This is a genomic window from Streptomyces sp. WM6386, assembly GCF_000972385.1.
In the GTDB taxonomy this organism is placed as follows: domain Bacteria; phylum Actinomycetota; class Actinomycetes; order Streptomycetales; family Streptomycetaceae; genus Streptomyces.
On record NZ_JXTE01000004.1, the window covers coordinates 110429 to 165408 of the forward strand.

The window sequence follows — 54980 nt, forward strand, 5'->3', positions numbered from 1 at the left end:
CTGTCCAGGTCGCCGAGGTCCAGCTCGTCCACCTCGACGCCGTCGATGCCCGCCACGGCTTCCCGGGCGGCCGCGGGCCGGCGGGCCGGCACGACGACCCGGGCGCCCGCCTTGGTGAGCGCACGCGTGGTCTCCAGGCCGAGTCCCGAGTAGCCGCCGGTGACGACCGCGAGCTTGCCGGTGAGGTCGAGGCCGGCGAGAACGTCCTCGGCGGTGCTGCGGGCGTCGAAGCCCGATCCGATCTTGTGCTGTGCAGTGCTCATGCAGGGAACGCTACGAATTGGAGTGCTCTCGAAGTCAAGCGGAACCTGCCGAGGACGGTCCAGGACAAGAGAAAGCCCCGACCGGACGGGGGAATCACGGTCGGGGCGGTCCTGATGTGGGCGCGGATGGCGGTCGCCTCTCGGCGAAGGCTCCACAGGGCTTCAGCCGAACGATCGTCCCTGTGGGCAAAAGGTGAGGCCCGGGGACACTGTCCCATCCGCACCCACATGTGGTTCAACGGGCAACCACCCTGGGGTGTTCCCCGGCCTGTCGCGTTATGGCGTGACCTGTGTCACCGCTCGGACGGCAGCCGGGCGAAGGGACTGTCCGCGAGGGACCCGAGCAGCTGGGCGGGGTCGTCGTAGATCGCCTCCGCGCCCGCCTCCACCAGGTCCGCGCGCGGGATGCCACCGCACAGCACGCCCACGCAGCACACCCCGGCCCGGCTGCCCGCCTTCATGTCCCACACGGTGTCGCCGACGAACAGCGCACGTTCGGGCGGCACGCCCGCCAGTTCCAGGGCGTGTTCGACGGGCTCCGGCGCGGGCTTGCCCTCGGTGACGTCGTCGGCGCTCGCGGTGGCGGTGATGGCGTCGTCGGCGCCGATGGCGCGGCGCAGCGCGGACAGTTCCGCACCGCCCGCCGAGGTCGCGAGCACCACCGCCCAGCCCTCGTGGTCGAGGCGCCGCAGCAGCCGCCCCGCGTCGCGCAGCGCGGGCAGCCGGTCGAAGTACTGGCCGTAGAGGGCCTTGTGGGCGGAGCTCAGTGCGTCCGCCTCCTGCTCGGCCCGGTTCTCGCCGATCAGACGGGCGACGAGATCCTCGGAGCCGAGGCCCACCGCCCGGTGGATGGCGTGCATGGACACGTCGTGACCCGCCTGGCGGAACGCCTCCCACCAGGTCGCCACATGGAGATGGTTGGTGTCGACCAGGGTTCCGTCGACGTCGAACACCGCCGCGCGTTCCATAACCCGTCCTCCTTGTCCCGCACCGCACACCGCAGCGCACGAGTACCACGTCAGGGGCCGGTCACTCCGGCGGGCACCCGGCGTTCCCGGGTCCAGGCCAACAGCTCCTCCAGCGACCAGGCGGTGACCACACGCTCGTCGGGCACCCCGCACTCCTCGGCCCGGGCGCAGCCGAGGATCTGCCAGTCGAGCTGGCCGGGCGCGTGCGCGTCGGTGTCGACGGAGAACAGCACGCCCGCCGCCACGGCCTGCCGCAGCAGCCGCCGGGGCGGGTCGAGCCGCTCGGGCCGGCTGTTGATCTCCACGGCCGTGCCCGACTCGGCGCACGCGGCGAACACCTCCTCGGCGTCGAACTCCGACTCGGGCCGCCCTTTGCCGGTGACCAGCCGTCCGGTGCAGTGACCGAGGACGTCCGCGTGCGGATTGCGTACGGCGGCCACCATGCGGCGGGTCATCGAGCGGGCGTCCATGCGCAGCTTGGAGTGCACGGAGACGACCACGACGTCGAGCCGCTGGAGCAGCTCCTCGTCCTGGTCGAGCGAACCGTCGTCGAGGATGTCGCACTCGATGCCGGTGAGCAGCCGGAAGGGCGCCCAGCCGGCGTTCAGTTCCGCCACCACGTCCAGCTGCTCGCGCAGCCGCTCGGGGGACAGGCCGCGGGCCACGGTCAGTCGCGGGGAGTGGTCGGTCAGCACCGCCCACTCGTGCCCGAGCTCCGCCGCCGTCCGGCCCATCTCCTCGATGGGGCTGCCGCCGTCCGACCAGTCGGAGTGCAGATGGCAGTCGCCCCGCAGCAGCGCCCGCAGCCGCTGCCCGCCCCGTACGGCCGGCCCGGCGGGCGCCTCACCCTCCAGCTTGTCCAGATAGCCCGGCACCTCTCCGGCCAGCGCCTCACGCACCACGTTCGCCGTCTTGGGCCCGACCCCCTTGAGCGACTCCAGCGTCCCGGCCTCCGCCCGCTCGCGCATCTCCCCCTCGGGCAGTGCCGCCAGCACCCGGGCAGCCGTACGGAAGGCGCGTACGCGGTACGTCGGCGCCAAGGACCGCTCCAGCAGGAAGGCGATCCGGTCCAGTGCCTCGACGGGGTCCATCGCCACCTCCTCCTCCAGGGTTCCCCAGCTCTACGGGGCTCGCACGGCGGACGCAGGGCTGCCTTTGCCCTCTCATGTCCCTCTTGCGCAATGCGTTCTACGCTCTATGGCATGACCGAAATCGCGAGCCCGTACATCTCGAATCCGCGAATCCTGGTGCTCGGGGTGCAGCCCGGTACACCGCCGTTCCGGATCGTGGAGATCGACGGAGAGGTGGTCGGTGAGGCGAAAGCCGTCACCGACGTCCTGGAGGCCGCCGCCGCGTGGGGCATCACGGTCCACGACCTCGACGACCCGGACGTGGTGCGCTGGGTGGGCGGAGACAAGTTCACCTGGACCCGGCACTAGGACCCAGGGCCCGTCGGGGGTGTGCGGGACGATTCGGTGTTCGCCGAAGCGTTCCGTTTCTAAGCTCCCCTCATGGAAGATCTCGGAGAGCCGCTCGCCGTCCTCGCCGCGGGCCTCGGTGCCGGTGCCGTCAACGCGGCCGTCGGGTCCGGGACGCTGATCAGCTTTCCGGTGCTGCTCGCGGTCGACCTGCCGCCGGTCACGGCCGCGGTCTCCAACGCGCTCGGCCTGATCCCCGGTTCGATCAGCGCGGCCATCGGGTACCGACGGGAACTGGCGGGCCAGCACCGACGCATCCTCACGTGGAGCGCCGGTGCCCTGGTGGGCGGCCTGACGGGTGCCACGCTGCTGCTCGCCCTGCCGGCCTCGGCGTTCGAACGGATCGTGCCGGTCCTGGTGGGCCTCGCGCTGGTGCTGGTCGTCCTCCAGCCGCTGATCGGCCGGCGACTGCGCGACCGTCGTACCCGCGAGGGCCGCACGGCGCCCGCCGACGGCGGCCCGCCGCTGATCGTCGGACTGACGCTGGCCAGTGTCTACGGCGGCTACTTCTCCGCCGCCCAGGGGATCATCTACGTCTCCCTGATGGGACTGCGCCTCGACGACGGCCTGCAGCGCCTCAACGCCGTCAAGAACGTCCTCGTCGCCGTCGTCAACAGCGTCGCCGCGCTCTTCTTCCTCGTCGTCGCCGACTTCGACTGGACGGCCGTCGCCCTGCTCGCGGTCGGCTCCGCCGTGGGCGGGCAGGCCGGAGCGGCGGCGGGCCGCCGTCTGCACCCGGCGGTCCTGCGCGGACTGATCGTGGTGGTGGGTACGGCGGCCATCGTCCAGTTGTCCGTCCGCTGACGTCAGCGGTGCACCGCCCGGCTCAGCCGCCGCCCCAGCAGGACGTAGCCGATCAGCGCCCCGGTGGTGTTGAGGATGACGTCGTCGATGTCGAAGGCCCGCCCGGTGATCATCGCACCCTGGGCGAACTCCACCAGCAGCATCACGACAGCCGTCAGCAGGAGCACGCGCAGGACGCCACGGGTGCGCGGGGCGAGCACGGGGACCAGTACGCCGAAGGGGATGCCGAGCAACAGGTTGCCGCCGATCTGCTTGGCGGCGTCCCGCAGTTCCGGCTGATCGAGATAGGCCCGCAGGGAACGGCCCGGGTGCAGATTGGTGTGGGTGAGCGACTCCGACGCGGGCGAGGGCTCCAGTGTGAGCCGGGCCAGCACGACGGCGAACGCCACCATGAACGCGAACGCGGCCACCATCGCCACGAAGCGGCGGACGAGCGCGAGGAGGCTGCGCTTCTCCTTCGGGGCGGTCCTCTCCTTCGGTGCCTTCTTCTTCGGGTCGGTCCCGGACTTCGCGGTCTCCGTCTTGGCGGTCCCGGACTTGGCGGTCCCGGTCTTGCCGGTGCGCAGGCGGAAAGCGGAGCGCGGACGTAAGGCTGTACGGGCCATGCGGTCCTCCAGTCTTCAACTTCCCTGCGTCGTAAGGCGATTACCCGCGATCGAGCCGACAATGCGGCCGCGCCCCCGGCGGGTCGGGAGCACCCGCAGTTTCCCTTCGTGCGGGCGGGGCACTCCGGGACCGGACCCGCGCGCGCCGCCACCGCCCGCCCCCGCCACGGTGTTTGGATGGCGTGAAAGCCGCACCAGGGGTCATTTCGGTGGAGGCAGGGCCCGAGGAGGTGGCGCATGGACCGGCGTACGACACTGCTCACCGCGGCCGAGGTCCTGGCCTGGTGGATCGCGCTCACCGCGCTGTGGCTGGTCCTCGTCAGCGCGGTGGACACCCTGGAGTTCGTGGTCGGCACGGCCGCCGCGGCCGTGGGGGCGCTCGCGGCGACCGCCGCGCGGCGGGTGGTGACCGTCCGGTGAACGGCTGGACCCTCGTCGCGACCGTCGCCCTCGGCGCGGGCGTCGGGGCGACCGTGTGGGGCGTCGCCACCGGCCCGCTGCGCCGCCGGGTCGTGGCCCAGAACCTGTCCACCGCCCTGGCCTGCCCGGCCCTCCTGCTGCTCGCGCGAGGCTACGACCGTCCGTCCTACGTCGATCTCGCCCTGGTCCTCGCCCTGCTCGGCCCGGTCGGCACCCTCGTCTTCGCCCGGCTGCTCGCCGACGAACTGGACGAGGACCCGCCACATGCCTGGGGCCTCACCTGGGCGGTGGCCGGCTTCGGCGCCGCGGTCGTCCTGGCGCTGTGCGTGGCCGAAGGGCCGAGCCGGGCCATGGCGAAGCTCCTGGCCACCGGCGCGCTGCTGATCGGCGGCAACGTCGTGGCCTCCCGCGCGCTGTCCGGCGGATTCGGCGGGGTGCGCCGTGGCTGACGCCGTCATGGCCGTCGCACTGCTGCTCGTCGCCGCGACCGCCACCACGGCCGTGGCGGTCCGCGACCCCGTGCGCCAAGCCCTCGTCCTGTCCGTCCTCGGAGTGGTGCTGGCCGTGCTCTTCACCGTGCTCCAGGCACCCGATGTCGGACTCTCGCAACTCGCGGTGGGCTCCGCGCTGACCCCGCTGCTGCTTCTGCTCGCCGTGCACAAGGTCAGGCGGCGCCCGCGGCGGAAGGGACGCCAGGAGTGAACCGCCGCACCCGGCTCGGGCTCGTGGCCGTCGGCGGCACGGGGCTCGCCGCGCTGCTCGGTGCCGCCTGTTTCGAACTGCCCGCCTTCGGCGGCGACCGGCACCCCTACGGCGACCGGGCCGTACAGGCCTCTCTCGCCCGGCACACCGCCAACACGATCTCCTCCGTCAACTTCGACCAGCGGGCCTTCGACACCCTCGGCGAGATGAGCATCCTGTTCGCGGCCGTCCTCGGCTGTGTCGTCCTGCTGCGCCAGACCCGCGACGAACACCGCGCCCGCCCCGAACCCGAGCCCGTGGCCCTGCCCGTGCGCCGGTACGCCCTGGTCGTCCTGCCCGTCGCCCTGCTCACCGGCCTCTACGTCATCGCCCACGGCCAGCTCAGCCCCGGCGGTGGCTTCCAGGGCGGGGTCGTCGCCGCGACCTCCCTGCACCTGCTCTACCTGGGCGCCGACTACCGCGCCCTGGAACGCATCCGCCCCGTCGGTCTGTACGAGGTCGGCGACGCCCTCGCCGTCTCCGCCTACCTCGTCACCGGCATCGCGGGCCTGGTCGGCGCGAGCGCGTTCCTCGCCAACACCCTGCTGCCGTACGGCACGTTCAACACGCTCTCCTCCGCAGGCATCGTCCCGCTGCTCAACGCGGCCATCGGCATGGAGGTCGCCTGCGCGGTCGTGGTGCTTCTCGCCCGCTTCCTGGACCAGTCCGTCGAGATCGAGGAGGGGGAGGGGAAATGATGGACGTCCTTCCGTACCTGGTCGCGGTATGGATCTTCCTGGTGGGCTGCTACGGCCTCGCGACCAGTCGCAATCTGATCCACGCCGTCGGCTGTCTGTCCGTGTGCCAGTCCGCCACCTACGTCCTGCTGCTGGCCGTCGGCTACCGCGACGACGCCACCGCACCCGTCTTCTCCGATCTCAAGCCCGGCTCCCGGCCCGTCGTCGATCCCGTCGTCCAGGCGCTGGCCCTCACCGACGTCGTGGTCGGCGCCACCGTCACCGCCCTGCTCCTCGCGCTCGTCGTGCAGGTCTCCAAACGGCACGGCACGATCGACCCCGACGAACTCTCGGAGCTGCGCGGCTGATGAACGGCCTGCTGCCCCTCCTCGTCGCCGTTCCCCTGCTCGGGGCCGCCCTGCTGGTCGCCGGGGGCCGCCGGCTGCCCCGGGCGGCCGCGGAGTCCACGGCCTGCGCCGTCTGCGCCGTCTGCGCCGGCCTGGCGATCGTGCTGCTCCTCAACTCCTCGCCGCCCATGGTCGAGTGGGCCGGTGGCTGGATCCCCGTGAACGGCGAGAGCGTCGGAATCGTCCTGATCGGGGACGGCCCGGGACTCGGCATGGCCGCCCTCGCCTCGCTGCTGACACTCGCGGCCCTGATCTACTCCTGGCACTACTTCGACGAACCGCCGCGCCGCCACGCCGGCTCCTTCCCCGGGCTGATGCTGCTCTTCCAGGGCGGCATGTGCGGGTTCGCGATCGCGGGCGACCTGTTCAACGCGTTCGTGTGGTTCGAGTTGATGAGCGTCGTCGCGTACGCCCTGACCGGCACCCGCGTCGAGGAGGCCAAGGCCGTGCAGGGCGCCCTGACCTTCGCGGTCGTCACCTCGCTCGGCGCGTACGCCATGCTCATGGGCATCGCCCTGCTGTACGCGCGCACCGGCCGGCTGGCGATGACACAGATCGGCCGTGGGCTCGACACGCACGGACCACCCGACGCACTCGTCCTCGCCGCCTTCGTCCTGGTCCTGACCGGGCTCCTGGTGAAGGCCGCCGCCGTGCCGTTCCACTTCTGGCTGCCGGACGCACACGCCGTCGCCCCGACCCCCGTGTGCATGCTGCTGTCGGGCGTCATGGTCGAACTCGGCACGTACGGCGTCTGGCGGGTGTACAGCACCGTCTTCTCCGGACCCGGCGGCGTCCCGGCCGCCGACCTGACACGGCTGCTCGTCGTGCTCGGCGTGCTGACGGCGGCGACCGGCGCGGTCATGTGCTGGTACCAACGGCACATCAAACGGCTGCTCGCCTACTCGACCGTCGCCCACACCGGGCTGTTCCTCATCGGCATCGGCGTCCTCACACCGGAGGCCGACGACGGGGTCGCCCTGTATGTGCTGGGCCACGCCGGAGTGAAGGCGGCCCTGTTCGCCTGCGCCGGCATCCTCCTCGACCGCTGCGGCAGCGTCGACGAGCACGCGCTGCACGGAAAGGCACGCCGACTGCGGGGCGTCGCCGTGCTGTTCACCGTCGGTGCGCTCGGTCTCGCCGGGCTGCCGCCCTTCGGCACGGCCCTCGGAAAGGCCGTCACCGAGGAGGCCGCGGGAGGTCCGCTGACCGTGCTGTACGTCGTCACGAGCGCGGTGACGGCCGGTGCGGTGCTGCGGGTCGCCGCGCGCGTGTTCCTCGGGCTCGGCCCGAAGCCGGACAAGGACGGCGCATACGAGACGACCGGTGCCGGGGAGCGGCCCGAGACCGGGCGGCGACTGCGCCGGGTTCCGGACACCATGGCGGCGGTCCCGGCGGTGCTGCTCGCCGCGGCGCTCGCCGTCGGGGTGGCACCCGGCTTCGCCGACGTGGTGGCCCACGCCGTGAACGAAGCCGGGTCCGGAGGTGTCGTCGTCGCCTCCGTGCACTGGACCTCGGCCGGAGTGCTGCTCGGACTCGTCTCGACGGCGCTGGCCGTGGGCCTCGCCGCCGTGGCGGTCACCCGCCCGAAGCTGCTCGCCGCACCGGGCTGGGCGCTGTCGCTGCGGCGCCTGCAGTCCGGGCACATCGGGGACTACGTGGCCTGGTTGCTGGTGGGCGCCGCACTGCTCGGCGCCCTGGCCCTGCCGGGGATCATGACCTCCTGATCAGGTCGCGAAGGAGACGATCAGGTCCCGAACGACACGCGCACCTCCTTGAAGCCGAGGGAGCTCAGCAGGCCTTCGAGCATGTCGGTGGTGTTGGTCTCGGCGCGTTTGGTCAGCCCGCTGTCCTTCGCCGCGTCACCGATGTGCTTCGTCGCCAGCTTCTGCACGGCCTGTTCGCCGTTCGGGTTGTCCGAGAACAGGTCGCCCAGCCGGTCCAGGAGACCCCGCTGCTTGGACACCGCGTAGGAGCGGTCGGTGTCCAGGGCGGGCTTGCCCAGCTGCGCGTGCGGCAGGTGCAGCGTGGCCGTCGTGCGGTCCTCGTTGACCGTCACGTCGTCCTTGGCCACCTTGCCGAGGTCGACATACGCGTCGACGGTGCCCGCCCCGACGTACAGGGTGCGGGTGCCGCGGATCGCGTCGGGCAGGTACTTGGCGTCCTTCTCCAGGTCCACGACCACCTGGAAGTTGCCGGAGGCGGCGTCGTAGCGGCTGAGGTCCTGGATGGACTCCAGGAGTGCGGGACCCGAGCGGTCATGCGTCTCGGTGCCGAACAGGTCCTTGAGGCCCGGGAGCACGCTCAGCCGGATGCCGGCGAAGAACACGATGAGCACCAGTACGACGGCGCTCACCAACTTCGCCCAGCCGGGCATGCGCTTGGACATGCGCCTGATGGGAGTCGTCATGCGACGGCCCTCCTTCCTACTGTTCGAATTCCCTCCAAAACCCTTGTCAGACCGAAGCGTTGGCCGATTGCCACCGCTGACGGAGGCACGGACGGCGCACTAGCGTGGTAAGCCTTCCCAACCGGCGCTTCTGGAGATCCGAATGAGTCCAGACAGCACATCCCGGCCCCTCTGCCCCATGCACCGCAGCAGCCTCCCCGAGCACGGGCCGCCCCGCCTCGGCACGCTCGCGACCGGCACCCCGGTGTGGCTCGTGACCCGGTACGCCGAGGTGCGTCAGGTGCTCATGGACCCCCGCTTCGACCGGAGCTCCCTGCACGCCCCGAACGCCCCGCCCCTGCTCGTCGTCCCCAACCTGCTGGACGACCCCAACGGACTGATCAACCAGGACGGCCCCGCCCATCAGTTGCTCCGCGGCACCGTGCAGCGGGCGTTCACACCGCGGGCCATCGCCCGCTGGCGGCCCTGGGTGGGCTCCGTGGTCGCCTCGCTGCTCGACGAGTTCGCCGCACAGCCACAACCGGCCGACATCATCGAGGGATTCACCCGGCCGCTGCCCGTGTCGGTGATCTGCCGGCTGATGGGCCTGGACCACGTGGACCGCGAACGGATCCGGCACTGGGCCGACCACGCCCTGTCCGGCGGCGCGCACCAGGTGGATGAAGTGGTCGAGGCGATGACGGAGTTCGGCATGTTCGCCGCCGGGCTGATCGCCGAGCGGCGCAAGGAACCGGGCGACGACCTGGTGAGCGGTCTCGTGGCGGCCGGCGACGAGCTGGGGATCGAGGAACGGCGGTTGATCACCCTGGTCTGCGGGCTGGTCGTGGCCGGACACGAGACCACCATGACCTCGCTCGGCAACGCCGTCGTCTACCTCCTCACCGACGGACGGGACGGGTGGCCGCTGCTCGCCCGCGACGAGGAGTCCGCGGCGGTCGCGGCCGAACAGCTGCTGCGCACCGTCCCGCTCAGTGAGGGAAAGGTGCTGCCGGGGCTGATCCGCCGTGCGGTCGAGGACGTCGAGGTCGGCGGGGTGCTGATCCCCGCGGGCGGTGTGGTCGCCCTCCAGACCAACACCGCGAGCCGCGACCCCGACGTCTTCCCGCCCGGACCGCCCGATCTCTCCGCCCCCCTGACCTCGCCGAGCATCACCTTCGGCGCCGGCCCTCACCACTGCCTCGGCGCCTGGCTCGCCCGCCTGGAACTCGAACTCGCCCTGCACCACCTGGCCGCGCGCTTCCCGGGGCTACGGGCCGAGTTCACACCGGAGACGATCGAATGGCGGGTGGGGCAGATGACGCGCAGCCCGCTGCATCTGCCCGTGTCGTGGTGACAGGGAGGGTTGCGTGGTGACAACGTGCCTCACGGTGACCGCAGTTCGCGGTCACCGGAGGGGCGCGACCACCACACCCCCTCCCCGTGCGTCAGCCCCGGCAGCCGCAGCTCGGCCTCGCGTACCCGGCGGGTCGCGATTTCGCCGGTGATCGCCCATGCCGTGCTGCCGCCCGTCGTGCCGGTGAACTCGGCGCCGAGCGCGGCGAGATGGGCGGTGACCGGGGCGAGCGCGTCCAGCGGCACCTCCGTCTCGAACGCGTGGTACGGCTCGTACAGCCGGGTCCGCGCCCGCTCCAGAGCCTGGCGCAGTACGTACGGGGTGAGCCCGCGGAAGTCCGCGGCCGTGCTCAGCGGCGCGACGAAGCCGGACCGGATGAGGGTCACCCGGTAGTCCGTCACGGCTGCCCCCAAGAGCCCGGTCCGCATGCTCGTGTGGACCGTCTCCTCGATGGCCGAGTGGAACGCCCGGGGGAGTGCGCCGAGTTCCGTCTCGTACGTGAACACCCCGCCGCAGCCGCGCGGTCCCGGCTCCACCCGCAGCCCGATCGTCGCCCAGTAGCGGGTGCCGTCGTGCCACGGCCGCTCCTCGCCGGCCTCGCCGACCCCGCGCGGCCGCTCCAGGAACAGGACCCGCCCGGGTGCGAAGTCGGCCTCGACACCGAAGTCCTGGGCGAGGGTCGCGGCGAGGACCTCCATCTGGACCTCGCCGTACAGCAGGAGCGCGGTGGTGCCGGCGTCCGTCGGGCGGGCGTGGATCAGCGGGTCCTGGTCGGCGAGGGTGAGGAGCGCGGAACGCAGTCGGGCGGCCTGCTCGGGGCGGCGGGCGCTGACCTCGGTCTCCAGGGTCGGGGGTGCGAACTGCGGTGCGCGGTCGGTGAGTTCGCCGAGGCGGTCGCCGACGCGGATGCCCGTGAGACCCGTGAGCGCCGCGATGTTCCCGGCTGTGAGCGGGCCGCTGCCGCAGCCGATCACGTCGAGGTGCGTCACCCGGCCGGACACCTCACGGGTCCGGCCGTCGGCGTCGCGGCGCCGCAGCGTCAGACGTTGACGCTCCGTCACCTCACCGTCGTAGAGCCGGAGATACGCCGTGCGCTCGCCGCCCGGTCCCGGCCGGACGGCGAACACCGTGCCGCGAGGGGTGGTGACTCCGGCCGTCGGGGCGGGCGGGATCAGTCGGACCACGTTCTCGACCAGGTGGGACACACCCTGGCCGCCGAGGGCGGAGCCGAAGAGGACGGGGTGGAAGGAGCCGTCGGCCGTGTGGGCGGCGAGGGCCTTGCGCAGGTCGTCCGGTGCGGGCGCGGGGCCGTCCACGACGGCCGCGAGGAGGTCCGGATCGATGTCGGCGAGGGATTCGGCCAGTTCGTCGCCGTACCGCAGGGGCGTGACGCGGGCGTCCTTCGTCCCGAGCCCCCGGACCGCGCTGAGCGGCGCGACATGCGGGGTCAGCTTGCGGCGGATGTCGTCGAGCAGGCCCTGCGCGCGAGCCCCCGCCCGGTCGACCTTGTTGACGAAGACGAGCGTGGGCAGCCGCAGCCGGCGCAGGGTGCGCATCAGGACGCGGGTCTGCGCCTGGACGCCCTCCACGGCGGACAGCACCAGGACCGCCCCGTCCAGGACCTCCAGGGCGCGCTCGACCTCGGCGATGAAGTCCGAGTGCCCGGGGGTGTCGATGAGGTTGATCTGAGTGTCGCCGACGGTGAACGCGGCGACCGCGGAGCGGATGGTGATCCCGCGCCGCCGCTCGATGGCGCCGTCGTCCGTTCGGGTGTCGCCGGTGTCGACGCTGCCGAGCCGGTCGATCGTGCCGTGGTCGAACAGCAGCCGCTCGGTGAGGCTGGTCTTACCGGCGTCGACGTGGGCCAGAATTCCGATGTTCAGGGTGTGCATACGGGGTCGCGTCCTCAAGAACCGTGGGCCTGTGGAAGGGCTGGTGGATTCCGAGGAGTCGGCGCATGCGGATGGTCCTGACGTGAGGGAATGCGGACGTCGCCATCATGGCCTGGGCCGGGTGCCGGACCGCAACCGAATTTCCCTGTCAGTAGCATGGCTCCGGCAGCCTGGAATGATCATGCTAGGAGTGGATCGTGCGAGACATCGCCGTGTTCAGCGGTAGTGCCCACCCCGAGCTGGCGGCGGAGGTCTGCGCACATCTGGGGGTGCCCCTGAGTCCCACCCGGGTCAGCCGGTTCGCCAACGACTGTCTGGAGGTGCAGCTCCAGGCCAACTGCCGGGAGCGGGACGTCTTCCTGATCCAGCCGCTGGTCAAGCCGGTCCAGGAGAACCTCGTCGAGCTGCTGCTGATGTGCGACGCGGCCCGCGGGGCCTCGGCCCGCCGGATCAGCGTGGTGATGCCGCACTATTCCTACGCCCGCTCCGACAAGAAGGACGCACCCCGTATCTCCCTGGGCGGCCGTCTCGTCGCCGACCTGATGGTGGCGGCCGGCGCCGGCCGCGTCCTCGCGATGACGCTGCACTCGCCGCAGGTGCACGGCTTCTTCTCGGTACCGGTCGACCATCTGCACGCGCTGCGTGAACTGGCCGCACACTTCCAGCAGTACGACCTCTCCCGGACGACCGTGGTCTCCCCGGACCTCGGCAACGCCAAGGAGGCCGCCGCCTTCGCCCGGCTCATCGGGGCCCAGGTGGCCGCCGGTGCCAAGCAGCGCTACGCCGACGACCGGGTCAGTATCAGCGATGTCATCGGCGAGGTCACCGACCGGGACGTCATCGTGCTGGACGACGAGATCGCCAAGGGCAGTACCGTCCTCGAACTCCTCGACCGGCTCCGCGAGTTGAAGCCGCGGTCGATCCGAGTGGCCTGCACGCACGGTCTGTTCGCGGCGGGCGCGCTCAAGCGGATCGGCGAGCAGCCCGACGTCCTGGAGATCGTCTGCACCAACACCGTACCGGTGCCCGAGGAGGAGCGCACGGACAAGCTGCGGATCCTGTCCATCGCCCCCGCGCTCGCCGAGGCCGTGCGGCGCATTCACAACGGCGAGTCCGTCAGTGCCCTGTTCGACGCGCCGCGGAGCGAATAGACATGGAGGGGTAGCCGGGTGACGCCCGGCATCACTCAGGTGACCTGGAGGCCCCAGTGGCGAAGGCGAAGTTCGAGCGGACCAAGCCGCACGTGAACATCGGCACCATCGGCCACATCGACCACGGCAAGACCACGCTCACCGCGGCCATCACGAAGGTGCTCCACGACAGGTATCCCGACCTGAACCCGTTCACGCCCTTCGACCAGATCGACAAGGCGCCCGAGGAGCGGCAGCGCGGCATCACCATCTCGATCGCCCATGTCGAGTACCAGACCGAGCGCCGGCACTACGCGCACGTCGACTGTCCGGGCCACGCCGACTACATCAAGAACATGATCACCGGCGCGGCCCAGATGGACGGCGCGATCCTCGTCGTCGCGGCCACCGACGGGCCGATGCCGCAGACCAAGGAGCACGTCCTGCTCGCCCGGCAGGTCGGCGTTCCGTACATCGTGGTGGCCCTCAACAAGACGGACATGGTGGACGACGAGGAGATCCTCGAGCTCGTCGAGCTGGAGGTGCGCGAGCTGCTCACCGAGTACGAGTTCCCCGGCGACGACGTGCCCGTGATCCAGGTGTCCGCGCTCAAGGCGCTGGAGGGCGACGAGCGGTGGGCCCGGTCGGTGCTCGATCTGCTGGACGCGGTCGACACGGCGGTCCCCGAGCCGCAGCGCGACGTGGACAAGCCGTTCCTGATGCCGATCGAGGACGTCTTCACGATCACCGGGCGCGGCACGGTCGTCACCGGGCGGATCGAGCGCGGGGTTCTGCACGTCAACAAGGAGGTCGAGATCATCGGCATCCACGAGGCGAAGACGAGGACCACCGTCACCGGCATCGAGATGTTCCGCAAGCTTCTCGACGAGGGCCGGGCGGGGGAGAACGTGGGGCTGCTGCTGCGCGGCATCAAACGGGAGGACGTCGAGCGCGGACAGGTCGTGATCCAGCCGGGCACGGTCACCCCGCACAAGGAGTTCGAGGCGCGTGCGTACGTCCTGTCCAAGGACGAGGGTGGCCGGCACACACCGTTCTTCGACAACTACCGCCCGCAGTTCTACTTCCGCACGACGGACGTCACCGGCGTGGTGACCCTGCCCAAGGGCACCGAGATGGTCATGCCGGGCGACAACACGACGATGCTCGTGCAGCTGATTCAGCCCATCGCCATGGAGGAGGGGCTGAAGTTCGCCATCCGTGAGGGCGGACGGACCGTGGGCGCCGGTCAGGTCACCAAGATCCTCAAGTAGAGGCCTTCACAGCGAGCCGGACGTGGCCTCGGACTGTCCCAGGGCCGCGTCCAGGGTCGGGTGCGCGGGCAGCAGCCGGTGCAGGCCGGTGACCCGCATGATGCGCAGGGTGAGGGGGTGGGCGCAGACCAGGCGTAACTGGCCGTCGTGGTCGAGGACCCGGGTGCGGGCGCGGTACAGCAGGCGCAGCCCGGAGCAGTCGAAGAACTCGACCTGTCCGAGGTCGATCACGATCCGGGAGCCGTCGCGCCCGGTCACCCGGTCCAGGTACGGGACGATCTCCAGCGCCGCCGCGATGTCGATCTCGCCGCGGAACTCCAGCACCGTGTGTCCACGGTCCTGGTGGATACGCAGATGCCGGCTCAGCGGTGCAGGTTCCTGCTGCACGACGACATCGCCTCCAACCAGCTCCTCAAGCGGCGGGTTCGCAGGTCACCGGGGGCCGGGGTGACATCGTGCAGCGAGCGTACGAGCGCAGCCGTGTCCCCGGGTCCCCGAGTGAGCGCAAATCCTTGCCCCGCACTGCAAGTTACCCTCGATGGAGTGAATTTGAGCATGTTCGATTGACATATGTCTGTGAATTGAGACCGGGCCTTACGACAAGGCGTGCCAGGCCCTGGTGAGTGCCTGGCGGAACTGCTCGGTCTGGTGTGCGGTGAGATCGCGGACCATCCGCTCCTCAAGCTCCCGCACGGGCTCCTCGTGCCGGGCGAGCAGCTCGCGGGCGGTGTCGGTCAGCAGGATCAGCAACTCCCGGCGGTTGCGCGGATTCCGCTCCCGGCGCACCAGGCCGCGGTTCTCCAGTGACCGTACGAGATCGGCGATGGACTGGGCGGTGACGAACGAGTCGCGGGCCAGCTGTGCGGCCGACAGCCCGTCGTGCCGCTCCAGGACCGTCAGGGCGGTGTATTGCAGCGCCGTGATCCCGGACGGCTTGACCAGCTCGTCCAGGTGGGAACGGACGACGAGTTCCACTTGTTTGACCATGTAGAGCAGTGACGGGGCTGCCTTGGTCGCCTGGGTGTCGAGCATGAGTTCAGCCTAGAGCATTGACAGGAATCCTGTCTGTAAAGAGACTGCGGACCAACAGGAAACCTGTTTGTTGAAATCTTGGCGATGGAGCTGAGGAGCGGTGATGACCACCTTCGAGATCGAACCCGGGCGGCTGTTCATCGGGGGACAGTGGCGCGAGGCCGCCGACGGAGCGCGCACCGAGGTGGTCGACCCGTCCCGGGGCGCGGTCCTCACCACCGTCGCGGAGGCGGGCGCCGCCGACGTGGACGCGGCCGTACGCGCCGCACGGGAGGCCTTCGACGACGGCTCCTGGTCCGGGTTGAGCGGTCGGGAGCGCGGTCGCATCCTGCACCGTGTCGCGGAGCTGATCCGCGAGAACGCCGAGGACATCGCCCGCCTGGAGAGTCTCGACGTCGGCAAGCCGATCACGCTGGCGCACGCCGTCGACGTGACGAACGCGGCCAACGACTACGAGCACTTCGCCGCCCTCGCCCACACCCTGCACGGGGCCAACCGCGACACCCCCATGAACGCCCTCGCCTACACCCGGCGCGAGCCGCTCGGTGTGGTCGCCGCGATCACCCCCTTCAACTTCCCGCTGATCCTGGCCGGCTCGAAGATCGCCCCGGCGCTGGCGGCGGGCAACACGATCGTGCACAAGCCGGCCGACGAGACCCCGCTCAGCGCCCTCTACATGGCCAAGCTGTTCCAGCGGGCCGGTGTCCCCGACGGTGTGGTCAACGTCGTGACCGGCGCGGGCCCGGTCGCGGGCGAGGCCCTGCTGCGGCACAGCGGCGTCGACAAGATCGCCTTCACCGGCTCCACCGCGGTCGGCCGGCACGCCGCGAGCGTCGCCGGTGAGGCCCTCAAGCCGGTCACCATGGAGCTGGGCGGCAACGCGGCCCACATCGTCTTCGAGGACGCCGAGCTGGAGAAGGCCGTCGGCGCGATCATCAAGGGCTTCGTCTTCAACTCCGGCCAGTTCTGCATGGGCGGCCCGCGGCTGCTGGTGGCCCGCTCGGTCTACGCCACCCTGCTGGGCATCCTGGAACAGGCCGTGCCCGGCGTCCCGCTCGGCGACCCGCGGCAGCCGGAGACCGTCATCGGGCCGATGGCGGGGGAGAAGCACCTCAAGAAGGTCGAGGAGTACGTCGAACTGGCCCGCAAGGAGGGCGCCCGCATCGTCTGCGGCGGCGAACGCCTCGATCTGGACGGCGGGTTCTACTACAAGCCCACGGTCATCGCCGACCTGCCGAACGACTCGCGGGTGATCCAGGAGGAGATCTTCGGCCCGGTCCTCACCGTGCAGCCCTTCGACTCCGAGGAGGAGGCCATCCGGCTCGCCAACTCCACGCCGTACGGCCTGGCTTCGGGCGTCCAGACGTCCAACCTCGCCCGCGCCCACCGCATCGCCGACAAGCTCCAGGCGGGCATCGTCTGGGTGAACGACTGGGCGATGCTCGACCCCGCGGTCCCCTTCGGCGGCGTCAAGGACTCCGGATTCGGGCGGGAGTACGGCCCCGAGGCCCTCGCCTCCTACACCAGGACCAAGTCCGTCGTCGTCTCGCTCGACTGAACGCGCCTGAAACCAAAGGGAGTTACCGCGATGTCCATCACCACCCGCGCCGCCGTCGTCGAGTCCGGCGGAGCACCGTTCACCCTCGCCGACGTCCAACTGGACGAGCCCGGGCCGCATGAGGCCGTCGTCCGTATGGTCGCCACCGGTCTGTGTCACACGGACCTCGGTGTGGCGAGCGGCGGACTGCCCTTCCCGCTACCCGGCGTCCTCGGTCACGAAGGCGCCGGTGTCGTCGAGGCCGTCGGCCCGGCCGTCACCGGCGTCGAGCCCGGCGACCACGTCGTGCTGTCGTTCACGTCCTGCGGCGAGTGCGGCAACTGCAACGGTGGCCACCCGGCGTACTGCGCGACCTGGCTGCCGCTGAACCTCATCGGCGGCCGCCGGGCCGACGGCAGCAGCACCATCAGCCGGGACGGCGAGGCGCTGGGCGGCCACTTCTTCGGTCAGTCCTCCTTCGCCGAGAGGGCCCTGGTCGACGAGCGCAGCCTCGTCAAGGTCGACCCCGACGTGCCACTGGAGTCGATCGCCCCGCTGGGCTGCGGCGTACAGACCGGTGTCGGCGCCGTGTGGAACGTGCTGAAGCCGGTCACGGGCAGCACGATCGTGGTCCTCGGCGCCGGGGCGGTCGGCCTGTCCGCCGTCATGGCCGCCGCCCTCACGCCCGCCACCACGATCGTCGCCGTCGACCGCGTCGGCGAACGCCTCTCCCTGGCAAGGGAGTTGGGCGCCACCCACACCGTCAACGCGGGTGAGGCGGACCTCGTGGAGGCCCTCGCCGCGATCACCGGGGGACGGGGCGCGGACGGCGTGGTGGAGACCACCGGCAACGTCACCGTGCTGCGGCAGGGCGTCGACGCGCTCGGTGCCCGCGGCACCCTCGTCGTCGTCGGCGCCCCGCCGTTCGGCAGCGAGGTCGCCCTCGACGTCAACGGGCTGCTCGGCGGAAAGCGGATCGTCGGCCTCACCCTCGGCGACGCCGAGACGCAGTCCTTCATCCCGGCCCTGGTCGACCTGGTGAAGGCGGGGCGGCTCCCGCTGGACCGCCTGATCAGCACCTATCCGTTCGCGGACATCGACCAGGCGGTGCGGGACATGGGCGCGGGCAAGGCGATCAAGCCCGTGCTGACGTTCTGACCCCGGTCAGTCCACCGTCAGAACCAGCTTCCCCGTGGTCCGGCCGGTGTCGCCGAGCCTGTGTGCCTCGGCGGCCTCGGCCAGCGGGAAGGTGCCGGCGATCGCGGGCCGCAGCTTCCCCGCCTCCACCAGCTCCGCGATCGCCTCCATGCCGGACCGGTCGGCGTCGACGAGCATCCACACCGCCCGTACGCCGAGCCGCTCCGCCTCCTTCGCGTACTCGTCCTGCGCGACCGGCAGGATCGAGACGGCGAGTCCGCCCGGGCGCAGGACGCGCAGCGAGCGCACGGTGTTCTCGCCGCCGATCGTGTCCAGCACGACGTCGACGTCCTTCACGGCCTCGGTGAAGTCCGTCTCCCGGTAGTCGATCGTCTCGTCCACGCCGATCCCGCGCAGGAACTCGTGCTTGCCCGCACTCGCCGTGCCGATCACATGGGCCCCGCGCGCCTTCGCGATCTGGACGGCCACATGCCCCACACCGCCGGCCGCCGCGTGGATCAGCACACGCTGACCCGGCCGCAGATCGGCGTGCTCCACCAGCGCCTGCCAGGCGGTCAGCGACACCAGCGGAAGGGCTGCGGCCTGGACATGGTCGATCGCGGCGGGCTTGTGCGTCAGGGCGCGGGCCGGGGCGATGACGTACTCGGCGTGCGAGCCCACTCCGTACGGGTAGGGCAGCATCCCGAAGACCTCGTCGCCCGGCGCGAAGGCGGCGACGCCGAATCCGACCGCCTCGACCACGCCGGAGACGTCCCAGCCCAGGACGAACGGGGGCTCGCCCAGGAAGATGCCGGCGGCCCGGTGCTTCCAGTCGGTGGGATTGACTCCGGCGGCCCGCACCCGGATCAGCACCTCGTTGGCCCGTGGCTCGGGGCGTTCCACTTCCACTTCCTTCAGGACCTCGGGACCGCCGAGGACGTCCTGACTGACAGCTCGCATCGTCGTCTTCACAGTGCTCATGGTGATCAAGCCTGCCGAGATCCGGCCCGCAGGAAAATGGCATGATTGCCAACCTTCGATAGGATCGTGCCATGCGTGACATACAGCGGGTCGAGCGAGTCGTGGTGCTGGCCCTGGAGGGCGTCTACCCCTTCGAGCTGGGCATCCCCGCCCGGATCTTCGGCGCTGCCCAGGGTCGTTACGAGGTGCTGACCTGCACCGTCGACGGGCGACCCGTGCGCACCAACGCCGACTTCACGATCGGCGTCGAGCACGGCCCGGAGATCCTGAGGACGGCGGACACCGTGGTGATCCCGCCCATCGACCCCGTGCGTGTCACCGCCGAGCTGCCCGACGAGGTCAGCGCCGCGCTCGCGATGATCCCCGCCGGCGCACGCCTGGTCTCCATCTGCACCGGCGCGTTCGTGCTGGCGGCGGCCGGACATCTCGACGGCCGCACGGCGACCACCCACTGGCACCTGGCCGACCGGTTCCGCGCCATGTTCCCGCGGATCACCCTCGACCCCGGGGTGCTCTTCGTCGACGACGGCATGGTGCTCACCTCGTCCGGCGCGGCCTCGGGGGTGGATGTGTGTCTGCACATCGTGCGCCGGGACCACGGCAGCGAACTGGCCAACTTCGTCGCGCGGTGCTGTGTGGTCCCACCGTTCCGGGACGGCGGTCAGGCGCAGTACATCGAGCAGCCGGTGCCGGAACTCGGGGCGACGAGCACCGCCGCCACCCGGGAGTGGGCGCTGGCGCGCCTCGACGAACCGCTGACCCTGACCGACCTCGCCGCCCACGCCCGGATGAGCCTGCGCACCTTCGCCCGCCGCTTCCACGACGAGGTCGGTCTCAGCCCCGGCCGCTGGCTGATCCAGCAGCGGGTGGCCCGGGCCCGGCACCTGCTGGAGTCCAGCGACCTGCCGGTGGACCAGATCGCCGGCCAGGTCGGCTTCGCCACCGGCGCCTCGCTGCGCCAGCATCTGCACGCGGCGATCGGCGTGTCTCCGCAGGCCTACCGGCGGACCTTCCAGACTGCCGCCCACTGAAGCGAACGTTTCCCGCCCCCGCCACGTCTGAGGATCAGGACTGCGGCCGGTGAACAGGGGTGGGGGATGCGCAGAGGCTTGGTGGCACTGACGGCGCTGATGGCGGTGGCCGCCGTGGGATGCGGGTCCGAGAGCGGGACCGAGGAGGACATGGTCGTCGAGGGCGCGGCACCGCCCACGCCCTACAGCGGACCGCTGTACATCCACGGCAAGGCGTGGGACGAGGAGAAGGACGACCGCTCCGACCTCGTCGACACGGGCGCCGCGGCCCGGGCCCTGGAGTGCGACGGGGAGATCTACACGGCCGGCGGCAGTGAACCGTGGAGCAAGGGCGACGGAGGGGAGACGCCGCAGGAGGGGCTCGAGGCGTACTTCGAGATCGAGCAGCCCGACGTACCGCTCGAGGGCTACCGGGTGGAGCGCGAGGAGGGCGGCCGTGTCCTCTTCTCCTACGACGTCGGCGGCCGGACCAAGGTGGCGGTGATCGTCGCCAAGGACCGCGAGAACCGGCCGGGTTGGGGCCCGGAGACCAGCGCCTCCTGCGACCCGGCCGAGTTCCCGGCGAGCTGGACCGACTCCAAGGAGTACGAGGTCTGGACCGACCGGAACGGCAAGCGGGTGCCGATCACCGTCATCAGCAGCTCGGCCGGCGCCGCCCACTGCGACTGGCAGAAGGCGCACTTCCTGGGCACGGGGGAGGGCAGGGACAGTGTGCTGTACGCCCGCGATCCCGACGGAGTGCTCGGCGGCGAGATGCTGGAGACCCCCTACCAGGGGGACGTCACCATGCCCACGGACGCCAAGGACACCGGATACCGCCTGCGGGACTGGCGGTTGTGGCTGACGGACGACAAGGAGACGGCGTACGTCCGCACCTCTGACGGTGTGGAGGCCTGGCCGCGGGTCAAGAAGGGCATGGGCTGCGCGTGAGGCGTCACCGGCTGGCGTGCAGGGCGACCAGCAACTGCCAGACCTGGTCGGCGATGTCCTGCGGGTCGCCCTCCAGCAGTCCGTGCAGCCAGTCGCCCAGCACGCCCGCGAACGTCGCGGCGACCGCCGAGGCCACCAGCGGGGCGTCGGCGGCACCCGCGAGTTCGCGCTCGCGGAGACTGTAGGCCCGCAGGTCGCGGTGGAGGACCCGGCCCAGCGGGCCGCCGCCGCCCGGGCCGAGCAGGGCCCGGTACAGCGCGGCATGGGGGGCGAGCGAGGCGAAGAACGCCGGCAGCGCGGGCGGTGCGTGCACCGGGTCGGGCCGTCCGCGCCAGGCGTGCAACGCCTCCACGGCCTCGCGTACGACGTCCGCGCAGGCGTCGACGGCCAGCGCCTCCAGGCCGTCGTAGTGGACGTAGAACGTGGCCCGTCCGACCCCCGCCCTGCGTACCAGCGCGGCCACGCCGACCTCCGCGAGCGGGTGCTCGGCGCACTCCGCGAGCAGCGCCTCGCGCAGCTTCGCCCGGGTGCGCGCCGCGCGGGGGTCCTCCTGTGCGGTGCGGGTCACCGGGCCAGCAGGACCGCGCCCAGGGCGAGCGCACCGGGCAGGGCTTGCGCGACGAGGATGCGGATGTTGGCGGTGACCGCGCCGTACACGCCCGCGACGATGACGCAGGACAGGAAGAACACCTGGGCGCGGAAACCCGTCGGGTCGGCGGCGATCAGGCCCCACACCAGACCCGCCGCGAGAAAGCCGTTGTAGAGGCCCTGGTTGGCGGCCATCGCCGCGGTGGCCTTGGCCATCTCCCGGTCGAAGCCGTGGAAGGACATCCCCGGCTTCTTCTGCCACAGGAACATCTCCATCACCAGGATGTACGCGTGCAGCACGGCCACCAGGGCCACCAGCACGTTCGCTACCGCTGCCATGATCTCCCTCAGACTATTGGACAGGCGTCCACTATAGCTGGACAGGTGTCCAGGATGTCAGTGGCTCCCGTTAGCCTTCGGGCATGACTGATCAGGACGTGACGGTGCGGCGCGCCCGCGCGGAGGACATACCGGGACTGGTCGCCTCCAGCGCGCGGCTCTTCGCGGAGGACGGCGGCACCCGGGACGCGACCATCAACGTCGACTGGCCGCACGAGCACGCGGCGGCGTCGTTCGCGGCCGCGCTGGAGGACCCGGAGCGCCTCGTGCTCGTCGTGGACCATCAAGGACGGGTGGTGGGACACCTGATGGGTTCGGTCACCGAGGCCACGGCCAAGCGGCTGGTCAGGTCCGCGACCCTGGTCAGCATGTACGTCCGCCCCGAGCACCGGCGGGCCCGGGCCGGGGCCGCTCTGGTGACGGAGTTCCTCGCCTGGGCGCGGGGACAGGGCGCCGAGCAGGCCGAGGTGACGGCGTACGCGGCCAATACCGACGCGATCCGCTTCTATGAACGGGGCGGTTTCGCACCGCAGTTGGTCACCCTGCGGCAGGCGCTCGGAGGCGACAAAAAGAAAGGGCAAGGGGACTGAGCCCTCCTTGCCATGTTCAACATATAGCGCACCCGGGGGCTTGCGGCAAGGCCCCGGTGGTACCGCAGAATCTCCGCTCGAAGCCGGAAACGCGGAGAACGGGGAGTCACGAAGTGCGAGTTTTGTTGTCGACGTACGGGTCGCGCGGGGACGTCCAGCCGATGGCGGCGCTCGCTGTGGAGCTGCGGGCGCTCGGCGCGGAGGTACGGGTGTGCGCGCCGGCGGACGAGGAGTTCGCGAAGCTGCTGGACCGTGTCGGCGTGCAGCTGGTGCCGGTCGGCCCGTCGGCGCGTGCGCTGACCACCCAGGCGCCACCGCCGTCCGCTGCGAACCTGCCCCAGCGCGCGGCCGCCGTGCTCGCCAGCCAGCTGGAGGGGGTCACCGCGGCTGCCGACGGGTGCGACCTGGTGGTGGCGACCGGCATGATCTCGGCCGCGGCCGGCGCGCTGTCGGTGGCCGAGAAGTTCGGCATCCCTGCCGTGTCCGTCACCTTCCAGCAGCTCACCCTGCCCTCCCCGCTGCGCCGCCCGCTGGCGTATCCGGGCAGGCCGCTGCCGACGGACGTGACCGACAACCGGGTGCTGTGGAAGCTGGACGCCGAGAACATCAACGCGCTGTTCGGCGAGGCGCTCAACTCCACCCGGGCGTCGATCGGCCTGCCCCCGGTGGACGACGTCCGGGACTACGTGATCGGCGACCGGCCGTGGCTGGCCACGGACCCCGTCCTGGACCCGTGGCAGGAGACGGCGGACTTCGACGTCGTACAGACCGGCGCGTGGGCCATGCCGGACGAACGCCCGCTGCCGGACGACCTGGTGGCGTTCCTGGACGCCGGTGAACCGCCGGTGTTCGTGGGCTTCGGCAGCATGCCCATGCGTGAGTCGACGGACGTCGTCGAGGTGGCGGTCGAGGCGGTCCGTGCGCAGGGGCGCCGCATACTCGTCGGGCGTGGCTGGGCCGACCTGAGCCTGATCGACGGCCAGGACGACTGCTTCGCCGTCGGCGACACCAACCACCAGGCGCTGTTCCCCCGGGTGGCGGCCGTCGTGCACCACGGCGGCGCGGGCACCACCACGACAGCTGCCCGGGCCGGCGTGCCCCAGGTGCTGGTACCCCAGCTCGCGGACCAGCCGTACTGGGCCGGGCGGGTGGCCGAGCTGGGCATCGGCGCGGCACACGACGGTCCGACACCGACCTTCGCATCCCTGTCCGCCGCGCTCGGCACCGCCCTGGCCCCCGAGACCCGCGAGCGGGCGCGGGCCGTGGGTGACGCGGTCCGCACCGACGGGGCGGCGGTGGCCGCGAAGCTCGTCCTCGACACCATCGGCCAGGGAAAGCCCACCGCGTCCGCCTGAACCCCACGCGACGGAGCGTCGCCCGGGGCGGCCACCAGGTCCGCCGAGCCGGTCCGTACCTTTTGCCGTGCACCATGGTCACACGACCTCATACCGGAGCTGATCATTTGAACACCCTGCCCACCAGCGCGTTCGACCTCCCCGACCGTCTCGCGTCCAAGGCCGACCCGGCGCTGATCGCCGGCGACGAGCAGCACTTCGCGGCCCTCGCCGAGTGCCTCGAGCAGTCCATCGCCGAGGTGTCCGGGCAGCTCGACGCCGCGCGCAGGGCACCCGGCGGCATGGGCCGGCACGCGATGGACCGGGACACGGAGATCCACCGGTTGACCGCCCGCCTGCGCACCCTGCGCCGGTTCGGGCTCGACCTGTGCCTGGGACACATGGTCTCCGCCGACGACTCCGAGCCCCTCTACATCGGACGGCTCGGCCTGACCGACAGCTCCGGCCGCCGACTGCTGGTCGACTGGCGCTCACCGGCCGCCGAGCCGTTCTTCGGCGCCACCCACGGCAACCCGATGGGGCTGACCAGCCGCCGCAGGTACCGCTGGACCGGCGGCCGGATCAGCGACTACTGGGACGAGGTGTTCACCGCCGACGGGCTGGAGCACCATGCCGCGCTCGACGACCAGTCCGCCTTCATCGCCAGCCTGGGCAGCAACCGCTCGCCCCGGATGCGGGACGTCCTGGGCACCATCCAGGCCGACCAGGACGCCATCATCCGCGCGGGATCGCGCGGCGCACTCGTCGTCGACGGCGGTCCGGGCACCGGCAAGACCGTCGTCGCCCTGCACCGCTCCGCCTACCTCCTCCACTCCGACCCCCGCCTCGGTCACCGTCGCGGCGGCGTGCTCTTCGTCGGCCCGCACCGGCCGTATCTGTCGTACGTCTCGGACGTCCTGCCCAGCCTCGGCGAGGAGGGCGTGCAGACCTGCATCCTGCGGGACCTCGTCGCCGAAGGAGCCACGGCGGGGATCGAGGCCGACCCGGAGGCGGCCCGGCTGAAGTCGTCCGCGGAACTGGTGGGGGCGATCGAGAAGGCCGTCAGGTTCTACGAGGAGCCGCCCGCCAAGGGGATGACGGTCACCACCCACTGGTCCGACATCCCCCTGAGCGCCGACGAGTGGGCGGTGGCGTTCGACGCGGCGGAACCCGGCACCGCGCACAACGAGGCGCGCGACCAGGTGTGGGAGGAACTGCTCACCATCCTGATGGACAAGCACGAGGGCGACGTGTCGCCCGACCTGCTCCGCAAGTCGCTGCGGCAGAACAGGGAACTGCGCACCGCCTTCGACCGCGCCTGGCCGCTGCTCGAAGCGGCCGACCTCGTCGGAGACCTGTGGACGGTACCCGCCTACCTGCGGATGTGCGCCCCCTGGCTCACCCCCGACGAGGTGCGCAGGCTCCAGCGCGCCGAGGCCCAGGCCTGGACGGTGTCCGACCTGCCGCTCCTGGACGCGGCCCGGCAGCGGCTCGGCGACCCGGAGACGGCCCGGCGCCAGGTCCGGCACAAGGCCGCCCTCGCCGTCCAGCGGGAGCAGATGACGCGGGTCGTCGACAGTCTGATCGAGGCCGTCTCCAACTCGGGCGCCGACGGGGACGACGGCGAAGGCCTGGTGACGATGTTGCGCGGGGAGGACGCCAAGGTCAGCCTGGTCGACGAGTCCGAACTGGCCGCCGCCGACCCGGACCTGCTCGCGGGCCCGTTCGCGCACATCGTCGTGGACGAGGCCCAGGAGCTGACCGACGCGGAGTGGCAGATGCTGCTGCTTCGGTGCCCGTCCCGGAGCTTCACCATCGTCGGGGACCGCGCGCAGGCCAGGCACGGGTTCACGGAGTCGTGGCAGGAACGGCTGGAGCGGGTCGGGCTCGACCGGATCGAGATGGCCTCCCTGAGCATCAACTACCGGACGCCGGAGGAGATCATGGCGGAGGCCGAGCCGGTCATCCGGGCCGCGCTCCCGGACGCCAACGTGCCGACGTCCATCCGCAGCAGTGGTGTCCCGGTCGTCCACGGAGCGGTCACGGAGCTGGAGTCGGTCCTGGACACCTGGCTCGCCGCGCACGCCGACGGGATCGCCTGTGTCATCGGGGACCCCGCGTTCCGGGCGACGCCGAGGGTGCGGTCGCTGACCCCGGAGCTGTCGAAGGGGCTCGAGTTCGATCTGGTCGTCCTGGTCGACCCGGAGAAGTTCGGCCAGGGCGTCGAGGGAGCGGTCGACCACTACGTCGCGATGACCCGGGCCACCCAGCAGCTCGTCGTCCTCACCGGCTGACGCCCTCCCGCGCCCTCCTCCGGAGGGCGCGGCGCCGCCGCCGTCCGTTTTCACAACTGTGCTGGTCAGTATGGATATTTGTCGATGTGCGGTTGCTGGCTGAGCGTGACGGAACCCTCACTTCCGCCGAGCCGTGAGGTTGATCTTTTCCGGTTCAAACCCGATAAGCTCCCCTCTGGCACCGCGAGTTGACCCGATCACCATCGGTCGTCCCGCGACGCGTCCCACTCAGTGCGATTCCCCTTGCACACCCCCCGTTGTTCGATTGTGTTGCTTCGAAGGATGCAGATGGAACTCGCCACTCCGCCACCGGCGGCGCGGGCCCCTGTCGCCTGGTACGGCTGGTGGCTGATGCCACTGGCCTTGGGAGGCGGGACGGTTGCCGCCACGTTCATGAGCTCGGAGGGCATCACCGCGGCCGTCGCCGGGGCCGCCGCGACGGCGGCGAGCTCCGTGTGCGTCCGGCTCCTGGTCCGCACCCGCAAGGAGTTGCGGCGGGCCGAGGGATCCTTCCGCACCTCGCAGTCCGAGCACTCCCAGCAGTGGCAGCAGCATGTGGCTGTACTGGAGCGGAAGTTCGCCGCCGAGTACACCGCCCAGGACCACCGGCTGGCCGAGCAGTCCGCCGCCCATGAGTCCCAGCTCGCCGAGCAGGCGCGCGCCTACGAGCAGCGGCTGACCGACCAGGCCGCCTCGTATGAGTCGCAGCTCGCCGACCGGGCCGAGATCTGGGAGGAGCAGTTGGCGCACCAGCTGTCCGCGGTCGCCCGGCTCGCCGACGAGCAACTCCCCGAGGCGCTCGCGCAGTTGCGTGCCGGCGACGCCATCGACGACCTGCTGCCGGCCACCGACCAGTGCGCCAAGGTGAGCGCCGAGCTCCAGGCCGAGCTGCGCAAGGTCCTCAGGACCTCGCTGATCGGTGTCGAGCGCGAGTTCGACCGCTCGACCTCCGCAGAGCAGGCCGTGATCAGCATCGGCAACCGTATCCATGTGCTGACCAGCAAGCTCCGTGGCCGTCTGCACGAGATGCAGGGCGAGCACGGCCGACTGCCCTCCGTGGCACGCGGTCTGATGGAGCTCGACCAGGAGATCGGCCCCGCCGACTGTCTCGCCGCCAGCATCGGTGTGCTGGGTGGCTCGGACCGGCCCGGCCGGCAGTGGCAGGAGCCCCAGCGGCTGCTCAGCGTGGTCCGCGGTGGCATCGGCCGGATCAAGGAGTTCCAGCGGGTCGACGTACGCCATCTGCCCGAACTCGGTGTCGACGGCGGTCTGGTGGACCACCTCACGCTGATCTTCGCGCACCTCCTGGACAACGCGGCCCGTTACTCGCCGCCCACCGAACCGGTGATCGTCTCCGGCAAGGAGGTGCCCAACGGCGTCGGCATCGAGATCCAGGACTCCGGCAAGGGCCTGAGCGAGCAGAAGAAGCTCGAGGCCGAGCAGGCGCTGGCCGGTACCGAGGCCGGACCGGGTCTCGGCGGCATCACCGAGGACGCCACCATCGGCCTCAGGGTCGTCGGCATCCTGGCCCGCCGCTACGGCATCCGCGTCACCTTCGCGGACTCGCCCTGGCTCGGCACCTCGGTGGTCGTGGTGGTCCCGCACAAGTACTTCAGCCCGCTGCCCGCGGCAGCACCGGTGGCGCAGCCCGTCGCGCCCGCCCCCGCCAGGGGGTCGGTCCCGGAGGCGCCGGCCGAGGAAGCGGCGGACACCACACCGGGCGGACTGCCGCGGCGCCGCAGCAGGCGCGGCGAGGAGCAGCGGCAGCAGACGGCCGAGCGCACCGAGGTGGCCACGGGGACGAGCGTCTTCGCCGTCCCTCCGGACGCGTCGTTCGCCGGTCTTGCCGCGTTCGCCACCGCCGGACGCGAGTCCGAGGAGCCGGCCGGCCGGCCCGACGGCCGCGAGTCCACCGAGCACCGCACTGAAGAGAGCGACTAGTCCACATGACGCAACAGGGAACCGACGTGAGCTGGGCGCTCCGCGACCTCGTGGAGTCCATCCCGGAGATTCGCTTCGCCCTCGTGGCCTCCAGCGACGGCAAGGCCATCACCTCCTTCGGCGCCGAGGACCCCGACGACGTGGACCGCTTCGCGGCGGTGGTGGCCGGTCTGCAGGCGCTGGCCCAGCCGGTCGCCGAGCAGTTCGTCCGGCCCGGCGGGCAGCGGGGGCAGTTGCGGCTGGCGATGATCGAGGTCGACGGCGGTCACCTCTTCGTCGTACGCGCGGGGGTGGAGACGTATCTCGGTGTGCTCGCCCGTGAAGGCCTCGACCAGGGCCTGCTCGGGCACCAGATGAGGGACCTGGCCCGCAGGATGGGCGAGCTCCTCGGCACCTCTCCGCGCCTGGAGGAGCACTCTGGATGAGTGCTCCTTCCGGGCCCACGGACCCGTCCGGTCTAGAGCGCTACTACGTCCTCACCGGGGGCCGTAGCGGGCCGGTCGGTTCGGCGTCGAGCCTCGATGTGGCGACCCTCATCGTCTCGCGCACCGCCCCCGTCCCGGGGCTGCAGCACGAGCACGAGGAGATCCTCCGGCGCTGCCGCGAACCGCTGTCGGTGGCCGAACTCGGCGCCCACCTGGGACTGCCCTTCAACATTCTCGCGGTGCTGCTGACGGACCTGCTCGATGCGGACCGCGTGGAAGCCCGTGACCCCGTCCCGGCGCACGACGCCCGCCGCGGGCCCGACCTCGCGCTCCTTGAGGAGGTACTCAGTGGACTTGAACGGCTTTGACCGGCTCGGCCGGCCGGACGACGGGGAGACCCGCTCGGTCAAGGTGATGATCGCCGGTGGATTCGGCACCGGGAAGACCACGTTGGTCGGCTCGGTGAGCGACATCAGGCCGCTCACCACCGAGGAGACCCTCACCGAGGCCAGCGCCGCCGACGACCGCCTCATCGGGGTCGCCGACAAGACGGAGACCACCGTCAGCCTGGACTTCGGCAAGATCCGCCTCAACGACAGCCTGATGCTGTACCTGTTCGGCACCCCGGGCCAGGAGCGGTTCTGGTTCCTGTGGAACGGCCTGTTCAAGGGAGCGCTCGGCGCCGTCGTCCTGGTCGACACCCGGCGCCTGGCCTCCAGCTTCCGGGCGATCGAGGAGATGGAGCGGCAGAACGTCCCCTTCGTCGTCGCCCTGAACATCTTCCCGGACTCCCGGCACTATCCGGTAGAGGAGATCCGGGACGCCCTGGACATCCCCCCGCACATCCCGGTCGTGGCCTGCGACGCCCGTGACCGGACCTCCAGCCGTGACGTGCTGGTCGCCCTGATACGTCATGTGAAGGACCGCTTCGCCGTCGCTCTGGAGCCCCGATGAACGACCAGACGTCACACGGTCCCGACGCGCCCCGCAGGTGCCCCGTCGCGCACGCCGGGGCAGAACTCACCCGGCTGTACGGTCCGGACGCGGCCACCGACCCGCAGGCCGTCTACGAGCGGCTGCGCAAGGAGCACGGCTCCGTCGCACCGGTGCTGCTGGAGGGCGACGTTCCCGCCTGGCTGGTGCTCGGCTACCGCGACAACCGGCGGGTGCTGGACAACCCTCGTCAGTTCAGCCGGGACGCCCGCATCTGGCGGGACTGGCGGGAGGGCCGGGTGGCGGAGACCTCGCCGCTGGTGCCGATGCTGGGCTGGCGGCCCGACTGCGTCTCCCAGGACGGAGAGCCGCACCGCAGGCTGCGCGGTGCGGTCACCGACGGCCTGCTGGCCGCCTCGAGCCGCGGCATCCGGCGGCACGCCACGTACTTCGCGAACCAGCAGATCGACGTGTTCGCCGACGCCGGGCGCGCCGACCTGGTGGCCGACTACGCCGAGCACCTGCCGATGCTCGTGCTCACGCGGATCCTGGGCCTTCCCAAGGCGGACGGGCTACGCCTGATCGAGTCGTGCGCCCAGGTCTTCAAGGGCGGCGAAGGCGCCCTCGTGCACAACGAGCACATCATGCAGATCCTGGGCGAACTCGCCCGGCGCAAGCGGTCCGAACCGGGCTCGGACTTCACCACCGCCCTGCTGGAGCACCCTGCGGCGCTGGACGAGGACGAGGTCGTCAGCCATCTGCGGCTGGTGCTGATCGCCGCCCACACCACGACCAGCAACCTGTTGGCCCGGGTGCTGCAGCTGGTCCTGACGGACACGGCGCGGCTGTCCGGGCTGATCAGCGGTCAGCTGAGCGTGTCCGCCGTGGTGGAGGAGGTCATGTGGAACACCCCGCCGCTGGCTGTCCTGCCGGGGCGGTTCGCCACCAGCGAGCTGGAGCTCGGCGGGCATGGCATCAAGGAGGGAGACCTGCTCCTTCTCGGCCTCGCCCCGGGCAACGTCGACCCGGAGATCCGGCCCGACGAGGGTGTGGCGGTCCAGGGCAACCAGTCGCACCTGGCCTTCAGCGCCGGTCCGCACGAGTGCCCCGGGCAGAGCATCGGCCAGTCCATCATCGAGGTCGGCGTGAACGTCCTGCTGCACCGGCTGACGGGCCTGTGCCTGGCCGTAGCGCCGGAGGAACTCCGCTCGACCGCCTCCACATGGGAGTTCCGGCTGGACAGTCTGCCGGTCGAGTTCACCGTCTAGGCCACGCCAAGGGACCGCTGCCCGGCCGGTTCTGGCCGGGCAGCGCCGCGTCCGGAAGAGGATCGAGGCGTCAGCCGTCGAGCCAGTCGCCCTCGACGCCCGTGGGGCGGTATCCCGTGGCGTTCCACAGGAAGTGCGGGTGGGCGCCGGCGAACATGTAGGCGAGCAGTGCGGTGTCCTCCCTCCCGGTCCGGGGGTCGTGCAGGGTGTGGAACTGCTCCGATCCGACCACGCCGGAGTCCTGCTGGACTTCACGGGCGCGGGCCGGGGACGGTGCGGCTCTGGATGCCTCCACGGCGGCGATGTAGGTGCGGCGCAGGATCTCCCAGGTGCTGTCGATGTTGCCGTACCAGGGGCCGTGCAGTGCTTCGAAGGCATGGAGCTCGGCGTCGAAGAGGGGCCAGGTCCCGGGGTGTTGGGCTCGGCAGCGTGCGGAGAGCTCGGCGGTCCGGGTGCTCAGTGTCGGCGCGGCGGGCCGCGGGGCCATGGTCAGGGTGGTGCCGTCGGTGAGGATGCCGGTGCACGCGTTGGGCTGCAGGTCGCACAGCGGGCACGCCTCGGCCGGCGGGAGACCCTGGGTGATGCCGTCGAACCACAGGGCGTGGCGGCCTGTGAGCCCCATCCAGACGATGGTGGTGGTCATCAGCCAGGTGTTCCACATCGGGTCGTGCGCCTCGGGCATGCAGCCGTACTTGACGAGGGCTATGGCGCAGGCGGCGTAGAGGGCCTTGGTGTGGGTGGGCATGTCGGCGAGCCAGAAGTTGCTGATCTCACCGGTGAGGGCGTCGGCTCGTACGTCGGTCATGTCGTCGATGACGCGGCACAGCAGCAGCGAGGCGAGGTTCTCTTCCTGCCAGAGCTCGGTGTCGGGTGCGACGTGCCAGAACAGGCAGTCCAGCATCTGCAGGAGTGAGTAGGTGCTCTGGCTGAGCGGGTTGGTCTGGGGGAGCGTGACGCGGCCCGAGGCGTGCTGCTGGAGCCAGTACTCGTCGACGGATCGCTTATGGGCCGCGAAGGCCCCGCTGACCAGGGCTCGTGCGCTGTTGGTGCTGAAGTTCTCGGCCAAGCGGCCTTCGACGTGTTGGGTGAGGCGCGTTGTGTCGATGGTGTCGATCACGCGTTTGTATTCGTGGAAGACGAGGATGTCGTCCTCGAAGCGGTGGCGGTGGCCGAGGTCTCGTTCGAGGTCGTTCAACTGCCGGGTCCAGGACCATCCACCGGTCAGGACGCTGTCGAGTTCCCGGCGGTGTGGCCAGGTCTTGACGGTGAGGGGGCGACCGGCGCTCTGCCGCCAACGGTAGTCGTCCAGGGTGCGTGCGGGGGGCGTGGGTATCCGACGGCACAGCGGGCAGGTGCAGACGGTCGTCTGTTCCTCCTCGCGCGGCGGGGTGAGCGCCCGGCTTCGCCAGGCCCCTTCCAGCATCGCGCAGGTCAGCCGGCAGACCTCGATATCGGTGCTGACCTGAGGGAAGGCTGCTTCGATCACGCGTAGGCCGCTGTCGAGGTGCCTCAGCCTGGCATGGCCCTCCTCGTCGGGCGGGAGGAACGCGGGCTGCGCCAGCCGGAGGGCTCCCTCCACATGGAGCGTGGTGCCGGCGTGGCGGGATCCGAGTGCGTCCAGCCGCTGCCGAGCGGCGTTCCGGGACCTTCGGTACTGTTCCGTGCTCCCCTTGATCCGTTTCACCAAGAGGTCGGCCAGGGTGTTCCCCTCCGTCGGCCGGACCTGGACGGGGGTGTCGAAGGGGAGGCCGAAGGTGACGTCCTGAGCCATGTGGTTCCTTTCGGGAGACGGCGCGCAGAGCCCCCACCCCTGCGGACGTGGGCGGCAGAGGAACCGCCCGCGTGCTCGAACTGGGCCTCCCGGTACGGAAGTTGAACCGAGAAGCGGAACGAGACTCCCCAGAGCGTAAATGATCTACGCCGTGCCCCGGCGGTGATCTCCGTTACTGCTCAGGCCTCTTGAGCTGCGTACACTCCCACCCCTCCCACATAGGTGAGCGCCACCCTCGTCCCCGCGACCTCCGCAAGCGGACGATCGAACGGGTCCCGGTCCAGGACCACCAGATCCGCCAGCGCCCCCACGCGCACCCGACCGGATTCGTCGAGGTGGTTCACATACGCCGAGCCCGCGGTGTAGGCGGTCAACGCCTCGGCGAGGCCGATGCGTTCGGCGGGCAGGAACACCGCGGCGCCCTCGCTGTCCGGGGCCACGCGGTTGACGGCGACATGGATCCCCTCCAGCGGATCGGGGCTGCTGACCGGCCAGTCGCTGCCCGCGGCGAGCCGGGCACCGGAGCGCAGCAGCGCGCCGAACGGGTACTGCCACGCGGCCCGTTCGGGACCCAGGAAGGGAATGGTGAGCTCGTCCATCTGGGGTTCGTGGGCCGCCCACAGGGGCTGGATGTTGGCTGTGGCGCCGAGTCGGGCGAAACGCGGCACGTCGTCGGGGTGCACGACCTGAAGGTGCGCCAGATGGGGCCGGGTGTCGCTCGGTCCGTTGGCGGTCCGGGCGGCCTCGATCGCGTCCAGGGCGTCGCGTACCGCCCGGTCGCCCAGGGCATGGAAGTGGCACTGGAAGCCGAGGGCGTCCAACTCGGTCACGTACTTGGGAAGTTGGCCCGGATCGATGAAACTCGTGCCCCGGTTGGCGGTGGCGCAGCCGCACTGGTCCAGATACGGGTCGAGCAGCGCGGCGGTGCCGGTCTCGGCGACCCCGTCCAGCATCAGCTTGACCGTGCCCGCCCGGAACCGGCCGTGGCTCAACGCGGCCCGCCGCTCGACGAGTTCGGGGATCTGCTCGGCCCCGCGTCCGCGGTCCCACCACAGCGAGCCGACGACGCGCGCGGTGAGCGAGCCGTCCCGGGCGGCCGTCCGATACGCGTCGGAGGGGTCGTCCATGCCGAGGAAGGTGCCGACGAGGGCGTCCTGCCAGGCCGTGATACCGAGGGAGTGCAGATGGCGCTGGGCGTGCAGCAGGGCGGCGAGCCGGTCGGCCGGGGTGGCCTGGGGAGTGAGGCGCCCGACGAGCTGCATCGCGCCCTCCTGGAGGGTGCCGCTCGGCTCGCCCGAGCCCGAGGGGGCGCGGTCGATGCGTCCGTCGGCCGGGTCCGGGGTGTCGCGGGTGACACCGGCGAGTTCCAGTGCGCGGCTGTTGACCCAGGCGCCGTGATGGTCGCGGTTGGGCAGATAGACCGGCCGGTCCGGGACGACGGCGTCCAGCAGCTCCTTCGTCGGCGTACCGCCCTCGAAGGCCTCCATCGACCAGCCGCCGCCGGTGATCCACTCCCGCTCCGGATGCGCGGCGGCGTAGGCGCGTACGGCGTCGACCGTCTCCTTGGCCGTCTTGGCCCGGGTCAGGTCGCACTGGGTGAGTTCGAGGCCGGCCGGCACCGGGTGGATGTGCGCGTCCTGGAAGCCGGGCAGCAGCAACCGCCCCGCCAGGTCGACCACTTCGGTCCGCGGCCCCCTGAGGTCCAGGACCTCGTCGTGTCCTACGGCGGTGATGCGGTCGCCGGTGACGGCCACGGCGGTCGCGGTGCGACCCTCGGGGGTGAGGACGGGGCCGCCGGTGAAGATGAGGTCTGCGTGCATGTTCCGTTCCTGTGAGGTCGGTTGGATGTGACTGAGCGGACCCGGGCGGAGTCCGATGCCGGGCACGGCAGCGCCCTTTCAGGGGCGCGGGGCTGTATCGATATGCGGCTCCGCCGCGTGGGCGCGACAAGCCCCCACCGGCCCGCGGACGAGTCACCGCGCCTCCAGCGAAGTGCTGAGCAGCTGCGGCGCATCCGCATCCGTACCTGAGCCCGTACGGAAGTACGGCGAGCGCCGCACCCACCTGGCCCACGCGGCGGCGACGAAGCCCGACGCGATCATCGCCAGGGGAGTGCTGAGCAGGAACCAGCCGTTGTCCGCGCTGAGTTCGAAGTGATCGGTGGAGGTGTAGAAGGACCAGCCCAGATAGCCGCCGAGGCCGAGCAGGGCCAGCGCGCCCAGGGTGGGCAGCACCACGGCCCGGACTCCCTGCTGGAAGTCCTCGCGCAGCAGCGAGCGGAAGCGCACCGCCGCCGCGAGGGCCGTCAGCGCGTACGACAGGGCGACCACGATGCCGACCGCGCTCACCGTCGCCATGATCATGTCCGCGAGCCGCGGGATGACCAGGGCGAGGCCCGCGACCCCCGCCGCCAGGGCGCCGATCAGCACGGTCCCGGTGGCCGGAGTCCCGTACCGGGAGCTGACCTTGGACCACACCGGGCCGAGCGTACGGTCCCGGCTCATCGCGAACATCCCCCGAGCCGTCGGGATCACACCGGCCTGAAGCGAGGCCACCGCCGAGAACATGAGCGCCACCAGGGGCAGCGCGGCCAGCGGCATCGAGGCCAGCCGGTCGCCGAAGAAGGCCAGCCCCTCGGCGCCGTGCCCCGCCAGCTCCTGCTCCGACAGCACGCGCTGGAAGGCGACCGAGCCGATCAGGAACAGCACCAGCATGGTGACCAGCGTGGTCAGGCCCGCCCGGGACGCGTCCCGTGGATCACGCACCTCCTCCGACACGCTGAACGCGCTCTCGAAGCCCCAGTAGCAGAACACCGACAGCAGCATGCCCTGCGCCAGCGCCGTCGCCGACGGGATCGCGAACGGGTCGAACCAGCTCAGGCTGAAGGGGTGCGGGCCGGTGACGATGCCGTATCCGCAGAAGCCCAGCAGGACGACGTACTCGAAGACCAGCAGCCCGCCCTGGAGCCGAGCCGCGGTCCGCACCCCCGTGACGGCGGTCAACGTGACCGCGACCAGGACGAACACGCCCAGCGCGGTCGTCTGCGCCGTCGACCCCGGGTCCAGAGCGAGGCCGCCCAGCCGGTGCAGTCCGGCGTCGCCCGCCAGCTGGATCAGTGCCGAGCCGGTGACGGCCGTGGTGTAGGCGAGGAAGGCCACCGTCGCCACGATGTTCACCCAGCCGACCATGAAGCCGAGCCAGGGGCTGAGCGAACGGCCCACCCACACATAGCCGTTGCCCGCGTTGGGCTCGACGCGATTGAGCCGGGAGTACGCGCCGGCGATGCCGAGGACCGGCAGGAACGCCAGCAGCATGATCGCCGGCAGATGCAGTCCGACGACCCCGGCCGTGACGCCGAGCCCGATGCCGATGCTCGTGGTCGCGGCCGTGCTGGAGGCGGCGATGGCGACGCCGTCGAGGACGCCGAGGGACTTGCGCAGGGTGGGCCCTGTGGAGGGGGCGTGGTCGGGCATGGCCGGTTCTCCGCTCGCACCGGGGGGCCTGGCAGGCCCCGGTGAGCCGACATGAAACTGTCCCGGGGCTTAACAGGTCAACGGTGTTGTCATAAGGTGCGGCCACGAGCCGGCGACCACGGCCCACGGAGGCACCCATGAGCGACCGCGTCGTCCCGCCCGCCGCCCGGCGGCGCAGGCGCCCCACCAAACAGGGCGTCGTCCTGTCCGAGGAGCTGATCGTCGAGACGGCGCTCAGGCTGATCGAGGAGCACGGGGCCGACGCCCTCTCGGTGCGCCGCCTGGGCCTGGCCCTCGGCGCCGACCCCAGCTCGCTGTACCGGTACTTCCGGGACACCGACGACCTGATGCTGGCCGTCGCCGACGAGCTCATCGGCCGGACCCTGCGCATCTGGCGCCCCACCGGCGACTGGCGCGTCGACCTGCGCGACCTCGGCCTGCGCATGCACGCGGGCGCGCTCGCCCACCCCCGCGCGGCGGTGCTCAGCTCGCATCGGGTTACCGGCCGCGGCCATGAGATCCAGGCCGTGGAGACCATCCTCGGCGTGCTCCGCGACGCGGGCTTCCCCGACGCCGACGCGGTGCGCATCTACCACGCCTTCGTCGACCAGGCCCTCGCCTTCGCCGCCCTCGACTCGGCGAGCACCGCGCTGCCGAAGCCGGCCCGGGAGGCGGAAGTGACCGTGTGGCGCACGACGTACGCCAAGCTGCTCGCCGACACCCACCCGCACATCGCCGCGACCGCCCGCCACCTCGTGGCCGACATGCCGCGCAGCTCCTACCCGGCCGCCCTGGAGATGCTCCTGAGCGCGGCGGCGGCCCGACTTGCGGAGATCGGCGACCGGCTCGAGGCCCCTCGGGCCACACTGGTACGTCCGTCAACACCGCCCCGACAGGAGAGCGTTCACCGATGACCAACCCGCCCGCCCGCCCCGCCAAGCAGCGCAAGCAGGACACCCTGAACCGCCTGGAGCACGACGAGGACGTGTGGGTCGCCACCGCGAACGCCGACGGGGGAGTGCCGTTCCTCGTGCCGCTGTCCTTCTGCTGGGACGGCTCGACACTGCTCCTGGCCACCCCGGCCACCAGTCCCACCGGCCGGAACCTGAAGGCGACCGGCAGGACCCGCCTCGGTCTCGGGCCGACCCGGGACGTCGTGATGATCGAGGGCACGGTCGAGACGTTCACCCCCGCCGAGGTGGGCGAGGAGGAAGCCGACCGCTTCGCGGCCGCCACCGGCTTCGAGCCACGTGAACTCGCCACGCCCTACCTGTACTTCCGGGTCCGGCCGACCAGGGTGCAGGCCTGGCGCGAGGTCAATGAGCTCTCCGGGCGCGAGCTGATGCGGGACGGGGAGTGGCTGGTCGCCGACTGAACCGGGCGGTTCGGGATATCCGGGAGGTGGAGGGCGGCGGGACAGGAACGTCCCGCGCCCCGGACCGTTCGGAGGAGACATGGCACTGGTCAAAGCAGGCCTCGTGGTGCTCGACTGCGCCGAGCCGGAGAAGCTCGCCGGGTTCTACAAGGAGCTGCTGGAGGCCGAGGAGACCCACGAGAGCGTCAACCGCGTGGAGATCCTCGGCGCCGGGGGCACCCGGCTGGCGTTCCGCCGGGACATGAACGCGACGCCGCCGAGCTGGCCGCGCCCCGAGAACTCCCTCCAGGCCCACCTCGACTTCGTCGTCGAGGACCTGGACGAGGCCGAGCGCAGGGTCGTCGGGCTCGGCGGGCGGCCCCTGGAGACAAAGGATCCCTCCGGCCCGTTCGAGGAACGCGGGTACGCCGACCCGGCGGGACACTCCTTCACCCTGCGCTGTGTCCCGCCGACGGCGCCCAAACAAGGCTGACGTCAGTCCCGGCCGCCCTTTTCGTCGGTCGGCCAGACCCCGGTGGACCGCTCGATGGCCTTCGCGCCCGTGCGGTCCACCGCGCTGCGCACCACCGCGAAGATGGCGCCCTGCACGGCCGCGGCCAGCAGGATCTCCCCCCAGCCGCGATCCCGGTCCAGCGCGTCGGGAGCGTCGTCCTCGTGCCGTATCGCCTTCCACGTCTTCTGGAAGGCGAGCCCCGCCAGCGCCCCGCTCGACCAGCCCAGCGCGAACCCGACGGGCTTGTAGAAGAGGGGGAGCTTCAACTTCTTCTTCTTGGCCATGTACGTCTCCTGTGTCCGTATCGGTCAGTGCTGGTCCGGCACCGGGTCCGGCGGTGTTCCGTCGCCGAACGGCCGGCCGCCCAGCTCCTCTCGGTGGTGCGCGGTCAGCCAGCCCTCCTGGTCCGGCCCGAGCGGCACGATGCCGGTCGGATTGATCCCGGAGTGCACCTGGTAGTAGTGCCGTTTGATGTGGTCGAAGTCGACCGTGTCACCGAAGCCCGGCGTCTGGTAGAGGTCGCGGACATAGCCCCACAGCACCTGGTTCTCCGTCAGCTTCCAGCGGTTGCACTTGAAGTGACCGTGGTAGACGGCGTCGAAGCGGACCAGCGTGGTGAACAGCCGGATGTCCGCCTCGGTGATCGTGTCGCCGACCAGATAGCGCTGCCGGGCCAGCCGCGGCGTCAGCAGCTCCAGGCGCCTGAAGACGCCGGCGCACGCCTCCTCGTACTCCTCCTGCTCGGTGGCGAAGCCCGCCCGGTACACGCCGTTGTTGACGTCCTCGTAGACGTCCGCCATCACGGTGTCGATCTCGTCGCGCAGCGCCCTCGGGTACAGGTCCGGGGCGCCGTCCCGGTGCAGGTCCGTCCACTCGGTGGCGAGGTCCAGGGTGATCTGCTGGTAGTCGTTGGTGACCAGCTTGCCGCTCGGCACGTCCACGATCGCGGGCACGCTCACCCCGCCAGGGTGGCCGGACTCGCGCCGGTCGTAGGCCTCGCTCAGATAGCGGATGCCGAGGACCGGGTCGCGGTCGTCCGGATCGAGGGTGAAGCGCCAGCTGCGATCGTCCTGGATCGGGTCCGCCACGGCCAGTGACAGGGCGTTCTCCAGGCCGAGCAGCCGCCGCGACACCAGGGAGCGGCTCGCCCACGGACAGGCCCGGCTGACGACCAGCCGGTAGCGGCCCGCCTCCACGGGCCATCCGTCACGGCCGTCCGCGGTGACGCGGTCGGTGAAATGGGCCTTGGACCGCTTGAACGTCTTGTTGCCGTACGCGCGGTTGCCGCTCATGCTGCCTCCTGCCTTACGGGCACTGTCTCCACCGCGTTCCCAGATTTCGGCGTGTGAGCCGCCCGACCTGGGGCAGTCGGCGGAGGTGAGCGGGACATCCACCGAGAACACCGAAAGCAAGGCCGACCGGCGGACACGGGTCACCGTCCTGGTCGCGCTCGTCGCCAACCTCATGATCGCCGTCGCCAAGGCGATCGGCGGCCTGATCGCGCACTCGCCGGCCCTGCTGTCGGAGGCGGCCCACTCCGTGGCCGACAGCCTCAACGAGGTCTTCCTCCTCGCCGCGCTGCGCCGCAGCCGCCGCCCCGCCGACCAGCGCCACCCCTTCGGCTACGGCAAGGAGCGCTACTTCTGGTCGCTGCTCGCCGCCGTCGGCATCTTCGTCATGGGCGGCTGCTTCTCCTTCTTCCAGGGCTTCGAGGCCCTGCGCGGCGGCGCGGAGGAGAAGCTCAGCGGATACGTCGCGGGCCTGATCGTGCTCGGCGTCGCCCTCCTCGCCGAAGGTGCCTCCCTGGTGCGGGCCCTGTACCAGATGCACCGCCAGGGCGGCACCGGGGACGGCCTGCGCGACCCGGCGCTGCGCACGGTGGTCGCCGAGGACGGCACGGCGGTGCTCGGCGTCACTCTCGCCATGGCGGGCATGGCCCTGCACATGGTCACCGGGGACGTCGTGTGGGAGGCGTCCGCGTCGCTGGCGATCGGGGCGCTGCTCGTCTTCGTCGCCTACCGGCTGGGCCGCGACGCCCGCGACCAGCTGATCGGCGCCGCCGCCGACCCGGAGACCAGCGACCGGATGCGGTCCCTGCTGGCCGCTCAGCCCGAGATCGACAGCGTGGAGGCGCTGTTCACGATGCAGACGGGGCTGGGGTCCTGCCTGGTGGCCGCCCGGGTCGACCTGGTGCCGGGCATCGACAGCGAACGGGTCGAGGAGGTAGCCGTCCGTATCAAACGGTCGGTCGCCGCCACCTTCCCCGAGGCGGACCAGATCTTCCTGGACATCACCGACCGGCCCGCCCTGGAGGCACGAGAAAGCCCCGCCGCGACGGGGGAGCGCGGCGGGGCCTGAGGCTCAGGTGCCCGGCGGGTGGAGCTTCATGCGTACCCGCCCAAGTTTTTTTACCCGAGGGCGGGGACGCCCGCCCGGATCAGTCCGTGTCGGACGGTTCGAGCACGAAGACCGGGATCTCCCGGTCCGTCTTCTCCTGGTAGTCGGCGTACGGCGGATAGGCCGCCACCGCTCGCTCCCACCACTCGGCCTTCTCGGCGCCGGTGACCTCACGGGCGGTCATGTCCCGCTTCTCCGGCCCGTCCTGGAGCTCCACCCGGGGGTCGGCCTTGACGTTGTGGTACCAGACCGGGTGCTTGGGCGCCCCGCCCAGCGAGGCGACCGCGGCGTACCGCCCGCCGTGCTCGACCCGCATCAGCGGAGTCTTGCGGATCTTGCCGCTCCTGCCACCCACGGTGGTCAGAATGATGACGGGCATTCCCGTGTTCTGCAGGGTGGTGCCCTTGGTGCCGCCGGAGCCTTCGTACAGCTCCACCTGCTCGCGCACCCACCCGGTAGGACTGGGCTCGTACTCGCCCTCGAGAGGCATGGCATCCGTCCCATCGTCGTCGTGTACTACGGCTTGCTGACTGACATCGTCCCTCAACACCCGAGCCCCGGGGATTCATCCGTTCCGGAGGCTCGGATTCGGTCGGGCTCCATGACCTCGGAGGTAATCGCGCATGGCCGGTCCCCGCGGGCACAGTGAGACCCGGCCCAAGGAGAGGATCACCGATGACCACCACCGCGACGACGACCCGTGCCGTGGTCGAGGAACTGCTGCGGCGCATCGGCGCGGGCGACCCGGAGCGGATCGCCGAGCTCTACGCCGACCAGGGCGACTGGAAGCTGAACTGGCCGCAGGACGAGCACGGCCGCCCCGCCACCCCCTGGATCCGGCATCGCTCCACCCGGGCGGACGCCGCCGCCCACTACCGCGAACTGGCCGCCGGTCATCTCCCGGGTGAGGCGGCCACCGAGATCGAGCGCATCCTCGTCGACGGCACCGACGCGGTGGTCCTCGGCGAGATCCGGCAGACCGCCCGGGCGACGGGGCGTGCGTATCTCGCCACCTTCGCGCTGCACCTGACCGTCGAGGACGGCCTGATCGCCCGCCATCACGTGTACGAGGACAGCCTCGCCGTCGCCCGTGCCTTCGCACCGTGACGGTCACGACGACAGCATCATCCGCACGGCCAGCCCCATGATCACGCCGCTCGACACCACGGCCGTCACCAGCCGCCCCCGTCTGCCGGTCAGCACCCTGCCGAGCAGCGCGCCACCCCCGGCCAGCAGCAGCTGCCAGCTCGCGGAGGCGAGGAAGGCCGCCACGACGAACACGCCCTGCTCCAGCGGGCGGACCGGGTCGGTGGTGCGGGTGCCGAGGACCAGGGCCGCGAAGTAGATCACGGTGGTCGGGTTGAGCAGGGTGATCCCGAGCAGCGCCAGATACGCCCGCGCGGGGCTCGGGGGAGGCGGGTCGGAGCGCGTGGTGAGCCGACGGTCGCGGTACTGGCGTACGGCGACGACCGCACCCCGTGCCGCCAACGCGAGCAGCAGCAGGGCGGAGGCCCAGCGCAGCGGCCCGAGCACCGGACGCAGGGCGGCGGCGAGGGCGGCGCCCCCGACCGTGGCCACCAGGGCGTACAGCCCGTCGGCGGTCGCGACGCCGAGCGCGGCACAGACCCCGGTGCGCAGGGAGGTACGGGCGGTGAGGGAGACGAGATAGGTCGCGACCGCGCCGACGGGCACGGCGATGCCGTATCCCGCGAGCAGCCCCGCGACCAGCGCGGCGGTCACGACGTGGGAAGCGTCGGTCCCCACGGTCGGCCGGACTGCTGCTGGAACCGCACCGGACGAACGGCGGCGGTCAGCGGCAGAAGGGCATCGAAGGTAGGCATGGCCGGATTCTGGGGGCGGCCGGGGGCCGGTGACAACCGAATTACGGGGGCGATCCCCGGCCAGATCGCGCATCCGGGGGATCTGGCCGAACTTGCCGTCCCGCAACTAGATGCCCGGGGCATCCAATGAGGACACGCAAGAGGCACCCTTCGTCTGCGAGGTCTTCCATGACGGAAACGGAACCCGTCGCCTTCCCCCAGGACCGGACCTGCCCCTACCACCCGCCCGCCGCCTACGCCCCCCTGCGCGCCTCCCGCCCACTGACCCGCATCCGGCTCTACGACGGCCGTCCTGCCTGGTTGGTGACCGGACACGCACTCGCCCGCGACCTGCTCGCCGACCGACGGCTGTCCACCGATCGCACCCGCCCCGGCTTCCCGGCCCCCACCGAACGCTTCGCGGCGGTCAAGGACCGGAAGGCCGCGCTGCTGGGCTACGACGATCCCGAACACCACGCCCAGCGCCGCAGGATGATCCCCAGCTTCACGCTCAAACGCGCCGCGGGACTGCGCCCGCAGATCCAGCGGATCGTGGACGAGCGACTCGACGCGATGATCGAACAGGGGCCGCCGGCCGAGCTGGTGAGCGCCTTCGCGCTGCCCGTGCCCTCGACGGTGATCTGCGCCCTCCTCGGTGTCCCGTACGCCGATCACGATTTCTTCGAGGGGCAGTCGCGCCGGCTGCTGCGCGGGCCGACGGCCGCCGACACCCTGGACGCGCGTGACCGGCTGGACGCGTACTTCGAGGAGCTGATCGACCGCAAGCGGCGGGACCGGGAGTCCGGCGACGGCGTGCTGGACGAACTCGTCCACGAGGGCGCCGTGGACCGCGGGGAACTGATCACCCTGGCCACCGTCCTGCTGGTCGCCGGGCACGAGACCACCGCGAACATGATCTCGCTCGGCACCTACACCCTTCTCCAACACCCCGACCGGCTGGCCGAGTTGCGGGCCGATCCGACCCTCCTGCCCACCGCCGTGGAGGAGTTGATGCGGCTGCTGTCGATCGCGGACGGACTGCTGCGGATGGCGGTCGAGGACATCGAGCTGGACGGGGCGACGATCCGGTCCGGCGACGGCGTGGTGTTCTCGACCTCGGTCATCAACCGCGACGAGGACGTCTACCCCGCCCCGGACAGCCTCGACTGGCACCGTTCCGCCCGCCATCACGTCGGGTTCGGCTTCGGTATCCACCAGTGCCTGGGGCAGAACCTGGCCCGCGCGGAAATGGAGATCGCCCTGCGCACCCTCCTGGAGCGGCTGCCCACGCTGCGCCTGGCCGCCCCGGCGGACGAGATCCCCTTCAAGCCCGGCGACACCATCCAGGGGATGCTGGAACTCCCCGTGACCTGGTAAGAGGCTCCGCCCATGCACATCGACATCGACAAGGACGCCTGCATCGGGGCCGGTCAGTGCGCCCTGGCAGCCCCGGGCGTGTTCACCCAGGACGACGACGGATTCAGCGAACTGATGCCCGGCCGGGAGGACGGCGCCGGCGACCCGATGGTGCGCGAGGCGGCCAGGGCCTGCCCCGTCGGGGCCATCACGACGTCCGGCTGATCACCCGGAGCGGAAGATCCCTGCGGAAACCGTCACGGCCGGGCGAGGTCCATCAGTGACCGGGCCGCCTCCCGTGCCTCCCTGGCCGGCCCGGTGGTCCGGGTGATGCCGGCCGTGACCATCGCCCCCTCGGCCAGCAGGAACAGCCGGCCGGTCAGGCCGTCCGGGAGTCCGGCGTCCGCCACAAGAGCGGCGAGGTAGGCGCGGAACGCCCCTTTGTGCGCCCGCACCTGGGCCGTCACCCGGCTCGACGTCGCGCCCAGTTCGCCGTAGGAATTGATCCACGCGCACCCGCGGAACCCGTCCTCCCCGAACCACCGCTCCAGCCAGTCGAAGACGGCGAGGATCCGCTCCCGGGGGTCCTCGCCGCGCTCGACGTACTCCGCGAGCCGCTCCCGCCACCGCACGTCACGGCGCTCCAGATAGGCCTCCACCAACTGCTCCTTCGCGGGGAAGAGTTGGTACAGCCGCTTGAGCGAGACCCCCGACGCGCCGCGGATGTCGTCCATGCCGACGGACTGGATGCCCCGGCCGTAGAACAGCTCCTCGGCGGCGTCCAGTGCCTGCTCCCGGGCGGTCGCGCTGTCCATGCCGGGTCACTCCTTGACGTGAGAACGTGCGTTCTCCTACGGTAGCAGCCACCCGGGAGAACGCACGTTCTCCCTTTCCGGCCACGGAGGATGACATGACCGACCGTCCACCCCTGCCGCCCTTCACCCGCGAGAGCGCGGCTCAGAAGGTGCGGGCCGCCGAGGACGCCTGGAACACCCGCGACCCGCACAAGGTGGCGCTGGCCTACTCCGAGGACTCGGTGTGGCGCAACCGCGGAACCTTCGTCACCGGCCGCGCCGAGATCGTCGAGTTCCTCACCGCGAAGTGGGCGCGCGAGCAGGAGTACGCACTGCGCAAGGACCTGTGGGCCTTCGACGGCCACCGCATCGCCGTCCGCTTCCAGTACGAGTGCCGGGACACCGACGGCCAGTGGTGGCGCGCGTACGGCAACGAACTCTGGGAGTTCGACGAGCACGGCCTGATGACCCGGCGCGAGGCCAGCATCAACGACGTACCGATCGAGGAGAAGGAACGCCGCGTCCTCGGCCCGCGGCCCGAGACCGAGCGCGGGGCGACCTTCCCGCTTCAGTAGGGTCGGCGGGTGACCGAACAGGCCGGGAAACCCTTCCTCTACGTCGTCGTCTGCGCCGCCGGGATCGCCGCGGGAGTCGGCGAACTCATCACCGCCGCCCAGGAAGAGGGCTGGGAGGTCGGGGTCATCGCCACGCCCGTCGCGATGAACGGCTTCTTCGACACCGCCGCCGTCGAGGCCCGGACCGGCCGTCCGATCCGTTCCGCCTGGCGCACCCCCGCAGAGCCGCGCCCCTTCCCGCCACCGGACGCCGTGGTGGTCGCGCCCGCCACCTTCAACACCGTCAACAAATGGGCGGCCGGCCTGGGCGACACACTGGCCGTCGGCACCCTGTGCGAGGCGTCTGGCCTGGGCGTCCCCATCGCCGTACTGCCGTGTGTGGCCGACGCGTTGGCCGCCCATCCCGCCTACCAGGACAGCCTGATACGGCTGCGGGGGATGGGGGTGCGGTTCGGTCCGCCCTTCGCGGGGGAGCCGGGGGCCGAGTTCGCGTGGGAGCAGGCGCTGGACCTGCTCAGACGGTGAGCTGCCAAGGGGTGCCGATGGGCAGCCAGTGCACCTGCGGGCCCTCGGCGAGCACCTTCTCCGCGCTCTGGCGGCCCTCCTGGAAGTGCGACCAGCCCTCGTAGTGGACGGGCAGCACCGTGTGCGGTCGCAGCAGGCCGCACAGCTCCACCGCCCGGGCCGCGGTCATCGTGTAGCGGACCGGGCCGGTCACCGGGAAACGCACACCGCCCAGGTGCAGCAGGGCGGTCCCCACATCCACCCGGCGGGCGACCTCGCGCACCCCGTCGTAGAGGACCGTGTCGCCCGAGATCCACAGCGCGCCGTGCTCCTGCCCCTGCCGGCTCAGCGCGAAGCCGGTCACCTCGCCGACGATCGGGCGGGAGAACCGGGGACCGTGGCGGGCCGGGGTGGCCGTGACCTCGATGGTGGGGCGGCCCGGTGTCTGGAGCCGCCAGGTCGTCCACGGGTCGAGTCCGCGGGCATTGCCGCCCAGCCGACGGGCCCCGGACGGGGTCGTCAGGACGACGTCCGCCCTCGGCAGCTGGGCGCGTCCGGCCGTGTCCAGGTTGTCGGCGTGATGGTCATGGGTGAGCAACACCGCGTCCAGCGGCGGGAGTTCGGAGGCCGGCACGGCCGGTCCCGCGGTCTTGCGGGAGGACGTGCCCCAGCCGAAGGAGTAGCGGCGGCCGGGCGGGTCGAATGTCGGGTCCGTCAGCAGCCGCCGGCCGGCGACCTCGATCAACGTGGTCGGACCGCCGATGTGCGTGATACGGATCTCGGTCATACGACGGTCCCTTCCGCAGGCCCGGGGCGGCACGCGCCAACCGCCCCGGACGGTGGGCTACTCGGCGTGCGACACGGCCCAGTCGAGGGCGTGGTCGGCGACCTCCTCCCAGCCGGGCGCGGCGGGCAGCAGATGCGGGCGGCCCGCGAACTCCCTGACCTCGGTGACCGTGTTCGACTTGTAGTGCCTGGCGTTGGACTGCTGCACCCTGGGCGGCATCAGATGATCATGCTCGCCCGAGACGAACAACAACGGCGCGCGGTCGTCATTGTGGTAGTTCACGTACGTGCTCTGGTGGCCCGGCCGCAGCGTCGCCAGGGCGCTGTCCCAGAAGATGCTCCCGGACGCGGGGACCGCGTAGCGCTGGTACAGCGCGCGGGACTCCTCCTCCGGGAACGTGTTGGTGAAGGCGTAGTGCCACTGCTCGAAGGTCAGGCCGACCGCACGGTGCCGGTTGGCCGGGTTCTTCAGCACGGGGAACGCCGCCTTGATCTGGGTCAGCGGCACCACCGCGACGCCCTCCGTGGGCGCCGAGTTGAGGGCGACGCCCGCCGCCCCGAACCCCCGGTCGAGCAGCAGCTGGACGAAGACGCCCCCGGCGGAGTGACCGATCAGAACAGGTGGTCGGTCCAGGCCGCGGACCAAGGTCTCCAGACTGTCCAGGATCTGTTGGACCGTCACCTTCTCGATCGGCGTCGGATCGGCGTTGAGCGACTCGACCTCCACCTCGAAGCCGGGGTAGGCGGGGGTGAGAACGCGGTAGCCGCGCTTCTCGTAGTGGGCGGCCCCACTGCTCCCAACTCCGTGGGGTGACCCAGAAGCCGTGGATGAGGACGATGGTGTCCGGAGCGCTCATGACTCCTCCTTCGCAGGTGTCAGCAGGTGGCGCGGTACGCGGCCTCGATGTGCCGGACGACGGTGTCCGGGCGCGACATCATCACGACGTGCGAAGCCCCCTTGGCCTCGACGACCCTGCTGCCGGCCCGCTCGGCCATGAACCGCTGCACCGCGGGCGGGATGACCCGGTCGGCGCCGGCGACGACGTACCACGACGGCAGGGACCGCCACGCCGGTACGCCGCTGGCGGAGTCCAACCCGCGTAGGCTGCCCGGGCGTTGGGCCACCGCCATCGCCCGGGTCAGCGAGCGCGGCAGGTCCTGGGCGAAGACGTCGTGGAACTTCGCCGGATCGATGTAGCCGTCGATGCCGGGATCGCTGCTGCCGGGGATCGGGTACGGCCGGGTGACCAGCGCGCCCGGCAACTGGCTGCCGGGGAACCGGCCCGCCAGTTCCAGCGCGGTCTCGCCCTTGTCGGGCGCGAACGCGGCCACGTACACGAGCGCCCTGACGTTCGGGTTGGCGAGCGCGGCGTTGGTGATGACCTCGCCGCCGTAGGAGTGGCCGACCAGGACGACCGGGCCGGGGAACGTGGCGACGACGCTGGAGACGTACGCCGCGTCACCGGCGAGGTCACGCAGGGGGTTGGCCGGTGCGATGACGTCGTAACCCGCCTTGAGCAGCCGGGAACTGACCTCGTTCCAGCCGGAGGCGTCGGCGAACACACCATGGACGAGGACGACGGTCGGTCTGGTGCCGGAGGTGGCCGAGGCGGCCGAGACGGGCGTCGCCGCGGTGCCGACGGTGAGCGCACCGCCCGCCGCGACGAGCCCACCGAGGACGCGACGGCGGGGCTGGCTTTCGGAGACCATGCCTTGGGGATTCCTTCCGGGGTCAGGAGTTGAGGAAGTCCAGCAGGTCGGCGTTCAACTGGTCCTTGTGCGTGTCGGTGATGCCGTGCGGGGCGCCCGCGTAGACCTTCAGCGTGGCGTTCTTGATCCGTGCCGCCGACGCCTTGCCGCCCACCTCGAAGGGCACGACCTGGTCGTCGTCGCCGTGGACCACCAGCGTCGGTACGTCGAACGCGTCCAGGTCGGGGCGGAAGTCGGTCGCGGAGAAGGCCGCGACACACTCGTAGGCATTGCGGTGTCCGGCCTGGAGCCCCTGCCGCCAGAAAGCGTCCCGAGTGCCCTGGGAGACATCGGCGCCGGGCCGGTTGTTGCCGAAGAACGGTCCGTCGGCCAGATCCCGGTACAGCTGCGACCGGTCGGCGAGCGAACCGGCGCGGATCCCGTCGAAGACCTCGACGGGCACGCCGCCGGGGTTGTCGTCGGTCCTGAGCATGAACGGCGGGACGGCGGAGACGAGCACCAGCTGGGCGAGCCGGCTGGTGCCGTGCCGGCCCACGTAGCGGGCGACCTCGCCGCCGCCCGTGGAGAAGCCGATCAACGTCGCGTCCCGCAGATCGAGGGTGTCGATCAGGGTGGCGAGGTCGTCGGCGTAGGTGTTCATCTCGTTGCCGGTCCACGTCTGCGTGGACCGGCCGTGCCCGCGCCGGTCGTGGGCGATGACACGGAACCCCTGGGAGGCGAGGAACAGTTGCTGGGCCTCCCAGCTGTCGGAGTTCAGCGGCCAGCCGTGGCTGAGCACCACGGGACGGCCCAGGCCCCAGTCCTTGTAGAAGATCTCGGCTCCGTCGGCTGCGGTGACGTACGGCATGGGAGCGCTCCCGTCTGTGAGACGTTGTCCGGCGCCCCGATCCTCGTTCGACCGATGGCGTTCCCGGACCCCGTGAAACGCGTAGTCGTGACCGGCCTCAGAGTCCTGGCGTCTCCCTCAGCTGCCGCCGGGACCGCACATCGAGCTTCCGGAAGATCTTCCGCAGGTGGTAGTCGACGGTGCTCGCGCTGATGAACAGCTGGGCCGCGATCTCGGCGTTGGTGGCACCACTGCGGGCGAGCCGGGCGATGGCCAGCTCCTGCGAGGTGAGGGCGTTCGACTCACCGGCCGGCGCCCGGCCCGGGCTCTCCCCGGTCGCGGCCAGCTCCTGGGCCGCCCGGGCCGCGTACGCCGCGGCACGCATCCCGTCGAACAACTCCCATGCGGTACGCAGCTGTTCACGGGCGTCCTTGCGGCGCTTGCGGCGACGCAGCCACTCGCCGTAGTGGAGGTGGGTGACGGCGAGGTCGGCGCGGGCGCGGGTGCCGGACAGCAGGGCGATCGCCTTGCGGTACAGCGGTTCCGCGTCGGCCGCGGTGGCGAGCAGGGCCTCGCAGCGGGCCAGCAGACCGAGACTCCAGGGGGTGCCGGTGGCCGTGGCCCGGACGGCGAGGGTGCGCAGGGCGGTGGTGGCCTGCACCCGGTCGCCGCAGCGGACGGCCGCCTCGATCAGCGCGGGGAGCAGCCGGGAGTGGACGCCGAGCGTGTCGTGGCCGGTCAGTTCGTGGGTGAGGGCGCGGGCCCGGGCGTAGTCGCTCCGTCCCAGGGCGAGGATCGCCATGCCGATCTGCGCGATCGACTCGACCGCGCCGATGCCCAGCCAGGTGCTGGCCTCCATCGAGCCGCGCAGGACCGGCTCCAGATCCCCGGCATCGGCGTGCCAGCCGAGCAGTTCCGGGTGCCGGTACAGCTCCCACATGTCGTCGCTGGCGCCGATCGCCGCGCGGATCTGGGTGCCCTGGGCGAAGGTGTCGTCCGCGACCGCGAGCTGGCCCAGGTTCGTCTCGTGCATCACCGTGCAGTACAGGGCGCTGTCCAGTTCGAACAGGGCACCGGCGCGGCGGGCGATGTCCACAGCACGCGCCATGACCGCGCTCTGCGCCTGTTCGTCCCACAGCATCATCGTCAGCGTGATGGTCGGCTGACAGGTGCGCAGCACCTCCTCGTCCGGGATGTCCGGGTCCAGCACATGCGCGTGGGCGCGGCGCATGTGCGGCACGGCCTCCGCGTAGCCGTCGGTGACCAGCACCGCGAACGCCCGCAGCACCTGATCGCCGCCGGTCGCGGGACGCTCGCGGGGCAGCAGGTCGTCGATGGCCCGGGCGATCTCGGCCAGGGTGGTGTCGCGGATCAGGTGTTCCGCGGTGATGGCCCGGTCGGCGGCCCGCAACAGGGCCTCCCGGGCGAGCTCCGGTTCCCGCTGGGCGAGACAGCGCGCGGCCCGCAGACACAGCGCCGGAGCCAGGGCGAACGAACCGGCGTCGCCCAGCGCGTACGTCGCGTGGGCGCGCACGAGCAGTGCCCGTCCTCGCTGGGTGTCGTCGAGGAAGGCGATGTCGATCGCGTCGAGGAGCGACTCGGCCTGCAGCGCCGCCCCCGCGGCCAACGCGGCCTCCGCCGCGGCGAGCAGTCGCTCGGCGCGCAGGGCGCCCTCCGGGGTGAGTTCGGCCGCCCTGGTCAGGAAGGTGGCGCGGGCGGCGAAACCGCCGCGGGCGCCCGCCCGGTCGGCCGCGCGCTCCACCTCCGCGGCCACGGCGGGGGCCGGTCCCCAGGTGGCCGAGGCGAGGTGCCAGGCCCGGCGGTCGGTGTCGGCCGGCCGGTCGATGACCTCGGCCAGCGCATGGTGGACGCGGGTGCGCTCGACGCCGGTGGCCCCGCCGTACACCGCCGACCGCACCAGCGGATGCCGGAACTCCGCGGTGGAGCGCAGCACCACCAGCCCCGCGGCCTCCGCCGGCCCGGACGCCTCGGGGCCGAACCCGAGCAGGCGCGCGGCGGCCGTGAGGTAGGCGAGGTCGCCGCTCGGTTCGGCGGCGGCGAGCAGCAGCCAGGTCTGTGTCGGCGCGGGCAACGCGCGCACCCGCCGTTGGTAGTGCGCCTCCAACCGGCCGCCCACGGGGAGCGGTTCGGGCAGGGCGAGCGAGCCGGAGAGCTGGTCGGCGGTCAGCTCCTGGCCGAGGTCGGCCAGCGCGAGCGGGTTGCCCGCGGTCGTCGCCACGATGCGTGCCGCGACGCGCGCGTCGAGCGGTCCGGCGACCGTCTCCCGCAGCAGCTCCAGGGCGAACGGCTCCTCCAGACCGGCGACTTCGGTGACGGGCAGCCCCGCGGGTGCCTCGAACCCCGTCCGTGCCGCGAACAGCAGCCCGACGCCCTCCGCGTGCACCCGGCGGCCCACGAAAGCGAGCACCGCCAGGGACTCGTCGTCCAGCCACTGAGCGTCGTCGACGCAGGCCAGCACCGGTCGTCGCTTGGCCGCCTCCGCGAGGAGGGTGAGGGTGGCGAGCCCCACGAGGAACCGGTCGGGGGCCGGCCCGTCGGCCAGCCCGCACGCCACCCGCAGCGCCTCGTGCTGGGTGACGGGCAGCGCACCCGGTTCCTTGAGCCCCTCCAGCACCGGTACCAGCAGCCGATGCAGCGCGGCGAACGGGAACCCGGACTCCGGCTCCACCCCCGCGACCCGCAGCACCCGCAGATCGGCGCCCTCCGCGGCCGCGTGGTCGAGCAGTACGGTCTTCCCGACTCCGGCTTCACCGCGCAGCAGCACCACCCGGCTCAGCCCTTCCCGCAAGGCCGACACCAGGCCTTCGAGCTCTTTGCGTTCCCTGAGCCGTCCCTTGAGGATCACGCGAACACCCTTCAGGGAGGCCTCAGTTGTGAGGACGCTTTGGAGTTCTGGTGAAGTCCAGTCATTCAACCAATGACGGACGAGCCGTGTCCCGGGAACGGTTGACACCTCAAGCCCCGCGCGCACCTCACGCCGTACGCTCCCCTTCATGACCATCCGGAAGGCGGGAGCAGCAACGATGCAGTACGTGAAGCTCGGTTCGACCGGTCTGGACGTGTCCCGGATCTGTCTGGGGTGCATGACCTACGGCCTGCCCGACCGCGGCGTCCATGACTGGACCCTCGACGAGGAGGCGTCCAGGCCGCTGATCCGCCAGGCGCTGGACGCCGGCATCAACTTCTTCGACACGGCCAACGTGTACTCCGACGGCACCAGTGAGGAGATCGTCGGCAAGGCGCTGCGGGACTTCGCGAACCGTGACGAGATCGTCCTGGCGACCAAGGTGAACGGCCGGATGCGGACCGGGCCGAACGCCGCCGGACTGTCCCGGAAGGCGATCATGGCGGAGATCGACCACAGTCTGAGCCGTCTCGGCACCGACTACGTCGACCTCTACCAGATCCACCGCTACGACCCCCACACCCCCGTCGAGGAGACGATGGAGGCCCTGCACGACCTGGTCAAGGCGGGCAAGGTGCGCTACATCGGGGCGAGTTCGATGTACGCCTGGCAGTTCTCCAAGATGCAGTACACGGCCGAGCGGCACGGCTGGACCAAGTTCGTGTCCATGCAGAACCACTACAACCTCCTCTACCGCGAGGAGGAGCGCGAGATGCTGCCCCTGTGCGCGGACCAGAGCGTGAGCGCACTGCCCTGGAGCCCCCTCGCCCGCGGCCGGCTGACCCGCGACTGGGGCACCGTCACCGAACGCAGCGCGGGCGACAATTTCGGCGGCCGTCTCTACCTGGAGAGCGACCGCACCATCGTCGAGGCGGTCACCCGCATCGCCACCGACCGAGGCGTCCCGCGCGCCCAGGTGGCCCTGGCCTGGCTACTGCACCAGAACACGGTGGCGGCACCGATCGTGGGCGCCGCCAAACCGCACCACATCGAGGACGCGACGGCAGCGGTGGAACTGGAACTGAGCGAGAAGGAGATAGAGGAGTTGGAGGAGCCCTATACGGCCCGTCCGATCGTCGGTCACTGAACCCACCCAAGGGGCGCGGGGCTGTATCGATGTGCGGCTACCGCCGCGTGGGCGCGACCAGCCCCCACGCGCCCGCAGCCGCGATACGACCTAGTGCGGCCCCTGCGGTGCGAACTCGGTACCGCAGGGGCCCGCACCCTCACTTTCGGCCAACGCGACGCGGTCACCCCGCATCGACACCGTCCGGTAGTACCCCCCGATCCGCTCGGCCGACCGCCCCACGTAGTGACCGATGAACGACCGCCGAAAACGCCCCTCACTGCGATTCGGCTGCGACCCGTGCACCAGACTCCCGTTGAAGAACAGAACATCCCCCGGCGCCATGTCGACCGGCACCGCCGCCAGCCCCGCCGGCGGCGGCACGTACTCCCGCGCGAACGACACCCCCTCGTCCGCCTTCTCCGGGCAGAAGAGATCCATCCGGTGCGTCCCGGGCACGACCTCGAGCCCCCCGTTCTCCCGGTCGATCACATCGCACGCCACCCACGCCGCGACACATGTCCCCGGCTCGACCCGCAGATAGAAGTTGTCCTGGTGCAGCGCCTGCCCCCGGGCCCCCGGCGGCTTGAAGTAGAACATGCTCTGCGCGGCCAGTACCTCCTCGTCGAACAGCGTCTCCAGCACGTTCCGCAACCGCGCGTCGAGCAGCACGTCCCGGGCGCGCGCGTTGATCTCGTGCGGCTGCATCACCCGGGGATACACACCCAACGGGTCCGTGCCGCCCCGCGGCTCGAAGTGCCCCGGCACCGCCCCGGCCGCGTGCAGCGCCGCGAACTCGCCGCACAGCCGGCCGATCTCGTCGTATCCGAACAATCCCCGTACGACGGTGAACCCGTCCTCCTGGAACCGCCGCTGCCCGGCCTGGGTCAGAATCGGGGCGCTGCCTGTGACTGTCATGCGTCCACTCCTCGCTCGGGTGTCCCTTCGCATGTCACGCTAGGTCGGCCCACATCCCGGGAGGATGCCCGTGACCGCCGACGGACTGCCTGAGACTGCTGCGCCGGACGTTCCCGCGCCGCCGCCGGGCCTCGTGATGCTCGGCCGTTTCGACGAGGCGCCGGGATACGACATCAACCGGCCGCAGGGATCGGCCAGTTGGCTCTTCACCTGGACCACGGGAGGCCAGGGGAGGCTGCGGCAGGGCGCGACCACCGCCCGGGCCGGCGCCGGGGACCTGGTGGTGCTCGCGCCGGGTGTCGCGCACGGCTACGGCGTCGGACCGGGTGCGCGGCACTGGTGGTTCTGGTGGGCGCACTGCCAGGCCCGGCCGTCGTGGCTGCCCTGGCTGAGCCCGTACGGCACCGGCGACGGGGTGTATGTCATGACCTCGACCCCGGCCACGCCGCAGGACCGGGTCGAGGCGGCGTTCCGCCGGATGCTCCTGGACGCCCGCCGGCCGGGTGGGGAGAAGTCCGTGGCCGTCCCGGACGACCGGATCGCCGTGGCGCACGACAGCGCCGCCCGTGAGCTCGCGCTGTGCGCCCTGGAGGAGGTCGTCCTGCTCATGGCCGCCGGTGCGCGGGAGCCGACGCCCCGACCCGGCCTCGACGCCCGTGTCCGCCGGGTCCAGGAGCTCCTCGCCGCCGACCCGGGGGCCGCGCACACCGTCGACTCGCTCGCCGCGCATGTCTCGCTGTCGCCCTCCAGGCTGGCGCACCTGTTCACCCGACAGGTCGGTGAATCCCCGATGCGAGCGCTGCGCGAGGCACGGCTGCGGCACGCCGCGCGGCTCCTCGAAGGCACCGGCCTGCCCGTCGAACGGGTCGCGGCGGCATCGGGCTTCGTCAGCCCCTACCATTTCCACCGGGTCTTCCGGGAGCGATTCGGTATGACGCCCGGCGCGTACCGGGCGGGCGGCCCAATGGTTGGAGCGTGACGTGCGTAGACCGGCCGTACACGGGGTGGAGTGGCCGTTCAATGGTTTGGGCCCACGCCTGGTGAAAATCGTTCTCCATAACGGTGTCGATAAGGCGTCATGGATCGGTTCTAAGTATTGACGAGCCGTCAATAGGGCTGGCTGCGCACGCAATGCACAAAACTGAATGATCTCTTGTTACATCTCGCTGACCTGTGCAAAGGTTATGCCTTGTCGGCGTGCAGACATTAGAATCCGCGCGCCTTGACCGCTCCCGTACGCCCCCCACGCTTCACAAGAGCTGTCGTCGTCGGGACCGCATACCCCTTGGTATGGACTTTGCTTTGTATGCCCCCGAGAGGAATGCAGCCGTGAATGCCGACGCCACGGACGAACAACTCAGCGCTGAGCTGAAGAAGTGGACCGGGGCCGCGCCCGCGCTCCATCCCGTCGGTGAACTCCTCGACCGCCACTGG

General features: G+C 71.3%; 60 protein-coding genes (2 of these 60 running past the window's edge). 35 read left to right on the forward strand and 25 right to left on the reverse strand.

From position 1 onward, the window contains the following. The 3 genes from TN53_RS03850 to TN53_RS03860 form a co-directional block, all read right to left on the reverse strand. A protein-coding gene (locus tag TN53_RS03850; protein ID WP_046256884.1) for an SDR family NAD(P)-dependent oxidoreductase crosses the window boundary here: on the reverse strand, positions 1-263 show its beginning. Its footprint begins 703 nt before the window's first position; only the first 263 of its 966 coding nucleotides appear in the window; its start codon is at positions 261-263; its stop codon lies beyond the left edge, outside the window. A gap of 293 nt (positions 264-556) precedes the next feature. Next, complete coding sequence (locus tag TN53_RS03855; protein ID WP_046256885.1) at positions 557-1231, reverse strand: HAD family hydrolase; 675 nt, start codon at positions 1229-1231, stop codon at positions 557-559. A gap of 50 nt (positions 1232-1281) precedes the next feature. Next, positions 1282-2322 carry a PHP domain-containing protein gene (locus TN53_RS03860; protein ID WP_046256886.1) on the reverse strand — a complete coding sequence of 347 codons (1041 nt, stop codon included), beginning with the start codon at positions 2320-2322 and terminating at the stop codon, positions 1282-1284. A 111-nt stretch (positions 2323-2433) separates the two neighbouring features. Here TN53_RS03860 and TN53_RS03865 point away from each other — a divergent pair, with 111 nt between their 5' ends. Next, positions 2434-2670 (forward strand): hypothetical protein, encoded by a 237-nt coding sequence (locus TN53_RS03865; RefSeq protein ID WP_046256887.1) that lies wholly within the window; start codon positions 2434-2436, stop codon positions 2668-2670. A gap of 72 nt (positions 2671-2742) precedes the next feature. Further along, positions 2743-3513: a sulfite exporter TauE/SafE family protein gene (locus TN53_RS03870; protein ID WP_046256888.1), complete on the forward strand. Its 771-nt coding sequence runs from the start codon at positions 2743-2745 to the stop codon at positions 3511-3513. Positions 3514-3515: 2 nt separating this feature from the next. Here the strand turns inward: TN53_RS03870 and TN53_RS03875 are convergent, their stop codons facing one another. Next, positions 3516-4118, reverse strand: a complete 603-nt coding sequence (locus tag TN53_RS03875; protein ID WP_095046275.1) for a VanZ family protein — start codon at positions 4116-4118, stop codon at positions 3516-3518. Between the two features lie 237 nt (positions 4119-4355). Between TN53_RS03875 and TN53_RS03880 the strand changes: the two genes are divergently transcribed. From TN53_RS03880 to TN53_RS03905, 6 genes are read left to right on the forward strand one after another with little or no spacing between them, the layout of a single operon-like run. Then, positions 4356-4538 (forward strand): hypothetical protein, encoded by a 183-nt coding sequence (locus tag TN53_RS03880; RefSeq protein WP_046256889.1) that lies wholly within the window; start codon positions 4356-4358, stop codon positions 4536-4538. Then, entirely contained in the window at positions 4535-4987 is a 453-nt protein-coding gene (locus TN53_RS03885) for a monovalent cation/H+ antiporter complex subunit F (protein WP_046256890.1), read from the forward strand. The genes TN53_RS03880 and TN53_RS03885 overlap by 4 nt, the downstream gene beginning before the upstream one ends. After that, positions 4980-5240, forward strand: a complete 261-nt coding sequence (locus TN53_RS03890) for a hydrogenase subunit MbhD domain-containing protein (RefSeq protein WP_046256891.1) — start codon at positions 4980-4982, stop codon at positions 5238-5240. Before TN53_RS03885 ends, TN53_RS03890 begins: the two co-directional genes overlap by 8 nt. Further along, complete coding sequence (locus tag TN53_RS03895; RefSeq protein ID WP_046256892.1) at positions 5237-5977, forward strand: MnhB domain-containing protein; 741 nt, start codon at positions 5237-5239, stop codon at positions 5975-5977. The genes TN53_RS03890 and TN53_RS03895 overlap by 4 nt, the downstream gene beginning before the upstream one ends. Then, positions 5974-6324 carry a sodium:proton antiporter gene (locus TN53_RS03900; protein ID WP_046256893.1) on the forward strand — a complete coding sequence of 117 codons (351 nt, stop codon included), beginning with the start codon at positions 5974-5976 and terminating at the stop codon, positions 6322-6324. Before TN53_RS03895 ends, TN53_RS03900 begins: the two co-directional genes overlap by 4 nt. After that, positions 6324-8087: a complex I subunit 5 family protein gene (locus TN53_RS03905; protein ID WP_046256894.1), complete on the forward strand. Its 1764-nt coding sequence runs from the start codon at positions 6324-6326 to the stop codon at positions 8085-8087. The genes TN53_RS03900 and TN53_RS03905 overlap by 1 nt, the downstream gene beginning before the upstream one ends. A 20-nt stretch (positions 8088-8107) precedes the next feature. Here TN53_RS03905 and TN53_RS03910 read toward each other — a convergent pair whose 3' ends face one another. Then, positions 8108-8770 (reverse strand): DUF4230 domain-containing protein, encoded by a 663-nt coding sequence (locus TN53_RS03910; protein ID WP_046256895.1) that lies wholly within the window; start codon positions 8768-8770, stop codon positions 8108-8110. Positions 8771-8912: 142 nt separating this feature from the next. On the opposite strand from TN53_RS03910, the gene TN53_RS03915 reads away from it, so the two are divergent. Beyond that, positions 8913-10103, forward strand: a complete 1191-nt coding sequence (locus tag TN53_RS03915; protein ID WP_046256896.1) for a cytochrome P450 — start codon at positions 8913-8915, stop codon at positions 10101-10103. 29 nt (positions 10104-10132) lie between these two features. Here the strand turns inward: TN53_RS03915 and otr(A) are convergent, their stop codons facing one another. Then, the gene (gene otr(A) / locus TN53_RS03920) at positions 10133-11995 is read right to left on the reverse strand and encodes a tetracycline resistance ribosomal protection protein Otr(A) (RefSeq protein ID WP_046256897.1); all 1863 of its coding nucleotides are present in this window, start codon (positions 11993-11995) and stop codon (positions 10133-10135) included. 197 nt (positions 11996-12192) lie between these two features. On the opposite strand from otr(A), the gene TN53_RS03925 reads away from it, so the two are divergent. Beyond that, positions 12193-13146, forward strand: coding sequence for a ribose-phosphate diphosphokinase (locus TN53_RS03925; RefSeq protein ID WP_046256898.1), 954 nt, complete (start codon positions 12193-12195; stop codon positions 13144-13146). A 56-nt stretch (positions 13147-13202) separates the two neighbouring features. Next, entirely contained in the window at positions 13203-14396 is a 1194-nt protein-coding gene (gene tuf / locus TN53_RS03930) for an elongation factor Tu (RefSeq protein WP_046256899.1), read from the forward strand. 6 nt (positions 14397-14402) lie between these two features. Here the strand turns inward: tuf and TN53_RS03935 are convergent, their stop codons facing one another. Together TN53_RS03935 and TN53_RS03940 are read right to left on the reverse strand one after the other, a co-directional pair. Continuing rightward, positions 14403-14783 carry an anti-sigma factor antagonist gene (locus tag TN53_RS03935; protein ID WP_095046276.1) on the reverse strand — a complete coding sequence of 127 codons (381 nt, stop codon included), beginning with the start codon at positions 14781-14783 and terminating at the stop codon, positions 14403-14405. Between the two features lie 207 nt (positions 14784-14990). Further along, on the reverse strand, positions 14991-15428 hold the full coding sequence (locus TN53_RS03940) for a MarR family winged helix-turn-helix transcriptional regulator (protein ID WP_046256901.1): 438 nt from the start codon (positions 15426-15428) through the stop codon (positions 14991-14993). Between the two features lie 103 nt (positions 15429-15531). Here TN53_RS03940 and TN53_RS03945 point away from each other — a divergent pair, with 103 nt between their 5' ends. After that, positions 15532-16986, forward strand: coding sequence for an aldehyde dehydrogenase family protein (locus TN53_RS03945; RefSeq protein ID WP_046256902.1), 1455 nt, complete (start codon positions 15532-15534; stop codon positions 16984-16986). Positions 16987-17016: 30 nt separating this feature from the next. Then, positions 17017-18123, forward strand: coding sequence for an NAD(P)-dependent alcohol dehydrogenase (locus TN53_RS03950; RefSeq protein WP_046256903.1), 1107 nt, complete (start codon positions 17017-17019; stop codon positions 18121-18123). A gap of 6 nt (positions 18124-18129) precedes the next feature. On the opposite strand, the gene TN53_RS03955 is transcribed toward TN53_RS03950, so the two are convergent. Then, positions 18130-19083: an NADP-dependent oxidoreductase gene (locus tag TN53_RS03955; RefSeq protein ID WP_046256984.1), complete on the reverse strand. Its 954-nt coding sequence runs from the start codon at positions 19081-19083 to the stop codon at positions 18130-18132. A gap of 71 nt (positions 19084-19154) precedes the next feature. Between TN53_RS03955 and TN53_RS03960 the strand changes: the two genes are divergently transcribed. Further along, positions 19155-20114, forward strand: coding sequence for a GlxA family transcriptional regulator (locus tag TN53_RS03960; RefSeq protein ID WP_046256904.1), 960 nt, complete (start codon positions 19155-19157; stop codon positions 20112-20114). Between the two features lie 66 nt (positions 20115-20180). Continuing rightward, positions 20181-21044, forward strand: coding sequence for a hypothetical protein (locus TN53_RS03965; protein WP_046256905.1), 864 nt, complete (start codon positions 20181-20183; stop codon positions 21042-21044). A gap of 4 nt (positions 21045-21048) precedes the next feature. Here TN53_RS03965 and TN53_RS03970 read toward each other — a convergent pair whose 3' ends face one another. Then, complete coding sequence (locus TN53_RS03970) at positions 21049-21612, reverse strand: TetR/AcrR family transcriptional regulator (protein WP_046256906.1); 564 nt, start codon at positions 21610-21612, stop codon at positions 21049-21051. Beyond that, entirely contained in the window at positions 21609-21971 is a 363-nt protein-coding gene (locus TN53_RS03975) for a DUF1304 domain-containing protein (RefSeq protein ID WP_046256907.1), read from the reverse strand. The genes TN53_RS03970 and TN53_RS03975 overlap by 4 nt, the downstream gene beginning before the upstream one ends. A gap of 83 nt (positions 21972-22054) precedes the next feature. Here TN53_RS03975 and TN53_RS03980 point away from each other — a divergent pair, with 83 nt between their 5' ends. The 8 genes from TN53_RS03980 (at position 22055) to TN53_RS04015 (ending at position 30756) form a co-directional block, all read left to right on the forward strand. Continuing rightward, a complete protein-coding gene (locus TN53_RS03980; RefSeq protein ID WP_046256908.1) occupies positions 22055-22561 on the forward strand; it encodes a GNAT family N-acetyltransferase in 507 nt (168 codons plus the stop codon). A gap of 113 nt (positions 22562-22674) precedes the next feature. Then, a complete protein-coding gene (locus TN53_RS03985) occupies positions 22675-23916 on the forward strand; it encodes a glycosyltransferase (protein WP_095046277.1) in 1242 nt (413 codons plus the stop codon). Between the two features lie 107 nt (positions 23917-24023). Beyond that, complete coding sequence (gene helR, locus TN53_RS03990) at positions 24024-26189, forward strand: RNA polymerase recycling motor ATPase HelR (RefSeq protein WP_199924508.1); 2166 nt, start codon at positions 24024-24026, stop codon at positions 26187-26189. 288 nt (positions 26190-26477) lie between these two features. Continuing rightward, positions 26478-28130 (forward strand): ATP-binding protein, encoded by a 1653-nt coding sequence (locus TN53_RS03995; RefSeq protein WP_046256911.1) that lies wholly within the window; start codon positions 26478-26480, stop codon positions 28128-28130. 5 nt (positions 28131-28135) lie between these two features. Further along, complete coding sequence (locus TN53_RS04000) at positions 28136-28555, forward strand: roadblock/LC7 domain-containing protein (RefSeq protein WP_046256912.1); 420 nt, start codon at positions 28136-28138, stop codon at positions 28553-28555. Continuing rightward, positions 28552-28923 carry a DUF742 domain-containing protein gene (locus TN53_RS04005; RefSeq protein ID WP_046256913.1) on the forward strand — a complete coding sequence of 124 codons (372 nt, stop codon included), beginning with the start codon at positions 28552-28554 and terminating at the stop codon, positions 28921-28923. The genes TN53_RS04000 and TN53_RS04005 overlap by 4 nt, the downstream gene beginning before the upstream one ends. Beyond that, positions 28904-29509: a GTP-binding protein gene (locus tag TN53_RS04010; protein ID WP_046256914.1), complete on the forward strand. Its 606-nt coding sequence runs from the start codon at positions 28904-28906 to the stop codon at positions 29507-29509. The genes TN53_RS04005 and TN53_RS04010 overlap by 20 nt, the downstream gene beginning before the upstream one ends. Beyond that, entirely contained in the window at positions 29506-30756 is a 1251-nt protein-coding gene (locus tag TN53_RS04015) for a cytochrome P450 (RefSeq protein WP_046256915.1), read from the forward strand. Before TN53_RS04010 ends, TN53_RS04015 begins: the two co-directional genes overlap by 4 nt. A 70-nt stretch (positions 30757-30826) precedes the next feature. Here the strand turns inward: TN53_RS04015 and TN53_RS04020 are convergent, their stop codons facing one another. The 3 genes from TN53_RS04020 to TN53_RS04030 all read right to left on the reverse strand — a co-directional run bounded on the left by TN53_RS04020 (position 30827) and on the right by TN53_RS04030 (position 36000). Next, positions 30827-32527, reverse strand: a complete 1701-nt coding sequence (locus tag TN53_RS04020) for a hypothetical protein (protein WP_234441507.1) — start codon at positions 32525-32527, stop codon at positions 30827-30829. A 179-nt stretch (positions 32528-32706) separates the two neighbouring features. Beyond that, positions 32707-34347, reverse strand: a complete 1641-nt coding sequence (locus TN53_RS04025) for an amidohydrolase (RefSeq protein WP_046256916.1) — start codon at positions 34345-34347, stop codon at positions 32707-32709. A 153-nt stretch (positions 34348-34500) separates the two neighbouring features. After that, positions 34501-36000, reverse strand: a complete 1500-nt coding sequence (locus tag TN53_RS04030) for an APC family permease (protein ID WP_046256917.1) — start codon at positions 35998-36000, stop codon at positions 34501-34503. A gap of 137 nt (positions 36001-36137) precedes the next feature. Here TN53_RS04030 and TN53_RS04035 point away from each other — a divergent pair, with 137 nt between their 5' ends. From TN53_RS04035 to TN53_RS04045, 3 genes are all read left to right on the forward strand, one after another. Continuing rightward, a complete protein-coding gene (locus TN53_RS04035) occupies positions 36138-36914 on the forward strand; it encodes a TetR/AcrR family transcriptional regulator (RefSeq protein WP_095046279.1) in 777 nt (258 codons plus the stop codon). Next, positions 36911-37375, forward strand: coding sequence for a pyridoxamine 5'-phosphate oxidase family protein (locus TN53_RS04040; protein ID WP_046256918.1), 465 nt, complete (start codon positions 36911-36913; stop codon positions 37373-37375). Before TN53_RS04035 ends, TN53_RS04040 begins: the two co-directional genes overlap by 4 nt. A gap of 79 nt (positions 37376-37454) precedes the next feature. Continuing rightward, on the forward strand, positions 37455-37847 hold the full coding sequence (locus TN53_RS04045) for a VOC family protein (protein WP_046256919.1): 393 nt from the start codon (positions 37455-37457) through the stop codon (positions 37845-37847). A 2-nt stretch (positions 37848-37849) separates the two neighbouring features. On the opposite strand, the gene TN53_RS04050 is transcribed toward TN53_RS04045, so the two are convergent. Beyond that, positions 37850-38152 (reverse strand): DUF4235 domain-containing protein, encoded by a 303-nt coding sequence (locus TN53_RS04050; RefSeq protein ID WP_046256920.1) that lies wholly within the window; start codon positions 38150-38152, stop codon positions 37850-37852. Positions 38153-38176: 24 nt separating this feature from the next. Next, positions 38177-39160: a glutathione S-transferase family protein gene (locus tag TN53_RS04055; RefSeq protein WP_046256921.1), complete on the reverse strand. Its 984-nt coding sequence runs from the start codon at positions 39158-39160 to the stop codon at positions 38177-38179. Positions 39161-39332: 172 nt separating this feature from the next. Here TN53_RS04055 and TN53_RS04060 point away from each other — a divergent pair, with 172 nt between their 5' ends. Beyond that, positions 39333-40226 carry a cation diffusion facilitator family transporter gene (locus tag TN53_RS04060; protein WP_046256987.1) on the forward strand — a complete coding sequence of 298 codons (894 nt, stop codon included), beginning with the start codon at positions 39333-39335 and terminating at the stop codon, positions 40224-40226. A gap of 79 nt (positions 40227-40305) precedes the next feature. Here TN53_RS04060 and TN53_RS04065 read toward each other — a convergent pair whose 3' ends face one another. After that, a complete protein-coding gene (locus TN53_RS04065) occupies positions 40306-40755 on the reverse strand; it encodes a nitroreductase family deazaflavin-dependent oxidoreductase (protein ID WP_046256922.1) in 450 nt (149 codons plus the stop codon). 185 nt (positions 40756-40940) lie between these two features. Between TN53_RS04065 and TN53_RS04070 the strand changes: the two genes are divergently transcribed. Beyond that, positions 40941-41372 (forward strand): nuclear transport factor 2 family protein, encoded by a 432-nt coding sequence (locus TN53_RS04070; RefSeq protein ID WP_046256923.1) that lies wholly within the window; start codon positions 40941-40943, stop codon positions 41370-41372. A 3-nt stretch (positions 41373-41375) separates the two neighbouring features. On the opposite strand, the gene TN53_RS04075 is transcribed toward TN53_RS04070, so the two are convergent. Further along, entirely contained in the window at positions 41376-42005 is a 630-nt protein-coding gene (locus tag TN53_RS04075) for a LysE family transporter (RefSeq protein ID WP_199924511.1), read from the reverse strand. Between the two features lie 269 nt (positions 42006-42274). On the opposite strand from TN53_RS04075, the gene TN53_RS04080 reads away from it, so the two are divergent. Both TN53_RS04080 and TN53_RS04085 read left to right on the forward strand, forming a co-directional pair. Continuing rightward, positions 42275-43462: a cytochrome P450 gene (locus TN53_RS04080; protein WP_046256925.1), complete on the forward strand. Its 1188-nt coding sequence runs from the start codon at positions 42275-42277 to the stop codon at positions 43460-43462. Positions 43463-43474: 12 nt separating this feature from the next. Beyond that, complete coding sequence (locus TN53_RS04085; RefSeq protein ID WP_046256926.1) at positions 43475-43666, forward strand: ferredoxin; 192 nt, start codon at positions 43475-43477, stop codon at positions 43664-43666. Positions 43667-43698: 32 nt separating this feature from the next. Here TN53_RS04085 and TN53_RS04090 read toward each other — a convergent pair whose 3' ends face one another. Then, positions 43699-44256, reverse strand: a complete 558-nt coding sequence (locus tag TN53_RS04090) for a TetR/AcrR family transcriptional regulator (RefSeq protein WP_046256927.1) — start codon at positions 44254-44256, stop codon at positions 43699-43701. Positions 44257-44351: 95 nt separating this feature from the next. Here TN53_RS04090 and TN53_RS04095 point away from each other — a divergent pair, with 95 nt between their 5' ends. Next, entirely contained in the window at positions 44352-44810 is a 459-nt protein-coding gene (locus TN53_RS04095) for a DUF1348 family protein (protein ID WP_046256928.1), read from the forward strand. Positions 44811-44819: 9 nt separating this feature from the next. Continuing rightward, the gene (locus TN53_RS04100) at positions 44820-45335 is read left to right on the forward strand and encodes a flavoprotein (RefSeq protein ID WP_046256929.1); all 516 of its coding nucleotides are present in this window, start codon (positions 44820-44822) and stop codon (positions 45333-45335) included. Here the strand turns inward: TN53_RS04100 and TN53_RS04105 are convergent. The 5 genes from TN53_RS04105 to TN53_RS04125 all read right to left on the reverse strand — a co-directional run bounded on the left by TN53_RS04105 (position 45325) and on the right by TN53_RS04125 (position 51502). Continuing rightward, positions 45325-46101, reverse strand: coding sequence for an MBL fold metallo-hydrolase (locus TN53_RS04105; RefSeq protein WP_046256930.1), 777 nt, complete (start codon positions 46099-46101; stop codon positions 45325-45327). The genes TN53_RS04100 and TN53_RS04105 overlap by 11 nt on opposite strands. Positions 46102-46158: 57 nt before the next feature. Beyond that, positions 46159-46827 (reverse strand): alpha/beta fold hydrolase, encoded by a 669-nt coding sequence (locus TN53_RS04110; RefSeq protein WP_234441509.1) that lies wholly within the window; start codon positions 46825-46827, stop codon positions 46159-46161. A 149-nt stretch (positions 46828-46976) separates the two neighbouring features. After that, a complete protein-coding gene (locus TN53_RS04115) occupies positions 46977-47810 on the reverse strand; it encodes an alpha/beta fold hydrolase (protein ID WP_046256931.1) in 834 nt (277 codons plus the stop codon). Between the two features lie 22 nt (positions 47811-47832). Beyond that, complete coding sequence (locus tag TN53_RS04120) at positions 47833-48657, reverse strand: alpha/beta fold hydrolase (RefSeq protein WP_046256932.1); 825 nt, start codon at positions 48655-48657, stop codon at positions 47833-47835. 97 nt (positions 48658-48754) lie between these two features. After that, entirely contained in the window at positions 48755-51502 is a 2748-nt protein-coding gene (locus tag TN53_RS04125; RefSeq protein WP_052745137.1) for an AAA family ATPase, read from the reverse strand. Between the two features lie 178 nt (positions 51503-51680). On the opposite strand from TN53_RS04125, the gene TN53_RS04130 reads away from it, so the two are divergent. Next, entirely contained in the window at positions 51681-52649 is a 969-nt protein-coding gene (locus TN53_RS04130; protein ID WP_046256933.1) for an aldo/keto reductase, read from the forward strand. Positions 52650-52739: 90 nt separating this feature from the next. Here the strand turns inward: TN53_RS04130 and TN53_RS04135 are convergent, their stop codons facing one another. Continuing rightward, positions 52740-53546 carry a phytanoyl-CoA dioxygenase family protein gene (locus TN53_RS04135; protein WP_046256934.1) on the reverse strand — a complete coding sequence of 269 codons (807 nt, stop codon included), beginning with the start codon at positions 53544-53546 and terminating at the stop codon, positions 52740-52742. Between the two features lie 64 nt (positions 53547-53610). Here TN53_RS04135 and TN53_RS04140 point away from each other — a divergent pair, with 64 nt between their 5' ends. Continuing rightward, on the forward strand, positions 53611-54525 hold the full coding sequence (locus tag TN53_RS04140) for a helix-turn-helix domain-containing protein (protein WP_095046282.1): 915 nt from the start codon (positions 53611-53613) through the stop codon (positions 54523-54525). A gap of 311 nt (positions 54526-54836) precedes the next feature. Then, on the forward strand, positions 54837-54980 hold the start of the coding sequence (locus tag TN53_RS04145; protein ID WP_046256936.1) for an RICIN domain-containing protein. Its footprint extends 1716 nt past the window's final position; 144 of the gene's 1860 nt are visible here — the first part of the coding sequence; it begins with the start codon at positions 54837-54839; its stop codon lies off the right edge, out of view.

Bases quoted from the DNA above. Each gene is read 5' to 3' on its own strand.
- TN53_RS03900 (WP_046256893.1), top strand. From the start codon at position 5,974: ATGATGGACGTCCTTCCGTACCTGGTCGCGGTATGGATCTTCCTGGTG.
- TN53_RS03860 (WP_046256886.1), bottom strand. From the start codon at position 2,322: ATGGACCCCGTCGAGGCACTGGACCGGATCGCCTTCCTGCTGGAGCGG.
- TN53_RS04120 (WP_046256932.1), bottom strand. From the start codon at position 48,657: ATGCCGTACGTCACCGCAGCCGACGGAGCCGAGATCTTCTACAAGGAC.
- TN53_RS04040 (WP_046256918.1), top strand. From the start codon at position 36,911: ATGACCAACCCGCCCGCCCGCCCCGCCAAGCAGCGCAAGCAGGACACC.
- TN53_RS04045 (WP_046256919.1), top strand. From the start codon at position 37,455: ATGGCACTGGTCAAAGCAGGCCTCGTGGTGCTCGACTGCGCCGAGCCG.
- TN53_RS03960 (WP_046256904.1), top strand. From the start codon at position 19,155: ATGCGTGACATACAGCGGGTCGAGCGAGTCGTGGTGCTGGCCCTGGAG.
- TN53_RS03910 (WP_046256895.1), bottom strand. From the start codon at position 8,770: ATGACGACTCCCATCAGGCGCATGTCCAAGCGCATGCCCGGCTGGGCG.
- TN53_RS04035 (WP_095046279.1), top strand. From the start codon at position 36,138: ATGAGCGACCGCGTCGTCCCGCCCGCCGCCCGGCGGCGCAGGCGCCCC.
- TN53_RS04090 (WP_046256927.1), bottom strand. From the start codon at position 44,256: ATGGACAGCGCGACCGCCCGGGAGCAGGCACTGGACGCCGCCGAGGAG.
- TN53_RS04140 (WP_095046282.1), top strand. From the start codon at position 53,611: ATGCCCGTGACCGCCGACGGACTGCCTGAGACTGCTGCGCCGGACGTT.
- TN53_RS04060 (WP_046256987.1), top strand. From the start codon at position 39,333: ATGATCGCCGTCGCCAAGGCGATCGGCGGCCTGATCGCGCACTCGCCG.
- TN53_RS04000 (WP_046256912.1), top strand. From the start codon at position 28,136: ATGACGCAACAGGGAACCGACGTGAGCTGGGCGCTCCGCGACCTCGTG.
- TN53_RS04135 (WP_046256934.1), bottom strand. From the start codon at position 53,546: ATGACAGTCACAGGCAGCGCCCCGATTCTGACCCAGGCCGGGCAGCGG.
- TN53_RS04005 (WP_046256913.1), top strand. From the start codon at position 28,552: ATGAGTGCTCCTTCCGGGCCCACGGACCCGTCCGGTCTAGAGCGCTAC.
- TN53_RS04115 (WP_046256931.1), bottom strand. From the start codon at position 47,810: ATGGTCTCCGAAAGCCAGCCCCGCCGTCGCGTCCTCGGTGGGCTCGTC.
- TN53_RS04065 (WP_046256922.1), bottom strand. From the start codon at position 40,755: ATGCCTCTCGAGGGCGAGTACGAGCCCAGTCCTACCGGGTGGGTGCGC.
- TN53_RS04025 (WP_046256916.1), bottom strand. From the start codon at position 34,347: ATGCACGCAGACCTCATCTTCACCGGCGGCCCCGTCCTCACCCCCGAG.
- TN53_RS03965 (WP_046256905.1), top strand. From the start codon at position 20,181: ATGCGCAGAGGCTTGGTGGCACTGACGGCGCTGATGGCGGTGGCCGCC.
- TN53_RS03945 (WP_046256902.1), top strand. From the start codon at position 15,532: ATGACCACCTTCGAGATCGAACCCGGGCGGCTGTTCATCGGGGGACAG.
- TN53_RS03940 (WP_046256901.1), bottom strand. From the start codon at position 15,428: ATGCTCGACACCCAGGCGACCAAGGCAGCCCCGTCACTGCTCTACATG.
- TN53_RS04105 (WP_046256930.1), bottom strand. From the start codon at position 46,101: ATGACCGAGATCCGTATCACGCACATCGGCGGTCCGACCACGTTGATC.
- TN53_RS04020 (WP_234441507.1), bottom strand. From the start codon at position 32,527: ATGGCTCAGGACGTCACCTTCGGCCTCCCCTTCGACACCCCCGTCCAG.
- TN53_RS04055 (WP_046256921.1), bottom strand. From the start codon at position 39,160: ATGAGCGGCAACCGCGCGTACGGCAACAAGACGTTCAAGCGGTCCAAG.
- TN53_RS03955 (WP_046256984.1), bottom strand. From the start codon at position 19,083: ATGAGCACTGTGAAGACGACGATGCGAGCTGTCAGTCAGGACGTCCTC.
- TN53_RS03865 (WP_046256887.1), top strand. From the start codon at position 2,434: ATGACCGAAATCGCGAGCCCGTACATCTCGAATCCGCGAATCCTGGTG.
- TN53_RS03880 (WP_046256889.1), top strand. From the start codon at position 4,356: ATGGACCGGCGTACGACACTGCTCACCGCGGCCGAGGTCCTGGCCTGG.
- TN53_RS04050 (WP_046256920.1), bottom strand. From the start codon at position 38,152: ATGGCCAAGAAGAAGAAGTTGAAGCTCCCCCTCTTCTACAAGCCCGTC.
- TN53_RS04130 (WP_046256933.1), top strand. From the start codon at position 51,681: ATGCAGTACGTGAAGCTCGGTTCGACCGGTCTGGACGTGTCCCGGATC.
- TN53_RS03875 (WP_095046275.1), bottom strand. From the start codon at position 4,118: ATGGCCCGTACAGCCTTACGTCCGCGCTCCGCTTTCCGCCTGCGCACC.
- TN53_RS03950 (WP_046256903.1), top strand. From the start codon at position 17,017: ATGTCCATCACCACCCGCGCCGCCGTCGTCGAGTCCGGCGGAGCACCG.
- TN53_RS03975 (WP_046256907.1), bottom strand. From the start codon at position 21,971: ATGGCAGCGGTAGCGAACGTGCTGGTGGCCCTGGTGGCCGTGCTGCAC.
- TN53_RS03905 (WP_046256894.1), top strand. From the start codon at position 6,324: ATGAACGGCCTGCTGCCCCTCCTCGTCGCCGTTCCCCTGCTCGGGGCC.
- TN53_RS04080 (WP_046256925.1), top strand. From the start codon at position 42,275: ATGACGGAAACGGAACCCGTCGCCTTCCCCCAGGACCGGACCTGCCCC.
- TN53_RS04030 (WP_046256917.1), bottom strand. From the start codon at position 36,000: ATGCCCGACCACGCCCCCTCCACAGGGCCCACCCTGCGCAAGTCCCTC.
- TN53_RS03980 (WP_046256908.1), top strand. From the start codon at position 22,055: ATGACTGATCAGGACGTGACGGTGCGGCGCGCCCGCGCGGAGGACATA.
- TN53_RS04095 (WP_046256928.1), top strand. From the start codon at position 44,352: ATGACCGACCGTCCACCCCTGCCGCCCTTCACCCGCGAGAGCGCGGCT.
- TN53_RS03870 (WP_046256888.1), top strand. From the start codon at position 2,743: ATGGAAGATCTCGGAGAGCCGCTCGCCGTCCTCGCCGCGGGCCTCGGT.
- TN53_RS03995 (WP_046256911.1), top strand. From the start codon at position 26,478: ATGGAACTCGCCACTCCGCCACCGGCGGCGCGGGCCCCTGTCGCCTGG.
- TN53_RS03855 (WP_046256885.1), bottom strand. From the start codon at position 1,231: ATGGAACGCGCGGCGGTGTTCGACGTCGACGGAACCCTGGTCGACACC.
- TN53_RS03915 (WP_046256896.1), top strand. From the start codon at position 8,913: ATGAGTCCAGACAGCACATCCCGGCCCCTCTGCCCCATGCACCGCAGC.
- TN53_RS04015 (WP_046256915.1), top strand. From the start codon at position 29,506: ATGAACGACCAGACGTCACACGGTCCCGACGCGCCCCGCAGGTGCCCC.
- TN53_RS04070 (WP_046256923.1), top strand. From the start codon at position 40,941: ATGACCACCACCGCGACGACGACCCGTGCCGTGGTCGAGGAACTGCTG.
- TN53_RS04085 (WP_046256926.1), top strand. From the start codon at position 43,475: ATGCACATCGACATCGACAAGGACGCCTGCATCGGGGCCGGTCAGTGC.